The following is a 57,072-nucleotide window of genomic DNA, read 5'->3' as shown; positions in this document are numbered from 1 at the left end:
CGAGTCCGAGGTACTCGACTACGCGAGGCTCCGCGCGAAAATCGGTGAGCGCGAACGTGCCCAGTCGCGCGCATCGCGGCTGCAGCGCCGTCAGGCAGCCAACGACGCGCTGGCAGGCCTGCGCCGTGGCGACATCATCACCATCACCCACGGCCGCCGCGGTGGGCTGGCGGTGGTGCTCGAACCAGACCGCGACAGCGACGACCCCCGTCCGCTGGTGCTCACCGAACATCATTGGGCCGGCCGGATTTCGTCGTCGGATTACTCGGGCGCCTCGGGGCCGCTGGGCACGATGTCGCTCCCCAAACGCGTCGAGCACCGCCAACCGCGGGTGCGCCGCGACCTGGCGTCGGCGCTGCGGTCAGCGGCAGCCGGCTTGGCGCTGCCGACGGGCAAGCCGAAACGCTCCGGCAGTGCACTGGACCGCGACGTGGATCCGGAGTTGGCCGGGCTCCGCGAGCAGCTGCGCAGGCATCGGGCGAACCAGCTTGCGAACCGCGAAGCCATGATGCGCATCGCTGAGCGGTATCTGCGCATCGAACGTGACAACGCCCAGATCCAGCAGAAGGTGGCTGCGGCGACGAATTCCCTGGCGCGGACCTTCGACCGGATCGTCGCGTTGCTCAGCGAACGCGGCTTCATCGAGAACGGTTCTGGCGAACCCAAGGTCACCGACTCCGGCCGGCTGCTCGCCCGCATCTACAGCGAAAGTGACCTGCTGGTGGCCGAGTGCCTGCGGGGCGGCCTCTGGGAGGGGCTGCAGCCCGCGGAGCTGGCCGGAGTGCTCTCGGCGGTGCTCTTCGAGTCGCGCGGCGATACGCCCGCGGTACCGGCAGGGTTCGACATCCCGACGCCCGGTCTGCGGCGTGCGCTGGCCCAAACCCGACGCCTCTCCGGTGATCTGCGCGCCGACGAGCGCAGACACCGCATCGCGCCGAGCCGCGAAACCGACGAGGGTTTCGTCACCGCCGTCTACCGCTGGGCCACCACCGGCGACCTGGCGTCCGCGCTGGCCGCATCCGACATCACCGGTTCCGGTTCACCGCTGCCGGCAGGCGATTTCGTACGGTGGTGTCGGCAGGTCCTCGATCTGCTCGACCAGGTGCGAAATGCCGCACCCACACCGGCGCTGCGCAATACCGCGAAACGCGCCATCAACGACGTTCGGCGCGGCGTCGTGGCTGTTGATGCGGGGTAGGGTGTCGGCAGCAGGCAGCGAACAGGATCAAGGAGAGTCATGAGCGGACCGCAGGGATCTGATCCGGCACAGCAGTGGCCCGGTCAGCAGCCCGAGCCCGGTAATGATCAGCCGTCAGGCTCGGACGCGTGGCAGCAGCCTGCCGGCCCCGACGAGCCGACCACGCATGCTCCGACCTGGCAGCAGCCGTCGCAGTCGCAACAGCCCGAGCAGCCGCAGCAACAGCAGCCCGACTACTCGGCCTATCAGCAGTCCCACTCGGGTTACGCCCAGCCGCAGTACCCGTCGACCGATCAGTACAGCCAGCAGCCCTACGCGCAGCCGGGCCAGTTCGGGCAGCCGGGTCAGCCCGCCCAGATGGGGCAGCCCAGCTTCGGCCAGCCGGGTCAGTACGGCCAGCCGCAGTTCGGTCAGCCGGGTCAGTACGGTCAGCCGCAGTTCGGTCAGCCCGGCCAGCCGGGGCAATACGGCCAGTACACCCCACCCGGTGCCGAAGAAGGATCCAAGCGTTCGCTCGGCGTGATCCTCGGTGTCGTCGGGGCCCTTGTGGTGCTCCTGCTCGCTGTCGTCGGCGTCCTGGGGTTCTGGAAGCCGGGTTGGTTCGTCACCACCGAACTTGACGTCAACAAGGCTCAGGAGGGCGTGACCAAGATCCTCACCGACGAGGAGAACGGTTACGGCAACAAGAGCGTCTCCGACGTCAACTGCAACGACGGCAAGAACCCCAAGGTCAAGAAGGGTGACACCTTCACCTGCGAGGTCAGCGTCGACGGCACCAAGCGCAAGGTCACGGTGACCTTCCAGAACAACGACGGCACCTACGAGGTCGGCCGGCCCAAGTAGGCCGGCCGCGCATCAGCCGGGCAGGCGGTCCAGCGCCGTCTGCAACCGGCTGATCGACGACGTCACGCCGTACGCCGCGGCCAGGTCGGCGACCTTGGCCGGATCTTTGGCGACCAACGGCAGCGCATCCGACGGCGTGGAGAACGTCACCGGCGCATCGGTGGCAACGCGCACCACCGGCTCGGCCGCCGCGATGTAGTCGGCGGCAGCGAGCAGTTTGGCCCGGTGCGACTTGGACATCGACACCGTGGTGTCCTGCGCGGCTGCCTGGATCGCCGCCAGTGAGCCGTGCTGGGCCAGCAGCGTCGCCGCGGTCTTCTCACCGATCCCGGCCACCCCGGGCAGCCCGTCGGACGGATCGCCACGCATCAAGGCCAATTCGGCATATGCCGCGCCGGCCCGATCGGCAGGCACGCCGTACTGCTCGGCCACCTCGACGGGCCCGAACTTCGTGGCCTTGGCCAATCCGCGCCCGATGTAGAGCACCCGCACCGGCGGCGCCGGCTCGTCGCGCACCAACTGCAGCAGGTCGCGGTCCCCGCTGACCACCACCACGGGGTCGGCCTGCTCGCGCGTGGCCAGGGTGCCCAGCACGTCGTCGGCCTCATAGCCCGGCGCCCCGGCAGTCGCGATGCCGAACGCGTCCAGCAACTCCATGATCATGGTGACCTGGGGGGTCAGCTCGTCGGGCACTTCCTCGATGTCCGGTATCCCGTCCGGCTCCGGTTCTGCCACCCGGTGCGCCTTGTACGACGGCACCAGCTCCACACGCCATTGCGGCCGCCAGTCGTCGTCACGGCACACCACCAGCCGGCTCGGCCGTTCGTTGGTCACCAGCGTCGCGATGGAGTCCAGGAAGCCGCGCACCGCATTCACCGGTCGCCCGTCCGGTGCGGTGATCGACGACGGGACCCCGAAGAACGAGCGGAACCACATGCTGGCGCCGTCGAGGAGCAGGACGGGGGCGGTCATGAAATCCTCCGGAACATTCCAGCGACAGTAGCCTGAGGTATGTCGTTCGCCGTCAACCGTATTGACCATGTCGTCCTCAACTGTCGTGACGTCGAGGCCACGGTCGACTTCTACGAGCGGGTGCTGGGCATGCGCAAGGAGGTCTTCGGCGCGGGCCGCATCGCCCTGGTGTTCGGGAACCAGAAGATCAACGTGCGTCCGACCGGTTCACCGAACTGGGTCACCGGTGTCGTCGACGCGCCCGGCTCGCTGGATCTGTGCTTCATCGCCGACGTCGACGCTTCCGCAGTCGGCGAGCACCTCACGGCGTGCGGTGTTCGGATCATCGAAGGCCCGGTCACCAAGACCGGTGCGCTGGGTCCGATGACCTCACACTATTGCCGTGATCCCGACGGCAACCTGGTCGAGGTCGCCAGCTATCAGGCGTCCCACTAGCCTCGAGCACCATGACCCTCAGCCGATTCAGCACCGACGTCTACGCCCACCGGCTTTCCGCGGCGGCCGCCGCCGCGGGTGAGGCGGGCCTGGCCGGGCTGGTCATCACCCCCGGCTACGACCTGCGATACCTGGTCGGCTCGCGGGCGCAGACCTTCGAACGGCTGACCGCGCTGGTGTTGCCCGCGCAGGGGGAGCCGACCGTGGTGGTGCCGCGCCTGGAACTGGCCGCGCTCAAGGAGTCGGCTGTCCCCGAACTCGGTGTGACGGTGCGGGATTGGGTCGACGGCGAGGATCCGTACCGGATGGTGGTGGACGCGCTCGGCGGGCAAGCCGTCGCCGTCACCGATGCCATGCCTGCGTTGCATCTGCTGCCGTTGACCGAGTTGCTCGGAGTGGTGCCGGTGCTGGCCACCGATGTGCTGCGCCGGTTGCGAATGATCAAGGACGGCGCCGAGATCGACGCGCTGCGCAAGGCCGGGGCGGCCATCGACCGTGTGCACGCCCGGGTGCCCGAATTCCTGGTGCCCGGCCGCACCGAGGCCGACGTGGCCGCGGACATCGCGGAAGCCATTGTGGCCGAAGGGCATTCGGAGGTGGCGTTCATCATCGTCGGCTCGGGGCCCAACGGCGCCGACCCGCATCACGAATGCTCCGACCGCGAACTGCAGGCGGGCGACATCGTCGTCGTCGACATCGGCGGGCCGTACCAGCCGGGCTACAACTCCGACTGCACCCGCACCTACAGCATCGGCGAGCCGGACCCGGAGGTGGCGCGTCGGTACGCGGTGCTGCAGCGCGCACAGCAGGCTGCCGTCGACGTGGTGCGGCCCGGCGTCACGGCCGAACAGGTCGATGCGGCCGCCCGCGACGTGCTGGCCGCCGAGGGCCTGGCCGAGGGGTTCGTGCACCGCACCGGCCACGGCATCGGGCTGTCGGTGCACGAAGAGCCGTACATCGTGGCAGGCAACAACCTCCCGCTGGAGGTAGGCATGGCGTTCAGCGTCGAACCTGGCGTGTACTTCCCGGGGCAGTGGGGGGCGCGCATCGAGGACATCGTTATCGTCACCGCCGACGGCGCGGAATCGGTGAACAACCAGCCGCACGAGCTGGTCGTGGTGCCTGCGCGCTGAGCGCCGGCGGCCTACTCGCCGCTGCGGTCCAGCAGATCCGACGAGCCGAGCACCCGCTCGACGCGGACCTCGATCACGACCCGGCGGGGATTGACCCGCGGGGTGCGGTAGCGCTGCGCGTATCGCAGCTCGGCGTCGCGCACCGCATCGGTTTCTGTGCTGACGGTGGACTTGCCCTCCAGGGACAACCAACGGGCACCGTCGACCTGGCTGAGCACCGCGACGCCGCGCTCATGGGCGTTGATCGCCTTCTGCGACCCACCGGTGGTGATGACCCGAGCGATATGGGTCTTGGGATCGAAGGTGAAACCAACGGCGACGACGTGCGGCGAATTGTCCGAGCGCAGCGTCGTGAGCATGGCCAGATGGCGCTCGGTGAGAAACGCCAGAGCGTCATTGGTGAGCTTGGTGGTTGCCTTGCCCCGTGACGTAGCCATCGGCCTCCACGCTAGCGCAGGTGATAATCGCTGCCGTGAACGACACGACAGACACGGCACATCCCGTCCCGCGGGTTGTGGTGATCTTTGGGGGTCGTAGCGAGATCGGGGTCGAACTGGCCACCCGTCTGGCTGCGGGCGCGACCGTGGTGCTCGCCGCCCGCGGGGCCGACCGGCTCGCCGACGAGGTTGCCGCGGTGCGGGCCGCAGGTGCCGCGGCCGTGCACACGTGCGAGTTCGACGCCGACGACGTCGCCGAGCATGCGCGCCTGATCGACACGATCGAAACTGCGCACGGGCCGATCGACACCGCGGTCCTGGCCTTCGGCGTGCTCGGCGACCAGGCGCGCGCCGAGACCGATACCGCGCACGCGGTCGCCGTGGTGCACACCGACTACGTCGCCCAGGTGAGCCTGCTCACCGAGCTCGCACGGCGCATGCGGGCCGCGGGCCGGGGCCGGCTGGTGGTGTTCTCCTCGATCGCCGGGGCTCGGGTCCGCCGCGCCAACTACGTCTACGGGTCGGCCAAGGCCGGCCTGGACGGGTTCGCCTGCGGGCTGAGCGACGCTCTGCACGGCACCGGCGTGCACCTGTTGATCGTGCGGCCGGGCTTCGTGATCGGACAGATGACCCAGGGGATGGACCCGGCGCCGTTCTCCAGCACCCCGGCCCAGGTTGCCGAGGCAGCCGCGGCCGCGCTGGCCGCAGGCAAGAGTGCGGTGTGGGTGCCGTGGGTGATCCGGCCGATGATCTTCGTGACGCGTTTTGTCCCTGGCCCGATCTGGCGCAGGATGCCGAGGTGAGAATCATCGTGGTCGGAATCGGGGCCGACGGCATGGCCGGCCTGGCGCCGACTGTACGTGCCGAATTGGCAAGGGCCACAGTGGTGCACGGGTCCAGGCGGCAGCTCGACCTGCTCGACGGCACCGTCTCGGCGGTCCGGCGGGTGTGGCCGTCGCCGATGACGCCCGCGCTGCGCACTTTGCTCGACGGAGCCGACGGTGACGTGCACGTGATCGCCAGCGGGGATCCGCTGCTGCACGGGGTCGGCAGCGTGCTGATCCGGATGTACGGCGCCGACGCGGTCACCGTGCTGCCGCACGTGTCGTCGGTGACGCTGGCGTGTTCGAGGGTCGGTTGGTCGGTGCAGGACACCGAGATCATCAGCCTGGTGACCGCCGAACCACATACGGCGGTGCGCCGCGGTGGGCAGGCCGTGGTGCTGTCCCGGGACGGCACGAGTCCGGCCGCTCTGGCCAAGCTGCTGACCGACACCGGACGTGGGGACTCGGAACTGACGGTGCTGGAGCAGCTCGGCGGGCCGCGGGAACTGCGTCGCTCGGCGACGGCGCGAGAGTGGGCGTCGCGGCCGCCCGCCGATGTCGATGCGCTCAACGTCATGGCCGTGCGGTACCTGCCCGACGAGCGTCGCGCGCACGCCCTGCCTGATGACGATTTCGACCACGACGGGCAACTGACCAAGCAGTCGATCAGGGCCGTGACCTTGGCGGCGCTCGGGCCCCGGCCGGGGGAGCTGCTGTGGGATGTCGGCTCCGGATCGGGCAGCATCGCCATCGAGTGGTGCCGCAGCGCGCCCGGCTGCCGGTCGACGGCATACGAGCGTGATCCGCAGCGCCGCAACCGCATCGGTGCCAATGTCGTGGCATTCGGGGTGCGGGTGCAGGTGCGTGGGGCGGCGCCAGAGGGATTCGACGGATCCGAGCCGTCGGCGGTCTTCGTGGGCGGCGGCGTCACCCAGCCGGGCCTGGTGCAGGCTTGCTTCGACCGATTGCCCGCCGGCGGGCGGCTGGTGGTCAACGCTGTCACGGTGGAGTCAGAAGCCGTTGTGGCGCAGTGGTATTCGAAGGAAGGCGGCGAATTGCGGCGCTATCAGCATTATCACGGCGGCGCGATCGGCGGGTTCACCGGATGGCGCCCGGCGCTGCCGGTCACCCAGTGGTCGGTGGTGAAGCCGTGACGGTCTATTTCATCGGGGCCGGTCCCGGCGCGGCAGACCTGATTACGGTGCGCGGCCAGCGGCTGCTGAGCAGCTGCCCCGTCTGCCTCTACGCCGGGTCGATCATGCCCGACGACCTGCTGGCCATCTGCCCGCCGGACGCCCGCATCGTCGACACCGGACCGCTGAACCTCGACCAGATCATCGATGAGCTGGTGGCCGCCGACCGCGCCGGTCACGACGTGGCCCGGCTGCACTCCGGCGACCCGTCGATCTACAGCGCGCTGGCCGAGCAATGCCGCAGGCTCGACGCGCTCGGCGTGCGCTACGAAATCGTGCCAGGCGTACCGGCATTCGCGGCTGTCGCCGCGGTGCTGGGCCGTGAACTCACGGTTCCGGGGGTGGCGCAGACGGTCACGCTGAGCCGCGTCGCGACGCTGTCGACGGCGATGCCCGACGGCGAGGATCTGCGCACGCTCGCCGCGCCGGGGGCGACGCTCGTGCTGCACCTGGCCGCAGCGCAGATCGACCACATCGTGCCGCAGCTCATCGATGGCGGGTACCGATCGGAAACGCCGTGTGCGGTCGTGGCATTCGCGAGCTGGCCGCAGCAGACCGTGCTGCGCGGCACGCTGGCCGACATCGCGGAGAAGATGCACGCCGCCGAGGTCACCCGTACCGCGGTGATCGTGGTCGGCGATGTGCTTGCCGCCGAAGGCTTCTCCGACAGCTACCTCTACTCGTCGGACCGCCGCAGGGGGAGCAGGCACTAGTGAGGCTTCTGCTGCTCGGCGGCACGGGAGAGGCCCGGGCGCTGGCCGCGGCGCTGCACCCCGAGGTCGAGCTCATCAGCTCACTGGCCGGACGGGTGCCCGAGCCTGCGCTGCCGGTCGGCCCGGTCCGCATCGGGGGTTTCGGCGGCGTCGACGGCATGCGGAACTGGTTGCGCGACGAGCGGATCGACGCCGTGGTCGACGCGACCCATCCGTTCGCGGCGACCATCACCGCGCATGCCGCGCAGGTGTGCGCCGAACTCGGTGTGCCGCACCTGGTGCTGGCTCGTCCGGCCTGGCAGCCCGGGGACGCGACCGTGGTGGCCTCCGACGCCGAGGCCGCGAAAACCGTGGCAGACAACGGGTATGCCCGGGTATTTCTGACCACCGGCCGATCCGGAACCGCGGCCTTCCGCGGCGTGGACGCCTGGTTCCTGATCCGGGCCGTCACGGCACCCGAGCCCACGAGCCTGCCGGAACATCATCGATTGTTGTTGTCGCGCGGCCCGTATCACTACGAGGGCGAGCTGGCCCTGCTCACCGAGCACCACATCGACGCCCTGGTCACCAAGAACAGCGGCGGCGCCATGACCGAGCCCAAGCTGCGGGCCGCGGCGGACGCGGGGGTGACGGTGATCATGGTCGACCGACCACCCCTACCGGCCGGGGTACACGCCGTGGCCACCGTCGGCGAGGCTTCGGACTGGGTCAGGGCACACCTCAGAGCGCGCTGATCAGCTCGAGGGTGCCCAGCTCGCGGATGGCCTGGCAACCGCGTTCGGCCATCGCCACCATCATGTCGTCACCCCGTTCGGTGGAGGTGGCGAACGCGCAGCCCAGCGCCGTGATCAATGGCGCCTGCAACATGCCCAACCGATAGTCGTACCAACAACTTTCCCGGTCATATCCGGTGACACCGTGGGCCTGCAAGGTCTGGTGGTACACATCGACGAGCTCGGTTTCCACGGCGGTCCGGACATCCGGGCGCAGGCTCGTGGCGGTGAAGTAGGACAGATCCCGCGTGGGCAGGCCCGAACCCAGCGTCTGCCAGTCCACCACGGTGACGCGGGTACGGTCCGGGTCGAACAGCATGTTGTCCAACCGATAGTCGCCGTGCAGCACTGCGAACCGGTCCGGCTCGGCCAGCAACCACGGCGTCACCACCGACATCGCGGCCCGCATGGTGTCGCGATTCTGGGCGCTCATCCGCTCGCCGAGCCGGTCGAGCGTGATATCGGCGGCCACCGTGGCGATCTCACCGAAACCCTTCGCCGAATCCGGTTCGGGCCTGGGCATCGCGATGCCGGGGAAGTTGGCCCACTGTGGGTCGCACCAGGTCGGACCGTGCAAGGCGGCCAGCGCCCGGACCGCCAACGTGGCCTCCGCCGGTGTACACCCCGCGATCTGGTCACCCTGAACCGCGGGCGCCATATCGGCCAGCAGCAACACGAAATCGGCGCCGTCGCCGGCGATTTCGCAGTGGTGACAGTGCGGTACCGGGATCTGCACGTGGCCCGCGACATTGGTGTAGAACGCATGCTCGGAGCGGTAGCCGATGGCGACACGGTCGCGCACGGTGTCGTCCTGCGATGGCAGCTTGACGGCGAAAGTGTCCGGAAGACCAGGGTTTTCGTCGGCATAGGTCACCGACACCCGATACGTGGCGCCGGTCTGGCCGGTGCCGATGGGTGCCGTCTCGGCTGTGCGTACCTCGGTGTGCAGGACCGCCGAGAGCCATCCGGGCGTGACGTCGGTTGGCTTGCCCGGGATGGACACCGCGGCGGTCACTGCGTCGCCCCGTAGATGGTGCCCATCCAGATCGCCTCCGCGCCGTCGAGCAACTGCTGGCGCGTCAACGGTCCGCCGACGATGGCGCGCTCGAGCAGCCGATCGTTGAATTCCAACAGCAGCCCGGCGAGCACCACCGGATCGGCACCGGCGGGCGCCCGGCCGCTCGCGCGTTCGGCAGCGATCACTGCCGACACGGTCGGGACGAACGACTCTCTGGCCGCGTCCCACAGATCGCGCACGGAGCCACTGGTCCCGCGGGCCTCCAGCATGGCGCGGAACAGGTACCGGTGGTCCTCGGCGGTGCGCAGTACGGCGTCGATGGTGTCGCGGATCCGGGTGCGGGGCGGTTTGTCGGTGTTGGCCAGGATGTTGTTGGCAGCCATCAGCGCGTCGTGCATGGGCTCGAGCAGTGCGGCGACCGCGGCAGCCTTGTTCTCGAAGTAGAAGTAGAACGCCGACCGGCCCACGCCGGCCTGCCGGGCGACCTTGGCGATGTCGAGCGAGTCGAACCCGGTCTCCATCAGGTGCTGGTTGAGCGCGTCCAAGATGGCTGCGCGGCGCTGATCGCTGCGTTGCGGCTGGCGCCGGTCGATCCGGGACCGCACCTGTGCGCCGTGTTGTGCCACTGGCCTCCCTACCGACGGGTGTCACGCTGAACGGATGTGACGCCGGACACTAATGCCGATTCTGACAGTCGTCAATCATTGTCGACGGGAGTCAGAAGTCAGGGCTCAACCCGCTCCGATCAACCGGCGCAACTCCTCCGACGCCGCCACGCGGGCGGCGTCGGCGTCCGCACGCAGTGAGCGGATCTGCGTGTCGAGCGCGTTGACCCGATTCTGCAGTTGCTCGAGCTGGTCGACCTGCCGCCGTCGCAGTTCACCCTCCTGGCCGTCGGAGCCCAGCACCTTGAGCTGTTCGGCGATGCGGGTCTGCGCGGCGTAGTCCTCGATGCGGCCGGCTTCGAGGCGGTCCCGTTCGGCGTCGAGGCGGTCGGCGTGCTCCCATTGCCGCAGCACACCCGACAGCTCATCGATGGTCGCGGCGTCCAGCGACCGCCCGGCCAGCCATTGCTCCAGCTGACGGGGTGAAAGCTGCCGGTAGTCGATCTCGGTGTAGACCGGCCAGGTTTCCAAAACCGTGGCCTCGACGGTCTGATGCCCGGGTACCGAAATCCGGACCCGGTGCCAGCCTCCATCGGTCTCGATGTCGACGACACCATCGAGCGGGGCGAACGTGCGCTCACGAACGCGGAGCAGTTCGAAGATGACGTCGACGGCCTCGTCGTGATCGTTCTCGGCGCGCAGCGTGTAACGCTTCTCGAAACGCTGCTCCTCGACCACGGCGTCGGCGCCCAGCCGGACCCGGACGGTCACCCGGTCGGCGGCGCTCTTGCTGCGGCACCGCACCGCCAGATCCTTGGCAAATGCCAATCGCACCTTGGTATCTCGCGCGGTGAACGGCACCATGGCCTCTCCGGCGTAGCTGTCCTGCTCGTAGATCACCGCGGGTCCCTCTTCCAACACCACGCCGGTGCTGTTGGTGAAGGCCAACACGACGTCGGGCGCGGGCGGTGCGCCATCCCGCCACACCAGTTCACGGCGGACCCCGTCGACGGGCGTCACCGCGAGCGGCACCATGGCCGCACCGCCGCGCTTCAGTGACACCGGCGTCGTCAGTCGGTATTCGAAATGCTCACCGCTGTCCGAGGTTTCGACGTCGGCTGCGGCATCCGCGTACGCGTCGAAAGAGCCTGCGGCCATCGGCATCCCGGCGAGCGCAGGGGCGGGCATCACGCCTCCGGCGCGGGTGGCCTTCGCCACCGCCACACGTTCGGGCTCTTCGACCACCGCGCGCCGCACCTTCCTGCCGTGGTACAGGTCGATGTCGAACGAAATCGGTTGTCCGGTGGTCAATGTCAGGGAGACGTCGGTGAGATCCTCGTCGACCGGGTTGTGCACGATACCCATGGCGGCCAGCACCAGCGTGTCACCGTCGCGGACCAACCGATACGACACCCGCCACATCGGTGCCGGGACGATGTAGGACACCCGCGCCTGCTCGGCGGCGCCCCGGATCTGTACGGCCACTTGACAATCCTGGCCCGCGGTCGCGGCGCGCGACCGGTCGATCAGGTACGCCAGGTCCGCGCGCGAGGGATCCTCGATCAGGTCGACCTGGTCGGTCTCGTTGAGGTCGACAAGGCTCACCGCACCGGCCTCGGTGCGCAGCACCAGCAGTCGCCGATTCTCGCCGGACTCGTCGACGCCGACGACCTCGCCGCGGTGACGTCGATCGCCGCAGCGCACCTCGACCACCCGGCCGCGCAACGCCTCGATGAGTCCGAGAAGTGCGCCACCCGGCTCCAACAGCAGGTTGCGGCCGGCGAGTTCGGTGCGGGGATCCGAAGGCGTGTCGAACGCGATGGTGCCCACCGATGCCTGCCCGCCGGCGATGTCCACCGTCAGCGACTTCAACACGTCCTTCATGTCGTCGCGGCGGAACGTCAGTTCGAGGTCACCGTCGACGGGCCCGCTGCGGCTGACATACGCGACGCCGTGCTTGTACATGACGAGTCGGTCCACCGCGGGGCGTGTGCTCATAGGCCGACCCTAGCGGCGGCCGCAGCTCAGCTCGGGTAGCGCCGCGGGGTGAAGACCCGGTCCCGGTCCTGATCGGTGTACCACTGCGTCTGCGACGAACCGATGATCAACAGGCACCGCATGTCGACCTCACCGGGGTCGAGATCGGCGAGCCGCACCACCCGGACACTCTCACCGCTGCCGGGCTGCGCGCCGGACACCGCCCGACCGATGATCACCGGCGTGCTCGGGTCGCGGTGCTCCAACAACAGGTCGCGCATCGCACCGACCTGCCAGGTTCGGGTCTTGGACGCCGGGTTGTAGATGGCCAGCACCAGATCGGCCTTGGCCGCCGCGGTCAGCCGAGAAGCGATCACGTCCCACGGCTTGAGCCGGTCGGACAACGAGATCACCGCGTAGTCGTGGCCGAGCGGCGCGCCGGCCCGGCTGGCGACGGCCTGGGCGGCCGTCATCGCGGGGATGACGCGGACCTCGACACCCGGCCATTGCTTGGCCTCCTCGAGCACCGCGGTGGCCATCGCGAACACCCCGGGATCTCCGGACGAGACCACCGCGACGGTGCGGCCCTGTTGGGCCAGGCTGCAGGCCAGCTCGGCGCGGGCGGGCTCGTCGGTGTTGTCGCTGGGGTGGTGGCGCTGCCCGGGCCGCAGGCCTGCCCGTTCCAGGTACGGGAAGTACCCGATCAGGTCGGTCGCCGCGGCGAGCTCGCGCCGGCTCTGCGGGGTCATCCAGTCGGAGTCGCCCGGCCCCAGACCGATCACCACGACGCTGCCCGTCGGCGGGGGCGCGACGCGGCCTCCGCCGGGGATCATGGCCAGTGAGAAGTACGGCACCTTGCCGGGCTCGATGTCGGCGGCCGGCGCCACCCGCTGGCGCTCGGTGCTGGCCCGCTCCACGTAGTACGCCTCATCGAGCCGACCTGTTGATGAAAGAGCCTCGCGCACAGCGGTATACGACCGGCCGAGTTTGAGGATCACGGCTGCGTCGGTGTCGGACAGCCGCCGCTTGAGCTCCTCGGCGGGCAGGGTGCCGGGCAGGATGGTGAGCACCTCGTCGCCCTGCACCAGCGGTGTGCCGGTGGCGGCCGATGCCGCGCTGACCGAGGTCACACCGGGCACGATGACGGCGTCGAACCGCTCGGTGAGCCGGGTGTGCATGTGCATGTAGGAGCTGTAGAACAGCGGATCGCCCTCGGCCAGCAGAGCCACGTTGCGGCCGGCCTCCAGGTGCGTCGCGATGCGCTCGGCGGACTCGGCGTAGAAGTCCTCCATCGCGCCCGCGTAGCCGCCGGGATGGTCGGTGGTCTCGGTGGTCACCGGGTACACCAGGTGTTCTTCGACCTGGCCGGGACGCAGATACCGTTCGGCGATGCCCCTGGCGATGCTGTGACCGTGCCGGGCGCTGTGATAGGCGATGACGTCGGCCTCGCCGATCAGCCGAGCGGCCTTGACCGTCACCAACTCCGGATCACCCGGGCCAAGACCGACTCCGTAGAGGGTTCCCCTTGCCGTCATTCGCGTTCGCTCGCAATCGCATTGACGGCGGCGGCGGCCATCGCGCTGCCGCCGCGCCTGCCGGTCACCACCAGATAGGACATTCCGCGTGGGCGCTCGATCAGTTCCTGCTTGGACTGGGCGGACCCGACGAAGCCGACCGGACCACCGAGCACCGCGGCGGGTACCGGAGCACCCTCGTCGAGCAGTTCGAGCAGCCGGAACAGGGCCGTCGGCGCATTGCCGATCGCCACCACCGAGCCGCCGAGGCGGTCGGCCCACAGATCGACGGCGGCCGCGGAGCGCGTGCTGCCCAGCCGGGTCGCCAGCTCGGGGGCGCGCGGATCGGCGACCAGAGACACCACCTCGTTGTCGGCGGGGAGTCGTGAGCGGGTGATACCGGCCGCCACCATGGACGAATCGCACAGCACCGGCGCCCCCGCAATCAGCGCGGCATGCGCCCTGGTGACCACATCGGCGCTGAACGCGACGTGTTCGGCGACATCGACCTGGCCGCAGGTGTGGATGAGCCGGACCACGACACGCGAGACGTCGGCGGGAAAACGCTCCAGATCGGCCTCGTCGCGGATCGTCGCGAACGACTGCCGGTAGATCTCCGCAGCGTCGCGGATGTAGTCGAGCACGCGAACACCTTACGGGGGTGGAAGACGCGGGTGGTATCCGTCCTCGCCCGCCACCAGCACCTCGCCGACGGGCGGGCTACCGCAGGCGCGGTCGCAGCCGACGAAATGTCGGTGGGTGCTCGCGGGTGTGTTGACCGCTTCGGCGGCGTCGGCCCGCACGTCGGCCAACGATTTGGCGCAGCCGGGGCTGCCGGTGCAGGAACTGATGTCCAGCCACGGGGAATTCTCGTCGAAGATCAAACCCATCGGGGCCAGCACCCGCAGCGACACGTCCGCCACCCCCTCGTCGAGGTCGCACACCAGCACCGACCGCCACGGCGTGATGACCACCGGCGCCTCGATCGCGGCCAGGAACTGGGCCGTGCGGGCCTGCAGAACCCCGAGCGGCACACCCGCGCCGAGGGTGATCCGGCCGTCACGCTGCTCGATCCAACCGACCGGGGGCCGTATCGTCGGTGGCCACTGCGCGCCTGCGGCCGCGCTGACGTCACGTCCGGCCAGCAGTGCCGCGGTGTCGTCGAGTTCGGTTATGCGCCAAGAATTTCCGCGAATCTCGGCGAAGCGCTTCGCCGTGTCGACGAGCGTCGGCACCACGTCGGCGACCGTCATCCGCACCCCGGTGTCGGTGCCGGACAGCAGCAGGGCCGCGGTGTCGGCGTCGAGCATGTGGGCGCCGACGTCGGCCGCCAGCCCCGACACGTCGCCGCGGCCGTCGTCGATGCCGAACCAGAACCGGCCGGGCAGCTCGGCCAGGATCGGCTGCGCTTGGATGGCCTGGTCCAGTTCGCCGACGAGGCCGCGCACGTCGGCCAGCCCGCCGGAGCGTCCCGAGAGCGGGGACGCGACGATGTTGCGGACGCGCTCATGCGACGCCGAGGGCAGCAGCCCGGCGTCGGTCAGCGCTGCGGCCACCGCATCGGTATCGGTGATGGCGCGCAGCTGAACATTGCCGCGCGACGTGAGTTCCATTGCCGGAGAACCGAACTGATCGGCCACCTCGGCCAGGGTGGCGAGCTGCCCAGCGGTGATCATCCCGCCGGCCAAGCGGATCCGGGCCAGGGCGCCGTCGGCGGCCCGGTGCACCGTCAGTGCACCGGGGCAGGCATCGTCGTCGCGGGTTCGGGTCATGTCCGGCTCCATTCTAGGAACTTCCTGGCCGCGCCCTGAATTCGTGCGACGATTGTTCAGGCGATGCCGGATATCGACAGGACGACGCGGCGCACGGCCACAGTGCTCGTGCTCCTGGTGATCGCTGCCGTGGCCGTGCGGGGTCACCTGCCCGGCGCGACACGCGCTCAGGCGCCGCCGTCGTCGGATTCACCGGCCAGTCTCGTCGCTCTCGTCGTCCTGCTGGCCGTGGGCCTGGCCGGATTCGCCTTCGCGGTCCTCACCGCGCCGCGCAAGCCCGCCGAACCCGGTGCGGGTGACGGCGTCGGCCGGCTGGAACTGCGCGGCCTTCGGGTCCGGCTGCGCTGGCGCTGGGTGTTGCTCGCGATCGCCGCGACCCTGGCATGGTTGCTCGTCCTCGTCCTGATCACGCGGCTGACCGCGACGCCGGTGCTACCGGCGCCCGCCACGCAGACACCGGCGCCGCCCAGCTCGGTCCCCAACCGGCAACCGGATCCCACCGGGTCGGGGCCGAGTGCCTTCGGTTATCTGGCGGCGACGACTGTCGCGCTGTTGATCATCGTGGGATTCGGCATCGCCAGACATGCGCGGCGCGCAGGCCTGCCGCCGGCGCCCCCGGAGGACGGAATCCGCTCGGCCACACGGCACCTGCCGCGTGGGCCCGAAAGGCTAGCCCGCGCAGCCGAACTCGGTCTGGAAGAAATCGGCGATCTGAGCCGCGACCCGCGTGCGGCCATCATCGCCTGTTACGTCGCGATGGAGCGCGCACTGGCGCACGCCCCCGGTGCGGTGCCGCTCGCCTCCGACACGCCGTCGGAGGTGCTGGCACGGGCTGTGCAGCACCACGCACTGTCCGCCGACAGCGCAACCGAACTCGTCGAGCTCTTCACCGAGGCCAGGTTCAGCCCGCATGTGATGAACGAGGATCACCGCGAAGCCGCGATCCAGGCGCTGCACCGCGTATTGGCCGAACTGCGGAGCCTGGCATGAAGAAAACCGTGGCTGCCGGGCTGCTGTTGGTGGTGCTGGTCGAGGTGGTCGCGGTGCTGATGCCCGACCGCCGCGTGGTGGCCTGGGGTGCCGGCGCCGCGGTGGCGGCACTGCTGGTCACCCTCCGCTGGTCGCTGCGCGACGACGCCGACCCCGAGGAGTCAGATCATGCCGTCGACGATGCCGCAGAACTGCTGGGCCAGTGGAGGTCTCAGACCGACACGCTGATCCAGCGGGCCGACTCGACGCGGTTGCAGTGGGACCGGCACCTGCGGCCCCGGCTGGCCAGGGAATTCGCGGCCGCCACCGGCCACCGGCAGACCGCAGATCCCACGGTGTTCGTCGCCACCGGCCGCATGCTGTTCGGCCCCGAGCTGTGGCAATGGGTCGATCCCGACAACGTCATCGGCACCGGCGCGGCTGCCGAACAACCCGGGCCGGGGCGGGCCGTGCTCGACGAGATCCTGCGACGATTGGAGCGGTTATGACCGGAGTGTCCGCGCTGTCGTCGGCAGCGGCCACCGCGCAAGGGGTGCTCGACGAGATCGAGCGGGTGGTGGTCGGCAAGCGGGCCGCGCTCACCCTCATCCTCACCACGTTGCTGGCCCGCGGTCACGTCCTCATCGAAGACCTGCCGGGGCTCGGCAAGACCTTGATCGCCAGGTCTTTCGCGGCGGCGCTCGGGCTGAAGTTCACGCGGGTGCAGTTCACGCCCGATCTGTTGCCCGCTGATCTGCTGGGCTCGACGGTGTACGACATGCAGTCGGGCAGTTTCGAATTCCGGCGGGGCCCGATCTTCACCAATCTGCTGTTGGCCGACGAGATCAACCGCACCCCACCCAAGACCCAGGCCGCCCTGCTGGAGGCGATGGCGGAGGGGCAGGTCAGCATCGACGGCCAAACCCATCGGCTGCCGGCCCCGTTCATCGTGCTGGCGACCGACAACCCGATCGAGTACGAGGGCACCTATCCGCTGCCGGAGGCGCAGCTCGACCGCTTCGCGGTGCGCCTGGAACTGAAATACCTCTCCGAGCAGGACGAGCTGCACATGCTGCGCCGCCGCCTGGAGCGCGGCTCGGCCGAGCACGTCGTCAACCAGATCATCGACGGGCCACAGTTTTTGGCGATGCGCGAGGCGGTGGAGCAGGTCACCGTGCACGACGACGTGCTGCACTACGTCGTCGCACTGGCCGCCGCCACCCGGCATCACCCGCAGGTCGCGGTGGGGGCCAGTCCGCGCGCCGAGCTGGATCTGGTGCAGCTGGCCCGCGCCAGGTCGCTGTTGCTGGGCCGCGACTACGTCATTCCCGAGGACGTCAAAACCCTTGCGGTTGCTGCCATGTCACATCGAATCAGCCTGCGCCCGGAGATGTGGGTACGTAGCATCCACGGGTCGGACGTGATGACCGAGCTGCTGCGGCGGCTGCCGGTGCCGCGTACCGGTCACGGGGCGAGCTGACCATGTCCGACACCGCTGTCGTCGATGCGCAGCTGCGGTGGCGGGCCGCGCCACTGGCCAAGTCGCTGCTCACCGTGGCTGCAGCCGCGTTGGCCGTGGCCGTGATCGGATCCCGTTGGCAGCTGCTGGTTTTCGCGGCGCCGATGATCGGGGTGCTGTGCTCGGTGCATTGGCAGCGGTCGGTGGGCGGGATCCGGGTGTCCGGTCAGCCCGCGGTGGTGCGGTGCTTCGAGTCGGAGCAGGCGAAGGTGACAGTAACGGTGACGGGGGCGCCCGCCGCGCTGACGGTCACGCCGACCGCCGGGATGCAGTTGACTGCTGTCGAAGGGGCCACGGCCGAGCGGCGGACGGTGTGCGGCAGCGCGCCGCGGTGGGGCCGTTATCCGGTGCGTGCCACCGTCGAGGCGACCGCACCAGGGGGCCTGCTGGTCGGCGTCGACACGGTCGAGGCCTGTGAGATATACGTCTTCCCGCGGGCTGCGCCGCAGCCGACGCCGCTGCCGCGCACCGAGTTGCCGGACCGATTGGGCGTGCACCTGACCAGGCATACCGGGCCGGGAGTCGAGTACGCCGACGTGCGGCCCTACGTGCCAGGGGACCAGCTGCGGACCGTGAACTGGCCGGTGAGCGCGCGCAGGGGCCGGTTGCACGTCACGGAACGGTTGACCGACCGCGGCGCAGACGTCGTCGTGCTGCTCGACACCCACGCCCAGGCCCCCGGACCGGCGACCACGGCCACCGAGCGCACCGCCCGCGGCGCGGCGCAGGTGGTGCAGACCGCCCTGCGCAACGGCGACCGGGCCGGCATCGTGGCATTGGGCGGCTACCGGCCACGCTGGCTCGGCGTCGACATCGGCAGGCGGCAGTTCTACCGCGTCCTGGATGCGGTGCTGGGTTCGGGCGACGGATTCGAGACCCTCACCGGCACCCTGGCTCCGCGCGCCGCCGTGCCGCCGGGGGCCATCGTCGTGGCCTTCTCCACGCTGCTGAGCACCGAATTCGCGCTGGCATTGATCGAACTGTGCAAGCGCGGTCACGCCGTGGTCGCGGTCGACGTCCTCGACGGTGCGCCGTTCGCGGACGATCTGGATCCCCTCACCAGTCGGATGTGGGCGCTGCAGCGGTCGGCGATGTACCGGGACATGAGCACCATCGGCATCGACGTCGTGCACTGGTCGGGCGACGGCGCGCTTGGCGATGCCATGCGGCTGGTTCCCGACCGGCACCGAACGCTCCTGAGGCGGTCCTGAGGTGCCCGCGCAACCGGCCCCGCGCACTGTCTCGACGGCCTTCGGGCTGCTGATGGCCGCGGCGGTCGCGGTACCGGCCGACGGGCCCGCCCTGGTGGCCGCGGCGCTGGCCGCGACAGGCGTGCTGGCCGGGCTGATGGTCAGGCCGGTGAGCAGCGCCGCAGTCCTGGCGGCCGCGGCCGCGCTGGCGCTGAGCGATCCGGCGCCGGCATACGCGGCGCTGGCCGGCCTGTCGGCGACCGCCTACCTGGTGATCCGGCACGCCGTGGAGACACCGGCAGTGGTGACGACCACCGTGCCGAGCATGGCGTGCGCCGTCGGTTTCTGCGTCGTCGTGCTCACTGCGGCGATGGTGCCGCTGAGCGTGCGCTGGCTGCCGCTGCTGGTTCCGGTCGCGGTCGCGGTGCTGTACGTGCTGGTGGTGCGCCCCTTCGTGCGTGAGTCGACGTGGGGTTCCGGACGCCGGATGTGACGGGCGCCACTGGCCGGGAATGCTGTTCGCTCCCTTACATGTTGGGGATTTTCGCGAAGATCGGACGTACCTTCGATCGAGAATCCGATACCGCCGGTATCGGGATAACCGCCAGCTATACGAGAGGAACGACCATGTTTGCATTTGGCGCATTCGCAGCGCTCGTCCTGGTGCTGGTCGCCGCGGCCGGCCGGCCGTACCCCCAGTCGTGGCACAACCGCTTCGGCGAAACCCGCCCCTGATTCCAGCCGCCCGGTGAGGTACGAATGACGGGTGCCGTCCGCCGCTGACCTCACCCCGAATCCCACCGTCCTGCTGCTGTCGACGTCCGACACGGACCTGATCGCGGCCCGCGCCAGCGGGGCGGGGTACCGCTGGGCCAATCCGTCACGGCTGGTCCCCGGCGAGCTCGACGACCTGCTCGCCGGGGCCGACGTAGCCGTCGTCCGTATTCTCGGCGGCTACCGGGCCTGGGAGGACGGGATCGATGCGGTCGTGGCCAGCGGCCTGCCGACCGTCGTGGTCAGCGGCGAGCAATCCCCGGACGCCGAACTGATGGGGCATTCGTCGGTGCCCCAGGGCGTCGCCCTGCAGACCCACGTCTACCTGGCCCAGGGCGGCACCGACAACCTGGGCAACCTGCATTCGTTCCTGTGCGACACGCTGCTGATGACCGGGTTCGGCTTCGCCCCGCCGGTCACCACACCCAGCTGGGGCAGGTTGGACCGGCCGGCCTCCGCCGGTGACGGGCCGACCATCGCGGTGTTGTACTACCGCGCACAACAACTCGCGGGCAACACCGGTTACGTCGACGCACTGTGCACGGCCATCGAAAACGCAGGCGGCAGAGCACTTCCGCTGTTCTGCGCCTCGCTGCGCACCGCCGAACCCGAGTTGCTCGAGCTGCTCGGCACGGCCGACGCGCTGATCACGACGGTGCTGGCCGCGGGCGGGGCAACGCCCGCGACGGTTGGGGCCGGCGGAGCCGACGATTCCTGGAACGTGGCTCACCTTGCCGCACTGGACATTCCGATCCTGCAGGGGCTGTGCCTGACCAGCTCGCGCGAGCAGTGGTCCGGTAACGACGACGGGCTGTCCCCGCTGGATGTGGCCAGTCAGGTCGCGGTGCCCGAATTCGACGGTCGCATCATCACGGTGCCGTTCTCGTTCAAGGAGATCGACGACGAGGGCCTGATCTCGTACGTGGCCGACCCGGAGCGCTGCGCCCGAGTCGCAGGCCTGGCCGTGCGACACGCCCGGCTGCGGGCCATCCCGGCCGCGGAAAAGCGTGTGGCGCTGGTGTTCTCGGCCTACCCGACAAAGCATGCGCGGATCGGCAATGCGGTCGGCCTCGACACCCCGGCCAGTGCGGTGGCGCTGCTGCAAGCCATGCGGGCCGCCGGCTACGACCTCGGCGACGTCGACGGGATCCCCGGTGTGGAATCCCAAGATGGTGACGCCCTGATCCACGCCCTGATCGAACGCGGCGGGCAGGATCCCGACTGGCTCACCGACGGGCAGTTGGCAGGCAACCCGATCCGCGTGCCTGCCAAGGACTATCGGGAGTGGTTCGCCACCCTGCCCGCGGAACTCGCCGACGCGGTGGTGGAGCATTGGGGCCCGCCGCCTGGCGAACTGTTCGTCGACCACAGCCGCGACCCTGACGGTGAGATCGTCGTCGCTGCACTGCAATCCGGCAACGTCGTGCTGATGGTGCAGCCACCGCGGGGCTTCGGCGAGAACCCGGTGGCGATCTACCACGACCCCGACCTGCCGCCGAGTCACCACTACCTGGCGGCGTATCGATGGCTGGACTCGGCGTTCCCGGGCTCCTTCAAAGCCGACGTCGTGGTGCACCTGGGCAAGCACGGCAACCTGGAGTGGTTGCCCGGCAAGACCCTCGGTATGAGCGCCGCGTGTGGCACCGACGCCGCACTCGGCGATCTGCCGCTGATCTACCCGTTCCTGGTCAACGATCCGGGGGAGGGCACGCAGGCCAAACGCCGGGCCCACGCCACCCTCGTCGACCACCTGATCCCGCCGATGGCCCGCGCCGAAAGCTACGGCGACATCGCGCGATTGGAACAGTTGCTCGACGAGCACGCCACGATCTCCGCGCTCGACCCGGGCAAGTTGCCTGCCATCCGCCAGCAGATCTGGACGCTGATGCGTGCCGCGAAGATGGACCACGACCTGGGCCTGGCGGACCGCCCCGACGAGGACAGCTTCGATGACATGCTGCTGCACGTCGACGGCTGGCTGTGTGAGATCAAGGATGTGCAGATCCGCGACGGGCTGCACATCCTCGGTGAAAAGCCCACGGGCGAAGGCGAACTCGACCTGGTGCTGGCGATTCTGCGGGCCCGCCAACTCTTCGGCGGCGAGCAGACCGTGCCCGGCCTGCGGCAGGCCCTGGGCCTGGTCGAGGACGGCAGCGACGAGCGGGCCGCCGTCGACACTGCCGAGGCCAAGGCTCGGGAGCTCGTGGCCGCCCTGCAGGCAAGCGGTTGGGACGCTTCTGCGGTGGACCGCATATGTGCCGAAGCTGTCGACCAGCTCACCGACAATGCCGACGTGGCGGCCATCCTGCGGTTCGCCGCAACCGAAGTGGTGCCGCGACTGGCGGCCACGGCCGGCGAGGTCGACCAGGTGCTGCGGGCGCTGTCCGGCGGATTCATCGAATCGGGGCCGTCCGGCTCGCCGCTGCGTGGGCTGGTCAATGTGCTGCCCACCGGGCGCAACTTCTACTCGGTGGACCCCAAGGCGGTGCCGTCGCGGCTGGCCTGGGAAACCGGTGTGGCGATGGCGGATTCGCTGCTGGCCCGCTACCACGAGGACCACGGGCGATGGCCTGCCTCGGTGGGTTTGTCGGTGTGGGGCACCTCGGCCATGCGCACCGCAGGCGACGACATCGCCGAAGTGCTTGCGCTGCTGGGTGTTCGGCCCGTGTGGGACGATGCGTCGCGCCGTGTGGTGAGCCTGGAGCCGATCGAGCTGACCGAACTGGGCAGGCCCCGCATCGACGTCACCGTCCGCATCTCCGGCTTCTTCCGCGACGCCTTCCCCCACGTCGTCACCATGCTCGACGACGCCGTCGCGCTGGTCGCCGGTCTCGACGAACCGGCGCAGGACAACTACGTGCGCGCCCACGCGCAAGCCGACCTGGCCCAGCATGGTGACCAAAGGCGCGCCACCACACGGATTTTCGGCTCCAAACCGGGAACGTACGGCGCAGGCCTGCTGCAGCTGATCGACAGCCGAAACTGGCGCGACGACGCGGACCTGGCGCAGGTGTACACGGCCTGGGGCGGGTTCGCCTACGGTCGTGATCTGGACGGCAGGCCCGCCGCCGACGACATGAACCGCGCGTACCGGCGGATCGCCGTGGCGGCCAAGAACACCGACACCCGCGAACACGACATCGCCGATTCCGACGACTACTTCCAGTACCACGGCGGCATGGTGGCCACCGTGCGCGCGCTGACCGGCACGGCCCCCGCCGCCTACATCGGCGACAACACCCGGCCCGATGCGGTGCGCACCCGCACCCTGGGCGAGGAGACCACGCGGGTGTTCCGGGCCCGCGTGGTCAACCCACGCTGGATCACCGCGATGCGCAGGCACGGCTACAAGGGTGCGTTCGAGATGGCCGCCACGGTCGACTACCTGTTCGGCTACGACGCCACCGCGCACGTGATGGCCGACTGGATGTACGAGCGGCTCTCCGCCGAGTACGTGCTCGACGACGAGAACCGCAAGTTCATGGCCGAATCCAACCCGTGGGCGCTGCACGGCATCGCCGAGAGGCTGCTCGAAGCCGCCGGGCGCGGGATGTGGGAACAGCCCGAGCAGGCCACGCTGGACGGGCTGCGGCAGGTGCTGCTCGAAACCGAGGGCGAGCTGGAAGGCTGACCCACGGTTACATTGGGCGCATGTCCGTGACGTTCGCCGATGTTGCCAAGGCGCAGTACATCTTGCTGACCACGTTCACCAAGGACGGCAGGCCCAAGCCGACCCCCATCTGGGCCGCACCCGTCGGGGACCGGCTGCTGGTGATCACCCAGGAGAAGTCCTGGAAGGTAAAGCGCATCCGCAACACCCCGCGGGTCACGCTCGCGGCGTGTGATGCACGGGGCAACCCCAAGAGCGAGGCGGTCGAGGCGACGGCCCGCATCCTGGACAAGACTCACAACGGCGCCACGTACGACGCGATCGGGAAGCGCTACGGGCTGATCGGCAAGGCGTTCAACGTCTTCTCGAAGCTGCGCGGGGGCATGAAGAACAACGTTTCGATCGAACTGAAAGCGGTGAATCAGACCGACGATGCCCAGCTTTGATGACGTATACCGCGAGAAATACCTGCTCCTGACCACCTTCACCAAGGACGGCAAGCCCAAACCGACGCCGGTGTGGGGCGTGCCCGACGGCGACAAGCTGCTGATCATCACCGACGACGGCTCCTGGAAGACCCGGCGCATCAAGAACACGCCGCGCGTGACCATCCAGAGGTGCGGCGTGCTCGGCAAGGTCAAGGGCGAACCCGTCGAGGCGGTGGCCCGGATGCTTCCGAAGGCCGATACCCGCCGCGTGTTCGACAAGATCATCAAGCGGTACTGGAACCACGCGTGGTACTTCATCCCGCAGGCGCTGCTGCGCGGCGGCATCGACAAGGTGCACGCCGCCATCGAGGTCCAGGCCGCGCCTGCCTGATTCCCGGCGGGACGGAACCCGTCGGCGCCGCGAAACGTTGAACAGACATGGCAAAGCGGCTGTTCGGCATCTACGCACTGGTCGAGATGGCGGTGATCATCGCCCTCGTGGCCACCATCGGCTTCGGCTGGACGGTGCTGTTGCTGCTGGCCACCTTCGTCGTGGGGTTGATGCTGGCGGGTTCCCAGCTGAACCGACAGCTCCGCCGGCTGCGCTCAGGGTTGACCGACGCGTCCGCACCGGTCGACAGCCTGCTCGTCGCGTTGGGCACCGTGCTGGTGGTGATCCCCGGCCTGGCGAGCTCGGTGCTGGGAGCACTGCTGCTGTTACCGCCGACGAGGGCTGCGGCGCGTCCGATGCTGACGGCGATGGCGGCCAAGCGGATACCGATCGTCACAGTCGGCGCGCCCGGATTCACCTGGCCCACCGGTGCCGCCGCGTCCTACGGCGGTCGTGGCGACTACATTGACGGCGAAGTCATCGATGGTGACGTCGTCGACTTCAGCGCCAACGAACCGCATCGTCTGCCTCCCACGGCCTAGCCGCACATACCTCACCAGCCTTTGACCACACTCCTGATCAACGGGCGGATCCACAGTCCCGCCCATCCCGACGCCACCGCCTTCGCCGTGCGCGACGGCGTCATCGCATGGCTCGGCAGCGACGACGTTGGCCGCCTGCAGTTCCCCGACGCCCGCGTCGTCGACCTCGACGGCGGCTTCGTCGCTCCCGCGTTCGTCGACAGTCACGTCCACCTCACCGCCACCGGGCTCAATCTCGACGGTCTGGACCTGCGTGGGGCCTCCTCGCTGGCCGAATGTCTGCGGCTGCTCGGCGAACATGCGCGGCGGCATCCGGACGGCCCGGTCTGGGGCCATGGTTGGGACGAGTCGGGCTGGCCCGAGCGCACCCCGCCGACGACTGCGGACCTGGACGCCGTGCTGGGCGACCGGCCCGCCTACCTGGCCCGTGTCGACGTGCATTCGGCAGTCGCCAGCAGCGCGCTTCGCGCCATGGTGCCCGGGCTGGCCGACGCGGCGGGGTTCGCTCCGCAGGGCCCGCTGCGCGCCGATGCCCACCATCTGGTCCGCGCCGCGGCCCGCGAGCGCCTCACACCGGCCCAGCGTCACGCCGCGCGGCTCGCAGCCCTCGACCACGCGGCCGGCCACGGTATCGCCGCGGTTCACGAATGCGCAGGCCCCGACATCGGTGGCCTCGACGATTGGCACGAACTGCGCCGACTCGACCACGGCGTCGAGATCGTCGGTTACTGGGGCGAAGCCGTCAGCGACGCCGAGGCGGCCAGGACGCTGATCAACGAGACCGGCGCCCGCGGGCTCGCCGGTGATCTGTTCGTCGACGGTGCGCTCGGATCGCGTACCGCGCGGCTGCACGAGCCGTATACCGACGCGCCCGACACCTGCGGCAACTGCTACCTCGACGCCGACACCATCACCGCCCACCTGCGGGCGTGCACCGAGGCGGGCATCGCCGCCGGGTTCCACGTCATCGGCGACGCCGCCGTCACCGCCGTCGTGGATGCGTTGGCAACCGTCGTCGACGCGTTTGGCGCTCCGGCGGTCGCCCGCTGCGGGCACCGGCTGGAACATCTGGAGATGGTCAGCCCGGCCCAGGCCGCCCGGCTCGGATCGTGGGGCGTCATCGCCAGCATGCAGCCCAACTTCGATGCCCTGTGGGGCGGCGACGACGGTATGTACGCTCAGCGCCTCGGGCCTGACCGAGTCCATCGGCTCAACCCGTTTGCGCTGTTAGCATCCGAAGGCGTGCCCCTCGCGTTCGGCTCCGACACCCCGGTCACCAGCATGAACCCCTGGCAGACCGTGCGCGCGGCCGTCGAACACCGCACCCCGGGCAGCGCAGTGTCCGCGCGTGCCGCGTTCGCCGCGGCCACCCGCGGCGGCTGGCGGGCCGGTGGGGTGCGCGACGGTGTCACCGGCACCCTGGTTCCCGGCGCGGCGGCCAGCTACGCGATCTGGGATGCCGACGATCTGGAAGTCAGTGCACCGGCGAACGCCGTGCAGCGCTGGTCCACCGACCCGCGCTCGCGGGTGCCCGCGCTGCCGCGGCTGGCGGCCGGGGCCGCGCTGCCGCGGTGCCGGCAGACCGTTCATCGGGGTGTCGTCATCCATGGCTAGCGACCGCCAGCGGTTCGAACGGTTGCGCGCCCGGCCCCACGATGTCACCGAGGTCCTCCCGGCGGTCGCCGACGAGGACGACGAGCGCGACGACGACGACCTCGAGGACGAATTCGCCGACGGCGAGGACGGGCCCGGGCTCGACGAAGACGTCGAGATCGACGATCCCGGCGCGGAGACCGAGCCACCCAAGCCGCCGTCGGACCGACTCGCCGCGCTCACGGCCTGGGGACGCCGCTTCGGCCGCGCGACCCTCGACCGCTGGGCCCAACTGGGCGCCGCCATCGGAGGCGGGCTGTTGGTATGGGCGAGCTTCCCGCCCGTGGGCTGGTGGGCCACGGCGTTCGCGGGGCTGGCACTGCTGGGCTGGGTGCTGACACTGCCGTCCACCACCCGGGCCGGCGGTTTCGGCTACGGATTCCTGTTCGGGTTGGCGTTCTACATCCCGCTGCTGCCGTGGATCAGCGGCTTGGTCGGTCCCGCGCCGTGGCTGGCGCTGGCGGCGCTGCAGGCGTTGTTCTGCGGGGTGTTCGGGCTGTTGGCGGTATTGGTCCGCCAGTTACCGGGCTGGCCATTGTGGTTCGCCACGTTGTGGGTCGCCGCGGAATGGCTCAAGTCCACCGTGCCGTTCGGCGGATTCCCGTGGGGCGTGGTCGGGTTCGGTCAGTCCAGCGGCCCGCTTCTGCCGATCGCGCGGGTGGGCGGGGCGCCGCTGGTGTCGTTCGCCGTCGCGCTGGCCGCGTTCAGCCTGACCCTGGTGGCGTGCGAGATCGTCCAGTGGTGGCACCACGGCCACAAGCCCGGCGTACCGCCACCGGCGGTCGTGCTTCCCGGTGCCTGTGTCTCGGTGGTGCTGTTGGGCAGCGCGTTGTTGTGGCCGCAGGTGCGGCACTCCGCTGTCGGCGTCGCCGACGAACCATCGGTGACCGTCGCCGCGGTGCAGGGCAACGTTCCACGGCTTGGCCTGGAGTTCAACGCGCAACGACGTGCCGTGCTCGACAACCATGTCCGCGAGACCGGGCTGCTGGCCGACGACGTCCGGGCAGGCCGGGCCGCACAGCCCATGTTCGTCATCTGGCCGGAGAACTCCTCCGACATCGACCCGCTGGCCAACGCCGACGCCGCCGCACAGATCAGCGCCGCGGCCGACGCGATCAAGGCGCCGATCCTCGTCGGCGGCGTCGTCAAAGCCGACGGCTACACACCCGACAACCCTGTCGCCAACAACACCGTGATCGTCTGGGACCCGGCCACCGGTCCTGGTGAACGCCACGACAAGCAGATCGTCCAACCGTTCGGCGAATACCTGCCGTGGCGTGGCTTCTTCCGCCACCTGTCGTCGTATGCCGACCGCGCCGGCTACTTCGTCCCGGGTACCGGCGACGGCGTCGTGCACGCCGCGGGCGTGCCCATCGGGGTCACCACCTGCTGGGAGGTGATCTTCGACCGGGCGGCCCGCGAATCGGTGCTCAACGGGGCTCAGGTGTTGGCGGTGCCGACCAACAACGCCACATTCGACGCGACGATGAGCTCCCAGCAGCTGGCGTTCGCCAAGCTGCGGGCCGTCGAACACGACCGCTACGTGGTGGTCGCGGGCACCACCGGCATCAGCGCCGTCATCGCGCCCGACGGCCGCGAGCTGGCCCGCACCGAATGGTTCCAGCCGGCGTACCTGGACAGTCAGATCCGCCTCAAATCCGACCTGACGGCGGCCACCCGATGGGGCCCCGCCGTTCAAGCGGTGCTGGTCGTGGCCGGTTTCGGGGCCGCTGTTGCGGCGGCGGTCATCGCGATACGGCAAAATGGCGGGTTCGTGCCAAGAATGTTCCGGCGCCGGAAGGCGAACGCCGGCGACGATGAAGGAGTCACATGACAGTCCCCGGTGACGGAGCGAGCTCGGGGGAGACCCCTCGCCAGGACGATGCCACCCCCAGCCGGCGCACCTTGGTCATCATCCCGACCTACAACGAGCGGGAGAACCTGCCGCTGATCGTCGGGCGGGTCCACCGCGCCCGGCCAGACGTCCATGTGCTGATCGTCGACGATGGCAGCCCCGATGGCACGGGCGAGTTGGCCGACGAGCTGGCCCTGGCGGACCCGGACCGCGTGCACGTCATGCACCGCACCAGCAAGGCGGGCCTGGGCGCGGCTTATCTCGCCGGATTCGCGTGGGGCCTGGGCCGCGGCTACTCGGTGCTGGTGGAGATGGACGCCGACGGCAGCCACGCGCCCGAGGAGCTCTACCGGCTGCTCGACGCCGTCGACGCGGGCGCCGACCTGGCCATCGGCTCGCGCTACGTCACCGGCGGCACGGTACGCAACTGGCCGCGCCGCCGGCTGGTTTTGTCCAAGACGGCCAACACCTACTCACGGTTCCTGCTGGGCGTGGGCATCCACGACATCACCGCCGGATACCGCGCCTACCGGCGCGAGGTGCTGGAGAAGATCGATCTGTCCGCGGTCGACTCCAAGGGCTACTGCTTCCAGATCGACTTGACCTGGCGGGCCATCAACAACGGCTTCAGCGTCGTCGAGGTGCCCATCACCTTCACCGAACGTGAGCTGGGCGTCTCGAAGATGAGCGGATCCAATATTCGCGAGGCGATGTTCAAGGTCGCCGAGTGGGGTCTCAAGGGCCGCCTGGACCGCGCCCGCGGCGCATCCAGCTGACACAAAAAGTGAGCGAGGGTGCGCCGAAGCGCACCCTCGCTCACTTGTAAGCGGTGTCAGCTGCCGCGACGCTTGGTCTTGATCAGGTCGAGACGTTCCTTGAGCAGCTCTTCGAGCTCCTCCACCGAACGGCGCTCCAACAGCATGTCCCAGTGGGTACGGGGCGGCTTGACCTTCTTGGGCTCAGGCACGTCACCCTCGATGAGGGTGCCCTCCATACCGTTACGGCACAGCCAGGTGCCGGGGATCTCTGCATCGTCGGCGAACGGCACATCGAACTCTTCGCCGTTGTCGGTGCGGTAGCGCGCGACCTGACGCGGCGCCAGATCATGGTTGCGGTCGGTCTCGTAGCTCACGGCTCCGAGGCGACTGCCTCTCAGGACACGATCAGCCATCGTCAACACTCCTCGTTCACGCAAAATTATCCGGATGTATCAACGCTTGATGGCGTTGCCAGGTTCCCGACTCAACCGTCGATGATACCCCGATCACGAGCGGCGGCCGTCTACAGTCGGGTGCCATGGCCACCGGAATCGCCCGACGTCATCGTCCGCAGCCGTGCCGGTGGTGCGGACGTGAGGTAGCCGATGCGGGGATGGGACGCCGGCGTCAGTACTGCAGACAGTCCTGCCGCCAACGGGCCTACGAGCAGCGTGCGCTGGTGAAGGGCACCTCCCTGGCCCCGGATTCGGTGGTGCTCACCGCCGACGAGGCCGCTCAACTCTCCGACCGCGTCTACCAGGTGCGATGCGCGGCCGAGGACCTCGCGACCGCAGTCGACGAGGGCGCCGCCGCCGACGAGCTGCGGCAACTGTGCGACGCGCTGATGGTGGCCGCCAAGGCCGCCGACGGCTGGCGTTAGGTCGGGCAGCTGAACTGTCGGCCGATGCCGACGGCCGGGGGTGTCGGCTTCAGGCAGCCGAGCGGTTCGACGCCCGCCTGACTCACCCGCATCCCGGACTGGTGTGCGTAGTTGACGCATACCAGTGCGGTGCTGTCAGCGCGGCACCGGTAGTCGCCGAACGCGATCGATCCGCCGGTGGGCAGCTTGGCCCCGTCGCCGTAGGTGAACCGGCCCGGGTCACCGTGCAGCGAGCCCACCTCCAGCGTCGGGCCGGTGAAGTCCACCCACCCGGCGATCCACTCACCCTCCACGTCCGACGGCTTGGTGGGCAGGCCGTCGGTCTTCACCAGGCAGGCCAGCTGCCCGTTGACCAGCTTGTCGGTCGCACACTTGCCCGCCGTCGTGACGAATGCGACGTCATCGCCGAGGTTGGTGGTCTCGCCGCCGCGCGTTGCGGTGTGGAAACCGGCCGGATCGGCCTGCGGGCCCGCCTCGACCCATCGAATGACCTGGGACATCGGAGTGCCGGCGGGTGGTGCCGCGGTGGGCACGGGAGGGGTAGTCGTCGTCGCCGTCGGTTTGGCACTGGACGGCTGCGCTGAGCTGGTCGGCACCGACAATCGGTCCTGCGACGTCGATGTACTCTCCCCGCCGCCCCCGGTTGAGCACGCTGCCAGCAGCGCAGACGCCGCGATGATCACAGCAATCCGCATCCCGCCAGGCTAGCGGTAGCCGGTGTGTCTGCCGCCCAGGCGCGGCGCGGGGCGGTGATGTTCGCTACCGTCGGGCTCATGCACGAACGGACCGTCCGGGCAACGATCAGGACCGGCATCGTGGAAGGTTTCACCCGCGACGGGGTGCACCGGTGGCGTTCGATCCCGTACGCCCGGCCACCGCTGGGTCCCCTGCGGTTTCGTGCCCCGCAGCCCGCCGAACCGTGGCCCGGCGTGCGGTATTGCCACGAGTTCGGCCTCTGCGCCCCGCAGCAGCGCCGCTATACGTTGCTCGGAGTTGGCAAATATCAGGCGATGAGCGAGGACTGCCTGACGCTCAACGTCGTCGCGCCCGAAAAGCCGCACCCCGACCCACTGCCGGTGATGTTCTTCGTACACGGCGGCGGCTACATCATGGGCAGCTCGGCCACGCCGCTCTACGACGGTGCGGCCCTGGCCCGCCGCGGATGCGTGTACGTGTCGGTGAACTACCGGCTCGGCGTGCTCGGCTGCATGGACCTGTCCTCACTGTCGACGCAGGACCACACGTTCGAGGACAACGTGTTCCTGCGCGATCTGGTGCTCGCGCTGCAGTGGGTCCGCGACAACATCGCGGTGTTCGGCGGCGATCCGGACAATGTGACGATCTTCGGGGAGAGCGCGGGCGCGCAGGCGGTCGCCACCTTGTTGGCGGTGCCCGCGGCCAAGGGCCTGTTCGCGCGGGTGATCTCGGAGAGCCCGGCCAGCGGGATGGTCAGCACGGCCGGCGCGGCGGCCCGGCTCGCCGAGCAGTTCGCGGAAATGGTCGGCGGCCCCGCGGCGATCCACTCGGCCCGTCCGGCGGAGCTGGGAAAGGCGTTGGACCGGCTGATCTCCCGAGGCATGACGGACATGCCTGGCGCGTTTCCGGTCGGGCCGACCAGCGGCACCGAATTCCTGCCCGCCGATCCGGTGGAGGCGATGGCCGACGGCACCGCGCACCGGCTGCCGCTGATCGTCGGCAACAACGCCGAAGAGGGCCGGTTGTTCACCCGGTTCCTGCCGCTGCTGCCAACCAACCAGCCGATGATCGAGAAGTTGTTTGCCAGCGCGGAGCCCGAACACCGGGACCGCATCCTGGCCGCCTACCCGCACTACCCGAGCGACGCGGCGTGTATACAGCTCGGCGGTGACTTCGCCTTCGGGTCGGCCACCTGGCAGATCGCCGAGGCGCACAGCCGGCACGCGCCGACGTACGTGTACCGCTACGACTATGCCCCGCGCACGCTGCGTTGGTCGGGGTTCGGTGCCACGCACGCAATGGAACTGCTGGCCGTATTCGATACGTACCGAACGACATACGGCTCGCTGCTGACGGCGGTGGCCGATCAGCGGTCGGCCCGCCGAGTGTGCCGCGACGTGCAGTCACGATGGCGGGCCTTCTCCCGGTCGGGGATCCCCGGTGAGGGCTGGCCGACCTACACCGACTACAAGCGTGCGGTATTGGTATTCGACCGGGTATCTCGTGTCGAGTTGGACCCTGCCGCCGAACGACGCCAGGCGTGGGAAGGCTTTTCGCTGGCGGGACGCTGAGTCTGCGCGATCCGCTGCGCGCACGGTGCCGAATGTGGTTCCGTGGTCGCGTGAGTTACCCCCTGGATCCGCTGTCCGCCGACGAGTTCACCGCCGCGGCAGCGATATTGCGGCGTGAACATGGTGTGGGCGACGACTGGCGCATCGCATCGGTGGAGCTCATCGAGCCGTCGAAGGCAGAGCTGGCGGCGTTCGACAACGGCGGGTCGACGCCGCCGCGACGTGCCGTGGTGATCTGCCTCGACCGGGCCGAGAACGCCACCTACAAGTCGGTGGTCTCGCTGTCCGACGACAAGGTCGAGTCGTTCGACCATGTCCCAGGGGTGCAGGCGAACTTCACCGTCGACGAATTCACCGAGTGCGACGCGGCGTTGCGCAACCACCCCGATGTGATCGCCGCGTTGGCCAAACGGGGTATCACCAACATGGACAACGTGTTCATGGACACCTGGACGTACGGGGATGCCGTTGCGCCGCCGGAGTTCCGCGACCGCCGCATCGGCTGGTCGGACACCTGGTACAAGGACGCCGAAGGGGCCAATCCGTACGCGCATCCGGTCAGCGGGCTGCACTGCGTGATCGATCTCAACACCATGGAGCTGCTGCGCATCGAGGATGACGGCAGCAACGAAAAGCCCGCTGTGATGGGCGAATACGTGCCGCGGCACATTCCCGAGCGCATCCGTGCGGCCTCCACGCGTGAGCCACTCAAGCCGCTGAACATCACTCAGCCGGAAGGGCCGTCGTTCACGCTCGACGGCAACCTGCTCAAGTGGCAGAACTGGTCGTTGCGGGTGGGGTTCAACCACCGTGAGGGCATGACCCTGCACACCGTGCGCTACCGCGACGGCGACACGGAACGGTCGGTGGCGCACCGGATGTCGTTCGCGGAGATGGTGGTGCCGTACCGCGATCCGTCGGTGGACCACTACCGGCGCACCGCGTTCGACATCGGCGAGTGGGGTCTGGGATTCATGACCACGTCGCTGGAATTGGGGTGCGACTGCCTCGGCGAGATCCGCTACCTGGATGCGGTGCTGCACAACAGCAAGGGTGAGCCGTACACCATCAAGAACGCCGTGTGCATCCACGAGGAAGACAACGCCGTGCTGTGGAAGCACGTCGACTATGACGCCGGCGCCGAGGTGCGCCGTATGCGCAGGCTCACGGTGTCGTCACATGTCACGGTCGCCAACTACGAATACCTGGTGTACTGGCGGTTCTACCAGGACGGCAACATCGAGTGCGAGGTCCGCGCCACGGGCATCATGGTGACCACGCCGGTGGCTCCCGGGCAGCCGCATCCCAACGGCACCCTGGTCGACGAGCGCACCTATGCGCCGTACCACCAGCATTTCCTCATCGCCCGCCTGGATCTCGACATCGACGGCAGCGACAACACGGTGTACATGACCGAGTCGTACGCCGAGCCGATGGGCCCGGACAACCCGCTCGGGCTGTCGCTGGTGACACGCAACCAGCCGCTGCGCACCGAGGAGGAGGGTAAGCAGGACACCAACTTCGCCACGCAGCGGGCCTGGAAGGTGGTGAACACCAACGTCACCAACGGCCTGGGCACCCATCCGTCCTACAAACTCGTTCCCACCGGCGCGTTCCCGGCCATGTTCGATCCGGCGTCACCGGTCTTCCAGCGCGCCACCGTCATCGGGCACACCCTGTGGGTGACCCCGAACAGCCCCGACGAGCGTTGGCCGGCAGGCGAATTCGTCAACCAGTCGGCTGCCGACAGCGGGATCGCGGAGTGGACGAAGGCCAACCGGTCGATCGAGAACACCGACGTGGTGCTGTGGTACGTCTTCGGCATCCACCACATCACCCGCCCGGAGGACTGGCCGATCATGCCCGTGGACATCGTGTCGTTCTGGCTCAAGCCCTACGGCTTCTTCGACCGCAACCCGTCGCTCGATGTTCCGCCGACCCCGCCGGCGGCCTGCGAGCACACCCCTGCCAGGGCCGCCCACCACTGACCCCGTCTGCGCGAGCGTGCGTGTCTGCTGCCCGACGCGCACGCTCGCGGGCAGCGGAAGCTACCGCGCGACGATGACGGACGAGCCGTGGCCGAACAGGCCTTGGTTGGCGGTGACGCCGACCTTCGCGCCTTCGACCTGACGGCCCGTGGCCTGGCCCTTGAGCTGCCAGGTGAGCTCGCACACCTGCGCGATGGCTTGCGCGGGAATCGCCTCGCCGAAGCACGCCAGCCCGCCCGACGGGTTGACCGGCACCCGGCCGCCGATGCTCGTGGCCCCGGACCGCAGCAGCTGCTCGCCTTCACCTTTGGCGCACAGCCCCAGGTGCTCGTACCAGTCCAGCTCGAGTGCCGTGGACAGGTCGTACACCTCGGCCAGGCTGACATCCTCGGGTCCGATGCCGGCCTCGGCGTAGGCCGCGTCGAGGATCTGATCCTTGAACACCCGCTCGGGTGCGGCCACGACAGCGGTGGAATCTGTTGCGATATCCGGCAATTCGGGCAGATGCTGTGGGTAGCGCGGGGTCACGGTCGAGATGGCCCGCACCGACGGGACACCTGCTACGGAACCAAGGTGCTTCTCCGCGAACGACTTCGAGGCCACGATCAGCGCGGCCGCACCGTCAGAGGTTGCGCAGATGTCGAGCTGGCGCAGGGGATCGGAGACGACTGGGCTGGCCAGCACGTCCTCGACCGCAGTTTCCTTGCGGTAGCGGGCATTCGGATTCTGCAGGCCGTGGCGCGAGTTCTTCACCTTCACCTGCGCGAAGTCCTCGGCGGTTGCGCCGTAGAGGTCCATCCGACGTCGCGCCAGCAGGGCGAAGTACACCGGGTTCATCGCGCCGATGAGGTGGAAACGCTGCCAGTCCGGGTCGTTCTTGCGCTCGCCGCCGACCGGGGCGAACGCCCCCTTGGGCGTGGTGTCGGCGCCGATCACCAGTGCGACGTCGCAGAATCCGGCCAGGATGTGGGCGCGCGCGCTTTGCAGAGCCTGCGAACCGCTGGCACATGCCGCATACGACGACGACACCGGCACGCCGTTCCAACCCAGCTTCTGGGCGAACGTCGACCCCGCGATGAAGCCGGGATAGCCGTTGCGGATGGTGTCGGCGCCGGCCACGAGTTGGATCTGGCGCCAGTCCAGGCCGGCTTCGGCCAGCGCGGCGCGGGCCGCGACGACGCCGTACTCGGTGAAGTCGCGTCCCCACTTGCCCCATGGGTGCATGCCCGCGCCGAGGATGTACAAAGGCTCTGGACTCATCAGGCTGTGCCCTCCTTGCTCCTCGCGTCCGCAACCCTCCAGGCGTGGGTGGTGCGTTCGACACCCTCGTCATCGGTGTAGAGCGTCATGGTGGTCAACTCCATCTCCATCCCGACCTTGAGATCGGCGGCAAGCGTGCCCTCGACGACCTTGCCCAGCACGATCAGACCTTCGTCGGCCAGCTCGACCGCGGCGATCGCGAACGGCTCGAACGGATCGGACTTGGGATACGGCGACGGCGGGAGGTAGCGGTTCTCGGTGTAGCTCCACACCTTTCCGCGGCGGGACAACGGCACCAGGTCGAGCGTGTCGCTGTCGCACGCAGGATTGGGGCAGTTGTTCTCCCGCGGCGGGAACACGTAGGTGGCGCACTGCGTGCACTTGCCGCCGATGAGATGGGTGACGCCGGCGTCGTCGGTGGTGAACCAACCTTCGATCGCGGGTTGCGTGGTTGCTGCTGGCACGGGGCTCAGCGTAACCGAATCGGACGGCAAAACTGAAACGTGTTCCAGTTTGACGCGGTGAGTGCGCGGCAACGTCACGCGTTCCGGTAGCGCTTCAGCCACTCGTTGAGCATCTCGACCGCCTGGTCGTATGGCCGGTCCCAAAATTCCATCACAATGCCGTCGGGCGTGGGTCCGTTGAAGGCGCGATAGAGGCGGTTGATCCGCTTGTGCCAAATACTGCGGTGGTAGGTCGGCGCCAGTTGGAACCCGGGCACCAAGCCGACGACGATCACCGGAACGCCGCCATGTTCGACGCCCTGCGCGACTTTCTCGCCGAAAGTCAGTTGAGCGGCCAATTCCGCGCTGTTGAGATCGGCGGGGGTGGGCACCAGGAGAAACCGCTCGAAGTCGCGCCATCGGTAGCGCTGCGGTCGTCCGAGCCGGTCGTTGATCTCCAGGCCTGAAGCTGACAGCCGTAACCACCAGGTGCCGCGGGTGATGCGCCACCAAGGGATGAGACTGCGGGTCGCTATCCAGACAAAGAACGCGCTGCACAGCACAAACACCGCAGTAAGCAGCGCGGCCTCGTTCGCGGCCAGCGGGTGGCCGTTGTCGTCTGCCCACACGACGGGAAGGAGATATGCGGGCGCCAGCGCAAGAGCGGTCATGAACAGGCCGCCGAACAACCTTGCGGTTCCGTCCTCGGCCGGGTACGGAATCAGCAACTCGTCCGAACCGTCTCCGCCGCCGGTGCTCGTCGGATCTGTAGCCATTGGCCTTTCCTTCCCTCGCCGCGCATTCACTGTGTGCGCAGCGTCACCGGGCGGGGAAGGGGCGGACCAGCCTGCGGGACGTTCCTTGCATTATTCACAGATTCGTCCGCGGATCTGGGGCTTGGACAGCGTGCCCTCGACGACTTTGCCCGCCACGATCAGTCCTTCGTCGGCGAGCTCGATCGCGGCGACCGCGAACGGCTCGAACGGGTCGGACTCGCGATACGGCGCAATTCGGTTGAAGTGTACGAGACAGTTTCGTACGCTTCCGGCATGGTTCGAGGTATGGAGCGTGAGCAGGCCGTGTTGGCCGCGACGGCCGAGTTGCTCGCTGAGCGGGGATACCAGGCGCTGACCATCGATGCCGTGGCGGCGCGCGCGGGTGCCAGCAAGGCGACGATCTATCGCCGCTGGCCGAACAAGGCCCAGCTGGTCCGTGCCACGCTCGATGCCGCCGACGCCGCGCGCAACGCGGCAGTGCCCGATACCGGGCAGCTGCGTAACGACCTCTACGCGGTGATGGATGCCATCGCCGCCAATGTGGCCGATCCCTTGACGCGGGTGACGGCCGAATTGGCGACGCTCATGCGCCATGACGAACAGCTGGCCCAGGCCATGCGTGAACACCTCGACAAAGAGGAGCTCTCGCCGTTCCACGACGCCCTGCAACGAGCCATCACCCGCGGCGACATCGCCCCAGACACCGACGTCGAGCTGATCCACGATGTCGCTGAAGCCATGATCCTGCGGCAGATGCACCTGGACCGGCCCGTCGACGCGGCGTTCAGTGCCCGGCTCGTCGAAGGCGTGCTGCTGGTCCTGCTCGGAGGTGTCGATCGATGACCGTCGTGATCGCCGGCGCCGGGCCCACCGGGCTGACCCTGGCCATCGAGCTGGCCCGGCGCGGCGTGCCGTGCCGGGTGCTGGACAAGGCGGCGACGCTGTTCCCGCGTTCGCGCGGCAAAGGGTTGCAGCCACGCACATTGGAGGTTTTCGACGACCTCGGGGTGAGCGGTGCGGTGCTGGCGGCCGGGGAGCCCTTTCCGTCCATGCGGCTCTACCGCGGTGCGGACGTGGTCTGGGACAAGGCGATCTACGAACTCCTCGGGCTGCCCGAGCTGGAACCCACGCCGGCAGTGCCGTACCCGTTCACGTGGCTGATCCCGCAGTGGCGCACCGACCAAATCTTGGCGGCGCGGTTCGCCGAACTCGGCGGCACCATCGAATTCGACACGGAGGTAACGGGTTTCGAGCAAGATCCGGACCGTGTCACCGTACATACCAACCGAGGTCCGATCCATGCGGACTTTCTCGTCGGCGCCGACGGCGGCCGTAGTACGGTGCGCAAGGCGTCGGGCGTCGAGTTTCTCGGCGGCGCGCTGACCGAAGAGCGCATCGTCGTCGGTGACGTGCGAGCCACTGGGCTCGAGGGCCGGCGCTGTCACCTGCTGACGCGTGACGGCGATCAGTCCAAGCGGTTCTCGTTGTGGAACCTGCCCGGCAGCGAGCACTACCAGCTGGTGGTCACCATGGCTGCAGGCGAGGAGCCGCCCGCGCTGACGCTGCAGGGCATGCAGAAAATGCTCTACGAGCGCTCGGGACGACGCGACGTGGTGCTCTCGGACCTGCGGTGGATCTCGCTGTACCGCGTCAATCTGCTTATGGCGCAACGCTTCCGGATGGGCCGGGTGTTTCTGGCCGGTGACGCCGCCCACGTCCACTCACCGGCCGGGGGACAGGGCGTCAACACGGGTGTGCAGGACGCCTACAACCTGGGGTGGAAGCTGGCTGCGGTGCTGGCAGGCGCGCCCGATCAACTGCTGGACAGCTATGAGGCTGAGCGTATGCCCGTCGCAGCCGACGTGCTGCGCCTCAGTGGGGTGTTGCATCGCCAGGGCTTCGGCTCGACCGGGCCGGCGCCCGCGGCCATTCACCAGTTGGACATCAGCTACCGGGCCGGGCCGCTCGCCGATTCCGACGACGTGTTCGGTCACCTGCAGGTCGGTGACCGAGCGCCCGACGGCCTGCTGCCGGACGGTCGCCGGCTGTTCGACATCTTCCGCGGGCCGCACTGGACAGTGCTCGAATTCGATGCAGGGACAGTCGCTTTCGAGGTTCCCAGCGTCCGCGTCAGCCCTAACCTCGACTATGACGTGCCTGCCGGCTCCTACGTCCTGATTCGGCCCGACGGACACATTGGCGCGATCAGCACGAATCCGGCGGTCATCGCTCACCGGCTACGCCACTCAGGATCCGTACCAGATCACTGTGGTTGTCCCGCATGAGGTTGTGTGCACCGTCGAGCGAATACGTCGTCCACGCCGGGTCGGTGCACACCCGCGCGTAGGTCGGAGCGAACGGCGACTCCGTCGGCCAGTTCTCCGCACGCACGTACACGCGGCGGACGCCCGACGGCTCGTCGCCGAGCCGGATCGGCTGCATGAGCGAGGCGAGCGGATGCGCGGTGGCCCGCTCGTCGAAGAACGGCAGCGGAGGCACGCCGTACCCGGTGGCGTCGACAGCGGTATACCACTGTCGCTGCTCGTCGTTGGTCAACGTCCAGCACGATTCGCCGTCGCGCGGCACGAACGCATCCAGGTAGATCAGCGCGCTGACGCGCTCCGGGATCCGGTCGGCTACTGCGGTGATCACCATGCCGCCGTAGCTGTGTCCCACCAGCACCGCGTCGGTGATGCGGTGGGCGTCGAATTCGGCGAGGACGTCGGTTATGTGGGTGTCCAGGTTGACGCCCGCATGCAGCAGGTGCGCGCGTTCGGCGAGGCCGGTCAGGGTGAGTGCCACCACCCGATGACCGTGGGCGCGCAGCGCGGTGGCCAGGTCGTCGAAGCACCAGCCGCCATGGCATGCGCCTGGCACGAGGACAAAGGTGCTCATCGGGAACTCCTGTCGGCGAACGTGTTTCGGCGGTAGTCGGCGGTGACGCGGGCGAGGTCATCGGGGCTGCCCGCATGCATCTCGCGGTTGGCCCGCACCACCGCAGCGGTTTCGGGGACGCGCCGGGCCTCGTAGCCGGCCACGCCTCGCCCCGCGGCCAACTCATCGGCGAGGGCCCGGGCGTCGAGGATGGCCTGTGAGCCACCGTTGGCTCCGACGGGATACATCGGATGGGCGGCGTCGCCGAGCAGGGTGACTCGGTGAGTGCCCCAGTGGGACAACGGCTCTCGGTCGACCATCGGATACTCGAAGACCGCGTCCGAACGGGCCACCAGGGCCGCTGGGTCCAGCCAGTCCAGCTGCCAGCCCGACATGTGGGCGGCGACGACGGCGGGGTCGGTCGGGGCGTTCCAGTTCGCGTCGCCGGGCAGTGGACCGGGTTCGGCTTCGGGGATCTGCAGCACCCAGTTCACCAGGCCGCCGCCGATCGGGTACGTGACGAGTTCGACCCCGGCGGGACCTTTGACGATTGCCATCGTGCGGCCGTCGAGGAACGCCGGCATGTGACTCGCGCCGCGGAACATCCGCACGCCCGACCAGGACAGGGGATCGGGGCCGGGATGCAGTGTGCGTCGCACCATCGAGTGCACACCGTCCGCGCCGACGAACACCTCGGCGGTGAGCTCCCCGGCCCGGGTCTGCACGCGCACACCCGTTGAGGATTCGGTGAACCCCACGACGCCCGCACCGGTGCGCACCGCATCGGGTCCGAGCCGGTCTGTCACCGCGCCGAGCAGGAGCATCTGCAGCCGGCCGCGGTGCACCGAGCACTGCGGATAGCCGTATCCGCCTTCGATTCCGCGGGGTTCGCGGAACAGCAGGGCGCCGTCGGAGGTGTAGAAGTCGATGACCGCCGGGGTTGCCGAGATGTTCTGCAAGGGGTCGCCGAGGCCGAGTTCGTGCAACTCCCGTACGGCGTGCGGCAGCAGGTTGATGCCGACGCCCAACGGGGCGAGTTCACGTGCCGATTCGACCACGGTGACGCCCATTCCGCGGGCGTGCAGGGTCAGAGCTGCGGTGAGGCCGCCGATACCGGCCCCGGCGATCACGATGTCCATGTCTCAAGCCTGCGCGGAGCAGCTCTTATAAGTCCAATACCATCTGACTACACAAACTATAATCATAGGTTATGGAACTGCGGCAGCTCGAGTACTTCGTCGCCGTCACCGAGGAAGCCAACTTCACCCGCGCCGCGCAGCGGGTGCACGTCGCCCAGCCCGCGGTCAGCGCCCAGATCGCCCGGCTGGAGCGGGAATTGGGCCAGCCCCTGCTGGACCGGTCCCGCCGGGAGGTCCGGCTCACCGCGGCGGGCGAAGCGGTGTTGCCCTACGCGCGGGCCGCGCTCGAGGCGGTGCGTCAGGCCAGGACCGCGGTCGACGAGCTCGCCCAGTTGGTCCGCGGTTCGGTGACCATCGGCACCGTGACAGCCCACAACGTCGACATGCCGCAACTGCTCGCCGACTACCACGAGGCACATCCCGCGGTGGAGATCGCGCTGACCACCGACACCTCGGACGCGCTGATCGACGGTGTCCGTAGCGGCAGGTTCGACGTCGCGATCACCTCGGTCGGTTCCGACGAGGTGCCCGAGGGGCTGGCGGTCGCGACCACGACCGACCAGCCGATCGAGGCCGTGGTGGGCCGCACCGATCCCTGGGCGGCTCGCCGCACGGTCGGGCTCGCCGCGCTTGCGCAGCGCCCGCTCATCGCGCTGCCGGCCGGCGGCGGGATCCGGCGGCAGTTCGACCGGGCCTGTGTCGCGGCGGGGGTCACACCGCACGTCGTGTTCGAGGCTGCCACGCCCGATGCGCTCGCCGATCTCGCCGCTCGCGGGCTGGGTGTGGCGATCGTGCCGGGCTCGGTGGCGCGCGAACGCACCGATGTCCACGCGCTATCGATCCGGCCCGAACTGCGCGGCCGGTTGGTGCTGGCCTGGCGTGCGACCGGGCCGATCAGCCCGGCCGCGCGGGCCCTGATCGAGATGGCCGCCGAACTCGTCGGAGGTGGTGCCTAGAGTTAGGGCCGTGAGCCCTACCGCGACTGATGCCCCGCCTGTGTCGACCGACAAGCCCACGTTGATGCTGCTGGACGGCAACTCGCTGGCGTTCCGTGCGTTCTACGCCCTGCCCGCCGAGAACTTCAAGACCCAGGGCGGGCTCACCACCAACGCGGTGTACGGCTTCACCGCCATGCTCATCAACCTGCTGCGCGACGAGCAGCCCAGCCATATCGCCGCGGCGTTCGATGTCTCCCGCAAGACGTTCCGCAAGGACAAGTACCCGGAGTACAAGGAGGGGCGCTCGGCGACGCCCGACGAGTTCCGGGGCCAGATCGACATCACCAAAGAAGTGCTCAACGCGCTGGGCATCACCGTGCTGTCCGAGGAGGGCTTCGAGGCCGACGACATCATCGCGACCCTGGCCACGCAGGCCGAGGACGCCGGCTACCGGGTGCTCGTGGTCACCGGTGACCGGGACTCGTTGCAGTTGGTCAGCGACGACGTCACGGTGCTCTATCCGGTCAAGGGGGTCAGCGAGCTGACCAGGTTCACCCCGGACGCTGTCGTCGCCAAATACGGGTTGACCCCCACCCAGTACCCGGACTTCGCCGCACTCCGGGGCGACCCGAGCGACAACCTGCCCGGTATCCCCGGCGTGGGGGAGAAGACCGCCACCAAGTGGATCCTCGAGCACGGGTCGTTGCAGGCGCTGGTCGACAACGTCGACAAGGTCAAGGGCAAGGTCGGTGACGCGTTGCGCGCCAACCTTTCCCACGTCATCCTCAACCGCGAGCTGACCGAACTGGTCAAGAACGTGCCGTTGGCGCAGACCCCGGACACGCTGCGGATGCTGCCGTGGGATCGCGACCACATCCATCGGCTGTTCGACGACCTGGAGTTCCGGGTGCTGCGCGACCGGCTGTTCGACACCCTCAGCTCCGCCGATCCCGAGGTCGAGGCAGGTTTCGAGGTGCGTGGCGGTGTCCTCGCGCCCGGTGAGCTGGCGGCCTGGCTCGCCGAGCACAGCAACGGCCGACGCTTCGGCCTTGCCGTGGTCGGTACCCACCGGGCGTTCGACTCAGACGCCACCGCGCTGGCCATCGCCTCGGCCGACGGGGAAGGCTGCTACCTGGACACCGCGACGCTGACTCCCGACGACGAGGCGGCACTCGCGTCGTGGCTGGCCGATCCGGGCCCGCCGAAGGCGCTGCACGAAGCCAAGCTCGCCATGCACGATCTGGCCGGGCGCGGCTGGACCCTCGCGGGGGTCACGTCCGACACCGCGCTCGCCGCGTATCTGGTGCGGCCCGGGCAGCGCAGCTTCGCGCTCGACGACCTGTCCCTGCGTTATCTCAAACGCGAACTGCGCGCCGAAGACACCGGGCAGCAACAGCTTTCGCTGCTCGACGACACCGAGGGCGTCGACGAGCAGGCCGTGCAGACCCTGCTGCTGCGGGCCTCGGCGGTCGCCGACCTCGCCGACGCGCTCGACGAGGAACTGGCCCGCATCGACTCATCGTCACTGCTGGGCCAGATGGAACTGCCTGTGCAGCGGGTGCTCGCCGAGGTGGAGCAGACCGGCATCGCGGTCGACAGCGACCATCTCAAGGAACTGCAGAGCGACTTCGCCGATCAGATCCGCGACGCCGCCGAAGCCGCCTACGCGGTGATCGGCAAGCAGATCAACCTCGGCTCGCCCAAGCAGCTGCAGGTCGTGCTGTTCGACGAGCTGGAGATGCCCAAGACCAAGCGCACCAAGACCGGTTACACCACCGACGCCGACGCGCTGCAATCGTTGTTCGACAAGACCGGGCACCCGTTCCTGCAGCACATGCTCACCCACCGCGATGCCACCCGGCTCAAGGTGACCGTCGACGGCCTGCTGAATTCGGTGGCATCCGACGGCCGGATTCACACCACGTTCAACCAGACCATCGCCGCCACCGGCCGGCTCTCGTCCACCGAGCCCAACCTGCAGAACATCCCGATCCGCACCGAGGCCGGCCGGCGCATCCGGGACGCGTTCGTCGTCGGCGAGGGTTACGCCGAGCTGATGACGGCTGACTACAGCCAGATCGAGATGCGCATCATGGCCCACCTCTCCCGCGACGAGGGCCTCATCGAAGCGTTCAACACCGGTGAGGATCTGCATTCGTTCGTCGCGTCCCGAGCGTTCGATGTGCCCATCGACGAGGTCACCCCGGAGCTGCGCCGTCGGGTCAAGGCGATGTCCTACGGCCTGGCCTACGGGTTGAGCGCCTACGGCCTGGCCAGCCAGCTCAAGATCTCCACCGAAGAGGCCAAGCTGCAGATGGAGCAGTACTTCGCGCGGTTCGGCGGCATCCGGGACTACCTGCGCGACGTCGTCGATCAGGCCCGCAAGGACGGCTACACCTCGACGGTATTCGGCCGCAGGCGCTATCTGCCCGAGTTGGACAGCAGCAACCGCAACGTCCGGGAAGCCGCCGAGCGGGCCGCGCTCAACGCACCTATCCAGGGCAGTGCGGCCGACATCATCAAGGTCGCGATGATCAACGTCGACAAGGCCATCAAGGAGGCAGGGCTCAAATCCCGCATGCTGCTGCAGGTGCACGACGAATTGTTGTTCGAGGTCGTCGAGGGCGAGCGGGATTCCCTCGAGGCGCTGGTGCGTGAGCACATGGGCAACGCCTACCCGTTGGATGTGCCATTGGAGGTGTCGGTGGGCTACGGCCGCAGCTGGGACGCCGCCGCGCATTAGCGGTTGACTAGCGGGCGTCGGCCCCCAGGCCGAGGCCCAGCGCCACCAGCGCGGCACCCATCACACGTTCGATGCGGCGACGAATGTGGGCGCGGCCCAGGATGTTTCGTGCCCGGTGGGCGGCCATCACGACGCCGACGCACCACGAGGTGTCCACGACCAGCTGGATGACCGCCAGTACCAGCAGGGTGGGCAGCACGGGACCTGTTTTGGGCAGGAACTGCGGCAGCACGACGATGCCGAACGCCGCCGCCTTCGGGTTGGCGGCGATCGACACCAGTGCCGCGCGAAAGGCCGCGGCCGGAGTCCGTCCGCGCGGCGGCAGCGGCACCTCGATGTCGGCCGGATGCTTGGCGCTGCGCCATGCGCTGATCCCGAGCCAGACCAGGACTGCGGCGCCGACGACGTGCAGCACGAGCGACAGCACCTTGTTGGCCGTCAGCAGCATCGACAGGCCCGCGCCGCCGGCCAACGTCCATCCGAAGATGCCGATCTCATTGCCGAGCACGGCCGCCAGCCCCGCCGCCCGGCCGTCGCGCACCGAGCGATGCAGGAACAACACCGTCGCCGGTCCGGGCAGGGCGGCCAGGATCACCGATGCGATCAGGAACGCCGGCAGGACGTCGAGAATGTGGGCGAGCATGGGAAAAGTATCGCTGCGCAGCGCAAGCGATTAGTGCGGGGCAGCGCGGCCTGATCAGGCGGCCCGGTAGTTGGCCAACCAGCCCAGGATCGGCGCAGCGGACCGGGCCGAGGCGACGGCATAGACCTCTTCGTTGAGCAGCGCGTAGACCCGCTGGTCGCCGAATCCGCGGTCGATCCGGTCGCGGACGAACGCGAGCTCCACGACGGACGCGGCGAATCGGGCCACGGCCTTGCCCGCCGGGCGGCCGCCGGCGCGCGTCGCCTCGTTGATCGCGCCCCTCCTGGTGCGCAGTGATCCCAGCCAGGTCGCCTCGTTGTCGGTGATCAGGCCTGCGGCGACCATGCCGGGCAGTTTGGTGGCGACCAGGCGCTGTTCCCGGCGGCGGCTGGCGATGGCGACCGCGATCATCAATGCGAAGATCGGCACCATCCAGACCACGTAGACGACGAAGTAGGCGCCCACGCCCAGCAGTGACGAACCGTTCCACAACCCGTGCATGACCACCGCGCCGAGGTATCCGGTCAGCACGCAACAGAATCTGGTGACCGGCGAGCGCTGCTGCAGGGCGAAATACACCCCGATCGCCGTCATCGTCGTGAACAGTGGATGCGCGAACGGACCCATGATCAGCCGCATCCCGGCAGTCACCAGCGAACCGGCCAGCGAGTCCGCGTTGGCGATGTACATGATGTCTTCCAGCCAGGCGAATCCCACCCCGACGAGCCCGGCGTAGACCAGGCAGTCGGTCAGTGAATTGAGCTCGTTGCGGCGTCGGCCGGTCATCATGAGCAGCAGGAACGCGCCCTTGGCGGCCTCCTCGATGAACGGGGCCCGGATCGCGGTCGAGTCGACGCTCTCGGGCAGGAAAGTCCCGGGTGCCAGCACCGAATCCCCGATCAGGCCGACCACCAGCGAGATCAGCACCGCGATCGATGCGCCCCACCCGAAGGCCATCAGCAGCAGTCGCGGTGGTTCTGGCTCCCAGCGGTCCAGCCACAGGTAGGCGAACACCACGAGGGTCATGGTCGCGGTGGACAACACGAAACCGACGATGGCGCCCACGGGGTTGATCACCGTGAACAACAACACCAGCAGGCCGGTGAGCACGCCGAACGCGATCAGCACCCCCAGCGGCGCCCCCACCTTGCGGATCGGGCGCGGCATGGGGCCGGTGACCGGCAGCCAGGGGCGTGCCTGAGGTGTCGGTGCAGGGGAGGGGGGTGGGAACTGCATCGGGGAGTACGCCACGATCGAAGGGTAGCGGCGAGGTTCCATGGGGACCGGGTTTGTCCTGCGTGTGCCCAGTCGAGTACTCTCGTTAAGTACCTGTGTGCGCAGTTTGTCCGCACCCACCGGTCACCAATATCAACTGTTCAACTGTCCCTACGAGTAAACCTGTCCGGAGCAACCCACCACATGCCAAGTCCCTCCGTCACCTCGCCCCAAGTAGCCGTCAACGACATCGGCTCGGCTGAGGACTTTCTCGCCGCCATCGACAAAACCATCAAATACTTCAACGATGGCGACATCGTCGAGGGAACCATCGTCAAGGTTGACCGTGACGAGGTCCTGCTCGACATCGGCTACAAGACCGAAGGTGTCATCCCTTCCCGCGAACTCTCCATCAAGCACGATGTCGACCCCAACGAGGTCGTTTCCGTGGGCGATGAGGTCGAGGCCCTCGTTCTCACCAAGGAGGACAAGGAAGGCCGCCTGATCCTGTCCAAGAAGCGGGCTCAGTACGAGCGCGCCTGGGGCACCATCGAGGAGCTCAAGGAGAAGGACGAGGCCGTCAAGGGCACCGTCATCGAGGTCGTCAAGGGCGGCCTGATCCTCGACATCGGCCTGCGTGGCTTCCTGCCTGCCTCCCTCGTCGAGATGCGTCGCGTCCGCGATCTGCAGCCGTACATCGGCAAGGAGATCGAGGCCAAGATCATCGAGCTGGACAAGAACCGCAACAACGTGGTGCTGAGCCGCCGCGCCTGGCTGGAGCAGACCCAGTCCGAGGTGCGCAGCGAGTTCCTCAACCAGCTCACCAAGGGCGCCATCCGCAAGGGTGTCGTGTCCTCGATCGTCAACTTCGGCGCGTTCGTCGATCTCGGCGGTGTGGACGGCCTGGTGCACGTCTCGGAGCTGTCCTGGAAGCACATCGATCACCCGTCCGAGGTGGTTCAGGTGGGCGACGAGGTCACCGTCGAGGTGCTCGACGTCGACATGGATCGCGAGCGGGTTTCGCTGTCGCTCAAGGCGACTCAGGAAGACCCGTGGCGCCACTTCGCCCGTACCCACGCGATCGGTCAGATCGTGCCGGGCAAGGTCACCAAGCTGGTGCCGTTCGGTGCGTTCGTCCGCGTCGAGGAGGGCATCGAGGGTCTGGTGCACATCTCGGAGCTGTCCGAGCGTCACGTCGAGGTCCCGGACCAGGTGGTCCAGGTCGGCGACGACGCGATGGTCAAGGTCATCGACATCGACTTGGAGCGTCGCCGCATCTCGCTGAGCCTCAAGCAGGCCAACGAGGACTACACCGAGGAGTTCGACCCGTCGAAGTACGGCATGGCCGACAGCTACGACGAGCAGGGCAACTACATCTTCCCCGAGGGCTTCGACGCCGAGAGCAACGAATGGCTCGAAGGCTTCGAGAAGCAGCGTGACGAGTGGGAGGCCCGGTACGCCGAGGCCGAGCGCCGCCACAAGATGCACACCACTCAGATGGAGAAGTTCGCCGCTGCAGAGGCCGAGGCCGCCAGTGCCCCGGTGTCCAACGGTTCGTCGCGTTCGGAGGAATCGACCGGCGGAACGCTGGCCAGCGATGCTCAGCTCGCTGCGCTGCGCGAGAAGCTCGCGGGCAACGCCTAAGTAACGCAACAACAAATGCCCCGGCCCACGGCCGGGGCATTTGTTGTCGGTGCCGGCGAACGTGAAGAAGATCGCGGCTTTTCCGCGAAAAGTCGCCACCTACTTCACATTCGGCGACGGGATATGGTGTCCCAGTGCTTCGTATCGGGTTGACCGGCGGGATCGGCGCCGGAAAGTCAACGGTGTCCGCCACATTCGCAGACCTCGGCGGCATCGTCGTCGACGGCGACGTCATCGCGCGGGAGGTGGTCGAGCCCGGCACCGAGGGGCTGGCCAAGCTGGTCGAGGCGTTCGGGGACGGCATCCTGTTGCCGGACGGCGCGCTGAACCGGCCGGCCCTGGCGGCGGTCGCCTTCAGTGACCACGAGAAGCGCGCGACGTTGAACGGCATCGTGCACCCGCTGGTGGCGCACCGGCGGTCGGAGCTGATCGCAGCGGCGGCCGACGATGCCGTGATCGTCGAGGACATCCCACTGCTGGTGGAGTCCCAGATGGCGCCGATGTTCCCGCTGGTGGTGATCGTCAACGCCGACGTCGAGACGCGGGTCCAGCGGCTCATCGAATACCGCGGCTTCAGCGAGCAGGACGCGCGGGCCCGCGTCGCGGCGCAGGCGACCGAAGAGCAGCGCCGTGCGGTGGCCGACGTGTGGCTGGACAACTCCGGGTCCGCCGGTGCGCTCGTCGAGCAGGCCCGCGGCCTCTGGCACGAGCGCATCCTGCCGTTCGCGCACAATCTGCAGGAGCGCAGGCCCGCGCACGTTGTGCCCAAGGTGGTGCCGTACGACCCGACATGGCCCGATCAGGCGCGTCGCATCATCGCCCGGCTCAGCACGGCCTGCGGGCACCGCGCGGTCCGCATCGATCACATCGGCTCGACGGCGGTGCCCGGGATGGACGCCAAGGATGTCATCGACATCCAGATCACGGTGAGGTCCCTCGAGATCGCCGACGAACTCGAGGAGCCGCTGCTGGCCGCAGGCTATCCGCGGATCGCTTCGATCACGTACGACAATCGGCATTCCCGGCCGCATTCGGAAGATCCGACCGTGTGGCACAAGCGTTTTCACGCCTCGGCGGACCCGGGCCGGCCCACCAACGTGCATGTGCGGGTGGACGGTTGGCACAACCAGCGGTTCGCGTTGCTGTTCCGGGATTGGCTGGCGGCCAATCCGGCGGTGCAGCCGGAGTATCTCGAGGTCAAGCGGGCCGCGATGGGCGCGCCGGACTATACCGAGGCGAAAGAACCGTGGTTCATGGATGCCTACCAGCGGGCCTGGCTCTGGGCCGACACCACCGGCTGGCAGCCCTAACCGGCGGGCGGCGGCGCGACGGCGGCGGGCGGCGGTACCGCGGCGTCGACGGGCCCGGTGCCGGGGGACAGCGGGGCGCCACACGCCAGGCTGCCGTAGGTCGGGTCGTCGTGCGGCCGTGTCAGCCGCGGTGCGACCCAGGTGTCGGCCTGGGCGACGATCTGGTCGTCCACCAGGATCTCGCAGTGCAGGTTCGCCGAGTACGGCCAGTCGATCGACACCGTCATGCCGGCGAGCTGCGGATTGGACACCACGCCGGTGGCCTCGAAGACCCGGCCCGGCAGCATCGTCGGGTTGGCGCTGTTGATGTTGTTGTCGTCGAGCTTGTAGGAGACCATCGCGTTGCGCGACACTCCGTCGATCCTGGCCCGGTAAGTGGCGTTGTGAAGTTGCTGGTCCGGCTGCGGCGCCGCGCTTGGCTGGGGTGGGGCGTCGGGATCCGCTCCCGCGACGGCGGGTATCAACTGCGCGCCGAAGAGCAGTCCTGCCAGTACGGCAGCCGTCACCCCGGCGTACTTAGTTGGGCTCATGATTGCCGACCTTACAAGGTCGGCCACGTGAGGGCCATGCCGTTGCCGGCAAGCCACCGGTCGAGGTCGTAGCCGTTGCGGGCGAGGCCGTCGATGGCGCCCGCGGCGCGCTCGATGGCCCGCTCGGCGGTCTCCGGGCTGAGCAGGCCGTGGCGCACCGCCGTCATCAGTTCGTCCACGTCGTCGAGCTCGACGCCGATCCCCGTGCGCACGACGAGGTCGAGGTAGTGGTCTTCCGAATACCACCTGGTGTCGCCCGCGGTGAACCGGCCGACGTCCAGGTAGAAATCCTGGTCGCGCTCATGGCCCGGGTTGAAGTGGAAGATCGTGGCCCGCAGCCCCAGCGACGGCAGCAGCCAGGACTGCAGGTAGTGGAACTGCGCGCGGCCCGGCGTTGGACGCGCGAGGTACAGGCCCCAGGGTTCGACGGTGTACACGTCGACTGCCCGCACGATCCCTTTCGGGTCGGTGTTCGTGCGGGCGACCAGGTCGAATGTCTCGTGCTTGGGCGGGTGAATGGGGTCAGCCTACGCGGGCAGTGAACACCCCAGGAAGTTGTCGGAGGTCAGTTCTACCCTGGTGAACATGGCCTTCGCGACCGAACATCCCGTGCTTGCGTACTCGGAGTATCGCGCTGTCGACGAAGTGGTCCGCGTCGGCGGCCGGTTCGAGGTGGTCAGCGAGTACGAGCCGGCCGGTGACCAGCCGGCCGCCATCGATGAGCTGCAACGCCGCATCGAGGCAGGAGAACGCGACGTGGTGCTGCTCGGCGCCACCGGTACGGGTAAGTCGGCCACCACGGCGTGGCTCATCGAGCGGTTGCAGCGGCCCACCCTGGTGATGGCGCCGAACAAGACACTTGCCGCGCAGCTCGCCAACGAGCTTCGGGAGATGCTGCCGCACAACGCGGTCGAGTACTTCGTGTCGTATTACGACTACTACCAACCCGAGGCGTACATCGCGCAGACCGACACGTACATCGAGAAGGACAGCTCGATCAACGACGATGTCGAGCGGCTGCGGCACTCGGCGACCTCCAGCCTGCTGTCGCGGCGCGACGTCGTGGTGGTCGCCTCGGTGTCGTGCATCTACGGCCTCGGTACGCCGCAGTCCTACCTGGACCGCTCGGTGGAGCTGAACGTGGGCGACGAGGTGCCCCGCGACGGTCTGCTGCGACTGCTGGTGGACGTCCAGTACAACCGCAACGACATGGCGTTCACCCGCGGAACGTTCCGGGTGCGTGGCGACACCGTCGAGATCATCCCGTCCTACGAAGAGCTGGCGGTCCGCATCGAGTTCTTCGGCGACGAGATCGAGGCGCTGTACTACCTGCATCCGCTGACCGGTGACATCGTCCGCCAGGTCGATTCGCTGCGGATCTTCCCGGCCACCCATTACGTGGCCGGGCCCGAGCGCATGGCACGTGCCATCGCGACCATCGAGGAGGAGCTGGAAGAGCGGCTCTCCGAGTTGGAGCGGCAGGGCAAACTGCTTGAGGCCCAGCGGCTGCGGATGCGCACCAACTACGACGTCGAGATGATGAAGCAGGTCGGCTTCTGCTCGGGTATCGAGAACTACTCACGCCACATCGACGGACGCCCGGCTGGTTCGGCACCGGCCTGCCTGCTCGACTACTTCCCCGAGGATTTCCTACTGGTCATCGACGAGTCTCACGTGACCGTTCCGCAGATCGGCGGCATGTACGAGGGCGACATGTCCCGCAAGCGCAACCTGGTGGACTTCGGCTTCCGGCTCCCGTCCGCGGTCGACAACCGGCCGTTGACCTGGGAGGAGTTCGCCAGCCGCATCGGTCAGACGGTGTACCTGTCGGCCACCCCCGGCCCGTACGAGATCGGCCAGGCCGGCGGCGAGTTCGTCGAACAGGTCATCCGCCCGACCGGGTTGGTGGACCCCAAGGTGATCGTCAAGCCCACCAAGGGGCAGATCGACGATCTGATCGGCGAGATCCGCATCCGCACCGAACGCGACGAGCGTGTCCTGGTGACCACCCTGACCAAGAAGATGGCCGAGGACCTCACCGACTATCTGTTGGAACTCGGCATCCGGGTGCGCTACCTGCATTCCGAGGTCGACACCCTGCGCCGGGTCGAGCTGCTGCGGCAATTGCGGTTGGGCGAGTACGACGTGCTGGTCGGCATCAACCTGCTCCGCGAGGGTCTCGACCTGCCGGAGGTGTCGCTGGTGGCGATTCTCGACGCCGACAAGGAGGGGTTCCTGCGCTCGACCCGCAGCCTGATCCAGACCATCGGTCGCGCGGCCCGCAACGTGTCCGGCGAGGTGCACATGTACGCCGACAAGATCACGGATTCGATGCGTGAGGCCATCGACGAGACCGAGCGACGCCGAGCCAAGCAGATCGCCTACAACGAGGCCAACGGCATCGATCCAAAGCCGTTGCGCAAGAAGATCGCCGACATCCTCGACCAGGTCTACCGCGAGGCCGACGATACCGAGGCGGTCGAGGTCGGTGGGTCCGGGCGCAACGCGTCCCGCGGTCGCCGGGCGCAAGGCGCGCCAGGCCGCGCGGTCAGCGCGGGCATCATCGAGGGCCGCGACACGTCGAACATGCCGCGGGCCGAATTGGCGGATCTCATCAAGGATCTGACCGAGCAGATGATGACTGCGGCGCGCGACCTGCAGTTCGAGCTGGCCGCCCGCATCCGCGACGAGGTCGCGGACCTGAAAAAGGAGTTGCGGGGTATGGACGCGGCGGGTCTTAAATAGCCCCCGTGTCCATCTTGTCCACGCCCCTGGTGGCCGATGCTCTCGCGCGTCTGTTCTCGTCCACCGTCAACCCGGAGCCCAAACCCGGTGTCCGCTTCCCCGAAATCCCGGGCGACACAACGTCGGTGGCGATTCCGACCCGGTACGGCGATACCGCGGCAACCATCTACTGGCCGAAGGCCGGCAGTGCCACCCCCGCGGTGTACGTCAATGTGCACGGTGGCGGCTTCGTCGTGGGGCACCGTGACCAGGACGATCCGTGGTGCCGTTACCTCGCCGCGCACGCGAATGTCGTTGTCGTCAACACCGATTACGTGCTGGCCCCGCAGCACCGGTTTCCGGCGCCCGTCGAGCAGATCTACGACGTCCTGGTGTGGGCGTCCGACGCCGAGCGCGAGTGGGACGGCACCCGACTGTGCGTCGGTGGGCAGAGCGCGGGAGGCAGCCTGTCCGCTGCAGCGGCACGGCTGGCCCTGGAGCGCGGCGGCCCCGGCATCGCCCTGCAGGTGCTGCACTATCCGCCGCTGGATCTGGTGACCGCGACTCGGGACAAGAGCTCGCCGCTGGGCGGCAAGGCCGTGATGCGGCCGTGGATGGGTGAGGTGTTCGACACCGCGTACATCCCCGATCCTGCGCGACGTGTCGATCGGCTGGCTTCACCGGCCTACCGGGACAACGCCGACGGTATCGACGGCATCGCGCCCGCACTCGTGATCACCGCCGAGTACGACCGGCTGCGGGCCGAGGCCTGGCGTTACGCGCAGAAGCTGGATGCCGTCGGGGCTTTGGCCGAGTATCACGAAGTACGCGGTGTCGACCATGGTTACAACATCATGAGCAACGCCGGCGACAGCACTCGGCAGGTGTACGACCTGATCGCCGGGCACGTCAGCTGGGCCACCGCGGGACGGAAATGAGCCGACCTTGACCTCAACGGCTGTTGAGCTCCTAACGTCACTGCCGTGACCGAGACCGTGACGGCCGAAGCCGAGGGCACCTGGCGGCAGCTCCTGGGGGCCAGACACCTTGGCGCGTCGACCGTGTTGGCCGGTGGCGTGCTGCTGTACGCCACCAACGAGTTCATCACCATCAGCCTGTTGCCCAGCGCGGTCACCGACATCGGTGGTCACCGCTTGTACGCGTGGGTCACCACGGTGTATCTGGTGGCGTCGGTGGTCGCGGCGACGACGGTGCACTCGGTGCTGATGCGGATGGGCCCGCGGCGCGCGTATCTGCTCGGCCTTGCGGTGTTCTGCGCAGGGAGCCTGGGTTGTGCCCTGGCGCCCAGCATGCCGCTGCTGCTCGCGAGCCGCACGGTGCAGGGTTTCGCAGGCGGGTTGCTGGCCGGACTGGGCTACGCCGTCATCAACACCGCGCTGCCGAAGAGCTTGTGGACCAAGGCTTCCGCGCTGGTTTCGGCGATGTGGGGGGTGGGCACGGTGATCGGCCCGGCTGCCGGCGGGTTGTTCGCGCAGTGGGGCCTGTGGCGGTGGGCGTTCGGGGTGCTCGCAGCGCTGACCGCGGCGATGGCGGTGCTGGTGCCGTTCGCACTGCCCGGTCGGGACCGGGCCGAATCGCGCCCGCCGGTGCCGGGTATCCCGGTGTGGTCGCTGGTGCTGTTGGGCTCGGCGGCGATGGCGGTCAGCGTGGCCGGTGTTCCGCACGACCCGCGGGCCACCGTGGCGATGCTGGTGGTCGGTCTCGCACTGGTCGGCTGCTTCCTGGTGGTCGACCGGCGGGCCGCGTCGACTGTGTTGCCGCCCAGCGCTTTCGGGGCAGGCCCGCTGAAATGGATCTACCTGACCCTGGGCGTACTGATGGCCGCAACCATGGTCGACACCTATGTGCCGTTGTTCGCCCAACGGCTGGCCCACCTCACGCCGGTCGTGGCGGGCTTTTTCGGCGCGGTGCTCTCGGTCGGCTGGACCGTCGGCGAGCTTGTCAGCGCGTCCGTCCGCAACGAGCGGGGCTTGGTGCGGACGGTGGCGCTGGCGCCGCTGGTGGTGGCGGTGGGCCTGGCGTCGGCGGCAGTGCTGGTGCGCGCCGGGATGGCGCCCGGTTTGGTGGCGGGGTGGGCTGTCGCCCTGCTGCTCGCCGGCATCGGCATCGGCAGTGCCTGGCCACATTTGTCGGCTTGGGCGATGAGCAGTGTGGACGACCCGGCGGAAGGGCCGGCCGCGGCGGCGGCCATCAACACCGTGCAGCTGATCTGCGGGGCGTTCGGTGCGGGGCTCACCGGCGTGGTGGTCAACCTGGCGGACGGCAGCGACGTGTTCGCCGCGAGGTGCCTCTTCGTCACTCTCGCGGTGCTGGCCGCACTGGGTGCGGTGGCGTCGGCCCGCGCCGCGCGCCGCTGACGACGCCTACTCCGCGTCGGTGTCGAGTTGGTGGACTGCGGTGACCCCGTCGATGCCGGCCAGCACGGTCGATGCCGCGAGGATCCCGCTGCCTGACAGCGTCAGCATCACCCCGCACTGACCGGCCCCGCCGGGCGAACCCTGCGGGGCGTCGGCGACCAGATCCGTCAGCTGCCATTGCCTGCGCTCGCAGGCCTGCAGCAGTTGGTGCATGACACCGCGACCGTCGGCATAGGTGACATGCATGCGGACCGATCCGCCCAGGCGTGCGGTGAGTCGTCTGACCACGGGCATGAAACCCAGCACGATCAGGAAGTGCATCGCCGTCACCGTGCAGGCGAGCAGGAAAAGCCCGGCGCCCGCGGCCATTCCGATCGCCGCGGACTCCCAGACCGCCGCGGCGGTGGTCAGGCCGTGTACCGACCCGCGTCGGACGATGATGATGCCGGCACCGAGAAACCCTATGCCGGAGACGATCTGGGCGGCGACCCGGGACGGGTCGACGACCACCAAACCCGTGGCCAACACGTCGCCGAAGCCGTACTTGCTGACCAACAGGATCAGCGCGGCCGCGGTACCGACAATGGTCTGGGTACGCAGCCCGGCGGCTTTGCCCTGGACTTCGCGTTCCAGCCCGATCAACGCCGTCAGCCCGAACGCGACGAACAGCTCGGCGATCTGACGGGAACCTTGCCCCGCACCGCCGAAGAACGCCGGGTCGGCCAGCCAGAGATCCATATCGAAGAAGTTAGCGTGCGCACGATGACTTTTGGCCGCGTCTGAGGTCTGTTTTGGCATAGGCCGCCAACTGACGAGGAGCGAACTCATGTCTGCACAACCCGTTGCCTATCCCGATGTCGCCACTCGGGAGGAGTGGCTCCAGGCGCGTACCAAGCTGCTGGCCCGCGAACGCGAAGTGACCCACCTGCGCGATGCCGTCAACGCCGAACGCCGTCGGCTGCCGATGGTGCCGGTCACCAAGAACTACGTGTTCGAGGGTCCCGACGGGGAGGTCAGCCTGCTGGACATGTTCGAGGGGCGCAGCCAGCTCTACATTCACCACTTCATGTGGATCGACGCGGTCGACGCCGGCTGCCCGAGTTGCACCGCCGCGGCGGATCTGACGTTCACCGATGAGGACCGAAAGCTGTTGCACGGCAAGGATGTCACCTTCGCATGCGTATCGCGGGCGCCATATGCGAGCATCGCCGCCTACCGCGATCAGCACGGCTGGACGTTCCCGTGGTACTCGTCTCGCGACAACGATTTCACCTACGACTACCACGTGACGCTCGATCCTTCGCGAGCGCCGGTCGAATACAACTACAAGTCGCTCGACGAGTTGCACGCCGACGGATGGACGGATGCCGACCTGCGCGGCGACTGGCCCGGTGCCAGCGTCTTCCTGCGTCGCGGCGACGACGTGTTCCACACGTACTCGGCGTATGCCCGCGGTCTGGATCATTCCGCCGTGGGCTATCCGTTCCTGGATCTGACGCCGTACGGCCGCCAGGAACCTTGGGAGGACTCGCCCGCCGGTTGGCCCCAAGGCGGTCCGGCGGTGGGCAGGCCGGTCGGGGCGGACGAGGGTTAGCGATCATCAAGATCGAAACGGTAGGCGGGCGAGGCTGCGGCTGGCACTGTGATGGGCACTGCGGGTGTGGCTGAGTGGCTAGGCACCGGCCTGCAAAGCCGTTAACGCGGGTTCGAATCCCGTCACTCGCTCGCATGGGTCAGGGGAAGTCGGGCGGTATCTCGACGCTCGTCGAGGTGCCGCCCGGCCGCCCCGATCGTGGCCGTGACGCCCAACCGGGGTAGGTCTCGGTACGGGTTCTCCCACCCTTTCGAGTCGCGGCTAGGGTCGCGTGGTGTGACGAGATCGTTGGAGCGGCCGTGGGATGAGCGGTCGGCGGACATACCGGCCGATGTCCAGGTGCGCGGCGCCCGCGAGCACAACCTCAAGAACATAGACGTCGATGTTCCGAGGGACGCACTGGTGGTCTTCACCGGTGTGTCGGGATCTGGCAAGTCATCACTGGCATTCGGCACGTTGTTCGCCGAGTCGCAGCGCCGCTATCTGGAATCGGTGGCTCCGTACGCACGTCGACTGATCGACCAGGTGGGTGTTCCCGACGTCGACTCCATCGAGGGGATGCCCCCCGCGGTGGCCCTGCAGCAGCAGCGTGGCGCGGGCAGCGCCCGGTCATCGGTGGGCAGCGTGACG

The 57,072-nt window shown here is 68.7% G+C and carries 53 protein-coding genes, 1 tRNA gene and 2 pseudogenes (2 of these 56 running past the window's edge); 35 read left to right on the top strand and 21 right to left on the bottom strand.

Annotation, left to right across the window (positions count from 1 at the left end):
* Both BST13_RS13885 and BST13_RS13880 read left to right on the top strand, forming a co-directional pair.
* Positions 1–1,198 carry the 3' end of a DEAD/DEAH box helicase gene (locus tag BST13_RS13885; RefSeq protein WP_083164603.1) on the top strand. The gene continues 1,553 nt to the left of window position 1, outside the view, so 1,198 of the gene's 2,751 nt are visible here — the last part of the coding sequence; its start codon lies off the left edge, out of view; its stop codon occupies positions 1,196–1,198.
* A 39-nt stretch (positions 1,199–1,237) separates the two neighbouring features.
* Entirely contained in the window at positions 1,238–2,041 is an 804-nt protein-coding gene (locus tag BST13_RS13880; protein ID WP_083164602.1) for a DUF4333 domain-containing protein, read from the top strand.
* Between the two features lie 12 nt (positions 2,042–2,053).
* On the opposite strand, the gene BST13_RS13875 is transcribed toward BST13_RS13880, so the two are convergent.
* On the bottom strand, positions 2,054–3,013 hold the full coding sequence (locus BST13_RS13875; protein WP_083164601.1) for a 5'-3' exonuclease: 960 nt from the start codon (positions 3,011–3,013) through the stop codon (positions 2,054–2,056).
* Positions 3,014–3,052: 39 nt separating this feature from the next.
* On the opposite strand from BST13_RS13875, the gene BST13_RS13870 reads away from it, so the two are divergent.
* Both BST13_RS13870 and BST13_RS13865 read left to right on the top strand, forming a co-directional pair.
* The gene (locus BST13_RS13870; RefSeq protein WP_083164600.1) at positions 3,053–3,448 is read left to right on the top strand and encodes a VOC family protein; all 396 of its coding nucleotides are present in this window, start codon (positions 3,053–3,055) and stop codon (positions 3,446–3,448) included.
* An 11-nt stretch (positions 3,449–3,459) separates the two neighbouring features.
* Positions 3,460–4,581 (top strand): M24 family metallopeptidase, encoded by a 1,122-nt coding sequence (locus BST13_RS13865; protein ID WP_083164599.1) that lies wholly within the window; start codon positions 3,460–3,462, stop codon positions 4,579–4,581.
* Between the two features lie 11 nt (positions 4,582–4,592).
* On the opposite strand, the gene BST13_RS13860 is transcribed toward BST13_RS13865, so the two are convergent.
* Positions 4,593–5,018, bottom strand: coding sequence for a F420-dependent biliverdin reductase (locus BST13_RS13860; protein WP_083164598.1), 426 nt, complete (start codon positions 5,016–5,018; stop codon positions 4,593–4,595).
* A gap of 35 nt (positions 5,019–5,053) precedes the next feature.
* Here BST13_RS13860 and dprE2 point away from each other — a divergent pair, with 35 nt between their 5' ends.
* Genes dprE2 through BST13_RS13840 form a run of 4 tightly spaced genes read left to right on the top strand, consistent with a single transcriptional unit; the run spans position 5,054 to position 8,482 of the window.
* Positions 5,054–5,821 carry a decaprenylphospho-beta-D-erythro-pentofuranosid-2-ulose 2-reductase gene (gene dprE2 / locus BST13_RS13855; protein WP_083164597.1) on the top strand — a complete coding sequence of 256 codons (768 nt, stop codon included), beginning with the start codon at positions 5,054–5,056 and terminating at the stop codon, positions 5,819–5,821.
* A complete protein-coding gene (gene cbiE / locus BST13_RS13850) occupies positions 5,818–6,996 on the top strand; it encodes a precorrin-6y C5,15-methyltransferase (decarboxylating) subunit CbiE (protein ID WP_083164596.1) in 1,179 nt (392 codons plus the stop codon). Before dprE2 ends, cbiE begins: the two co-directional genes overlap by 4 nt.
* Entirely contained in the window at positions 6,993–7,748 is a 756-nt protein-coding gene (gene cobM / locus BST13_RS13845) for a precorrin-4 C(11)-methyltransferase (protein WP_083164659.1), read from the top strand. The genes cbiE and cobM overlap by 4 nt, the downstream gene beginning before the upstream one ends.
* Positions 7,748–8,482 (top strand): cobalt-precorrin-6A reductase, encoded by a 735-nt coding sequence (locus BST13_RS13840; protein WP_083164595.1) that lies wholly within the window; start codon positions 7,748–7,750, stop codon positions 8,480–8,482. The genes cobM and BST13_RS13840 overlap by 1 nt, the downstream gene beginning before the upstream one ends.
* Here BST13_RS13840 and BST13_RS13835 read toward each other — a convergent pair.
* The 6 genes from BST13_RS13835 to cobG form a co-directional block, all read right to left on the bottom strand.
* Positions 8,469–9,536, bottom strand: coding sequence for a phosphotransferase family protein (locus tag BST13_RS13835; protein ID WP_083164594.1), 1,068 nt, complete (start codon positions 9,534–9,536; stop codon positions 8,469–8,471). The two genes, BST13_RS13840 and BST13_RS13835, sit on opposite strands and share 14 nt — an antisense overlap.
* On the bottom strand, positions 9,533–10,165 hold the full coding sequence (locus BST13_RS13830) for a TetR/AcrR family transcriptional regulator (RefSeq protein ID WP_095533540.1): 633 nt from the start codon (positions 10,163–10,165) through the stop codon (positions 9,533–9,535). The genes BST13_RS13835 and BST13_RS13830 overlap by 4 nt, the downstream gene beginning before the upstream one ends.
* A gap of 105 nt (positions 10,166–10,270) precedes the next feature.
* Positions 10,271–12,142 carry a hypothetical protein gene (locus BST13_RS13825; RefSeq protein WP_083164593.1) on the bottom strand — a complete coding sequence of 624 codons (1,872 nt, stop codon included), beginning with the start codon at positions 12,140–12,142 and terminating at the stop codon, positions 10,271–10,273.
* A gap of 26 nt (positions 12,143–12,168) precedes the next feature.
* A complete protein-coding gene (locus BST13_RS13820; protein ID WP_083164592.1) occupies positions 12,169–13,656 on the bottom strand; it encodes a precorrin-2 C(20)-methyltransferase in 1,488 nt (495 codons plus the stop codon).
* On the bottom strand, positions 13,653–14,279 hold the full coding sequence (locus tag BST13_RS13815; protein ID WP_083164591.1) for a precorrin-8X methylmutase: 627 nt from the start codon (positions 14,277–14,279) through the stop codon (positions 13,653–13,655). The genes BST13_RS13820 and BST13_RS13815 overlap by 4 nt, the downstream gene beginning before the upstream one ends.
* Positions 14,280–14,288: 9 nt before the next feature.
* The gene (gene cobG / locus BST13_RS13810) at positions 14,289–15,407 is read right to left on the bottom strand and encodes a precorrin-3B synthase (protein ID WP_083164658.1); all 1,119 of its coding nucleotides are present in this window, start codon (positions 15,405–15,407) and stop codon (positions 14,289–14,291) included.
* A gap of 63 nt (positions 15,408–15,470) precedes the next feature.
* On the opposite strand from cobG, the gene BST13_RS13805 reads away from it, so the two are divergent.
* From BST13_RS13805 to BST13_RS13745, 12 genes and pseudogenes are all read left to right on the top strand, one after another.
* A complete protein-coding gene (locus BST13_RS13805) occupies positions 15,471–16,397 on the top strand; it encodes a DUF4129 domain-containing protein (protein ID WP_083164590.1) in 927 nt (308 codons plus the stop codon).
* Positions 16,394–16,885, top strand: a complete 492-nt coding sequence (locus tag BST13_RS13800) for a hypothetical protein (RefSeq protein WP_083164589.1) — start codon at positions 16,394–16,396, stop codon at positions 16,883–16,885. The genes BST13_RS13805 and BST13_RS13800 overlap by 4 nt, the downstream gene beginning before the upstream one ends.
* The gene (locus BST13_RS13795; protein ID WP_083164588.1) at positions 16,882–17,856 is read left to right on the top strand and encodes an AAA family ATPase; all 975 of its coding nucleotides are present in this window, start codon (positions 16,882–16,884) and stop codon (positions 17,854–17,856) included. Before BST13_RS13800 ends, BST13_RS13795 begins: the two co-directional genes overlap by 4 nt.
* A gap of 2 nt (positions 17,857–17,858) precedes the next feature.
* The gene (locus BST13_RS13790; RefSeq protein WP_083164587.1) at positions 17,859–19,106 is read left to right on the top strand and encodes a DUF58 domain-containing protein; all 1,248 of its coding nucleotides are present in this window, start codon (positions 17,859–17,861) and stop codon (positions 19,104–19,106) included.
* Position 19,107: 1 nt separating this feature from the next.
* A complete protein-coding gene (locus tag BST13_RS13785) occupies positions 19,108–19,578 on the top strand; it encodes a hypothetical protein (protein WP_245839593.1) in 471 nt (156 codons plus the stop codon).
* Positions 19,579–19,851: 273 nt separating this feature from the next.
* Positions 19,852–23,490 (top strand): cobaltochelatase subunit CobN, encoded by a 3,639-nt coding sequence (gene cobN / locus BST13_RS13775; protein WP_083164585.1) that lies wholly within the window; start codon positions 19,852–19,854, stop codon positions 23,488–23,490.
* 20 nt (positions 23,491–23,510) lie between these two features.
* Positions 23,511–23,915 carry a PPOX class F420-dependent oxidoreductase gene (locus BST13_RS13770; RefSeq protein ID WP_062830474.1) on the top strand — a complete coding sequence of 135 codons (405 nt, stop codon included), beginning with the start codon at positions 23,511–23,513 and terminating at the stop codon, positions 23,913–23,915.
* Positions 23,902–24,288 carry a PPOX class F420-dependent oxidoreductase gene (locus BST13_RS13765; protein WP_083164584.1) on the top strand — a complete coding sequence of 129 codons (387 nt, stop codon included), beginning with the start codon at positions 23,902–23,904 and terminating at the stop codon, positions 24,286–24,288. The genes BST13_RS13770 and BST13_RS13765 overlap by 14 nt, the downstream gene beginning before the upstream one ends.
* Before the next feature lie 47 nt (positions 24,289–24,335).
* Positions 24,336–24,830, top strand: coding sequence for an FxsA family protein (locus BST13_RS13760; protein WP_083164583.1), 495 nt, complete (start codon positions 24,336–24,338; stop codon positions 24,828–24,830).
* A gap of 21 nt (positions 24,831–24,851) precedes the next feature.
* Positions 24,852–26,444 carry an amidohydrolase gene (locus BST13_RS13755; RefSeq protein ID WP_083164582.1) on the top strand — a complete coding sequence of 531 codons (1,593 nt, stop codon included), beginning with the start codon at positions 24,852–24,854 and terminating at the stop codon, positions 26,442–26,444.
* Positions 26,437–28,317, top strand: a complete 1,881-nt coding sequence (gene lnt, locus BST13_RS13750) for an apolipoprotein N-acyltransferase (RefSeq protein WP_095533539.1) — start codon at positions 26,437–26,439, stop codon at positions 28,315–28,317. The genes BST13_RS13755 and lnt overlap by 8 nt, the downstream gene beginning before the upstream one ends.
* Positions 28,318–28,373: 56 nt before the next feature.
* Positions 28,374–29,096 (top strand): annotated as a pseudogene (locus tag BST13_RS13745) (polyprenol monophosphomannose synthase); the annotation flags it as partial.
* 74 nt (positions 29,097–29,170) lie between these two features.
* On the opposite strand, the gene rbpA reads toward BST13_RS13745, so the two are convergent.
* On the bottom strand, positions 29,171–29,509 hold the full coding sequence (gene rbpA, locus BST13_RS13740) for an RNA polymerase-binding protein RbpA (protein ID WP_026356597.1): 339 nt from the start codon (positions 29,507–29,509) through the stop codon (positions 29,171–29,173).
* A 137-nt stretch (positions 29,510–29,646) separates the two neighbouring features.
* Here rbpA and BST13_RS13735 point away from each other — a divergent pair, with 137 nt between their 5' ends.
* Positions 29,647–29,976 (top strand): hypothetical protein, encoded by a 330-nt coding sequence (locus BST13_RS13735; protein ID WP_211296090.1) that lies wholly within the window; start codon positions 29,647–29,649, stop codon positions 29,974–29,976.
* On the opposite strand, the gene BST13_RS13730 is transcribed toward BST13_RS13735, so the two are convergent.
* Complete coding sequence (locus BST13_RS13730; protein ID WP_083164579.1) at positions 29,973–30,671, bottom strand: hypothetical protein; 699 nt, start codon at positions 30,669–30,671, stop codon at positions 29,973–29,975. The genes BST13_RS13735 and BST13_RS13730 overlap by 4 nt on opposite strands.
* Positions 30,672–30,749: 78 nt before the next feature.
* Between BST13_RS13730 and BST13_RS13725 the strand changes: the two genes are divergently transcribed.
* The gene (locus BST13_RS13725; RefSeq protein ID WP_083164655.1) at positions 30,750–32,243 is read left to right on the top strand and encodes a carboxylesterase/lipase family protein; all 1,494 of its coding nucleotides are present in this window, start codon (positions 30,750–30,752) and stop codon (positions 32,241–32,243) included.
* 32 nt (positions 32,244–32,275) lie between these two features.
* On the top strand, positions 32,276–34,231 hold the full coding sequence (locus tag BST13_RS13720; protein ID WP_083164578.1) for a primary-amine oxidase: 1,956 nt from the start codon (positions 32,276–32,278) through the stop codon (positions 34,229–34,231).
* Positions 34,232–34,291: 60 nt separating this feature from the next.
* On the opposite strand, the gene BST13_RS13715 is transcribed toward BST13_RS13720, so the two are convergent.
* The 4 genes and pseudogenes from BST13_RS13715 to BST13_RS13700 form a co-directional block, all read right to left on the bottom strand.
* Positions 34,292–35,491, bottom strand: a complete 1,200-nt coding sequence (locus BST13_RS13715; RefSeq protein WP_083164577.1) for a lipid-transfer protein — start codon at positions 35,489–35,491, stop codon at positions 34,292–34,294.
* Entirely contained in the window at positions 35,491–35,955 is a 465-nt protein-coding gene (locus BST13_RS13710; protein WP_083164576.1) for a Zn-ribbon domain-containing OB-fold protein, read from the bottom strand. Before BST13_RS13710 ends, BST13_RS13715 begins: the two co-directional genes overlap by 1 nt.
* 74 nt (positions 35,956–36,029) lie before the next feature.
* Positions 36,030–36,710 (bottom strand): hypothetical protein, encoded by a 681-nt coding sequence (locus tag BST13_RS13705; RefSeq protein ID WP_083164575.1) that lies wholly within the window; start codon positions 36,708–36,710, stop codon positions 36,030–36,032.
* Between the two features lie 123 nt (positions 36,711–36,833).
* Positions 36,834–36,938: pseudogene (locus BST13_RS13700) on the bottom strand (benzoylsuccinyl-CoA thiolase); the annotation flags it as partial.
* Between the two features lie 45 nt (positions 36,939–36,983).
* Between BST13_RS13700 and BST13_RS13695 the strand changes: the two are divergent.
* Together BST13_RS13695 and BST13_RS13690 are read left to right on the top strand one after the other, a co-directional pair.
* Positions 36,984–37,553 (top strand): TetR/AcrR family transcriptional regulator, encoded by a 570-nt coding sequence (locus BST13_RS13695; RefSeq protein WP_083164654.1) that lies wholly within the window; start codon positions 36,984–36,986, stop codon positions 37,551–37,553.
* On the top strand, positions 37,550–38,995 hold the full coding sequence (locus BST13_RS13690; RefSeq protein WP_083164574.1) for an FAD-dependent monooxygenase: 1,446 nt from the start codon (positions 37,550–37,552) through the stop codon (positions 38,993–38,995). Before BST13_RS13695 ends, BST13_RS13690 begins: the two co-directional genes overlap by 4 nt.
* Here BST13_RS13690 and BST13_RS13685 read toward each other — a convergent pair.
* Both BST13_RS13685 and BST13_RS13680 read right to left on the bottom strand, forming a co-directional pair.
* Entirely contained in the window at positions 38,934–39,605 is a 672-nt protein-coding gene (locus BST13_RS13685) for an alpha/beta fold hydrolase (protein WP_083164573.1), read from the bottom strand. The genes BST13_RS13690 and BST13_RS13685 overlap by 62 nt on opposite strands.
* The gene (locus BST13_RS13680; RefSeq protein WP_083164572.1) at positions 39,602–40,723 is read right to left on the bottom strand and encodes an FAD-dependent monooxygenase; all 1,122 of its coding nucleotides are present in this window, start codon (positions 40,721–40,723) and stop codon (positions 39,602–39,604) included. Before BST13_RS13680 ends, BST13_RS13685 begins: the two co-directional genes overlap by 4 nt.
* A 71-nt stretch (positions 40,724–40,794) precedes the next feature.
* Here BST13_RS13680 and BST13_RS13675 point away from each other — a divergent pair, with 71 nt between their 5' ends.
* Positions 40,795–41,679, top strand: coding sequence for a LysR substrate-binding domain-containing protein (locus tag BST13_RS13675; RefSeq protein ID WP_083164571.1), 885 nt, complete (start codon positions 40,795–40,797; stop codon positions 41,677–41,679).
* Positions 41,680–41,743: 64 nt separating this feature from the next.
* A complete protein-coding gene (gene polA, locus BST13_RS13670; protein ID WP_170064292.1) occupies positions 41,744–44,404 on the top strand; it encodes a DNA polymerase I in 2,661 nt (886 codons plus the stop codon).
* Positions 44,405–44,411: 7 nt separating this feature from the next.
* Here the strand turns inward: polA and BST13_RS13665 are convergent, their stop codons facing one another.
* The gene (locus BST13_RS13665; RefSeq protein ID WP_083164569.1) at positions 44,412–45,047 is read right to left on the bottom strand and encodes a LysE family translocator; all 636 of its coding nucleotides are present in this window, start codon (positions 45,045–45,047) and stop codon (positions 44,412–44,414) included.
* A gap of 54 nt (positions 45,048–45,101) precedes the next feature.
* Complete coding sequence (locus BST13_RS13660; RefSeq protein ID WP_425437017.1) at positions 45,102–46,355, bottom strand: PrsW family intramembrane metalloprotease; 1,254 nt, start codon at positions 46,353–46,355, stop codon at positions 45,102–45,104.
* A 111-nt stretch (positions 46,356–46,466) separates the two neighbouring features.
* On the opposite strand from BST13_RS13660, the gene rpsA reads away from it, so the two are divergent.
* Together rpsA and coaE are read left to right on the top strand one after the other, a co-directional pair.
* A complete protein-coding gene (gene rpsA / locus BST13_RS13655; RefSeq protein WP_029373057.1) occupies positions 46,467–47,906 on the top strand; it encodes a 30S ribosomal protein S1 in 1,440 nt (479 codons plus the stop codon).
* Positions 47,907–48,040: 134 nt separating this feature from the next.
* Positions 48,041–49,216 (top strand): dephospho-CoA kinase, encoded by a 1,176-nt coding sequence (gene coaE / locus BST13_RS13650; protein WP_083164568.1) that lies wholly within the window; start codon positions 48,041–48,043, stop codon positions 49,214–49,216.
* Here the strand turns inward: coaE and BST13_RS13645 are convergent.
* Together BST13_RS13645 and BST13_RS13640 are read right to left on the bottom strand one after the other, a co-directional pair.
* Positions 49,213–49,746 carry a hypothetical protein gene (locus BST13_RS13645; RefSeq protein ID WP_083164567.1) on the bottom strand — a complete coding sequence of 178 codons (534 nt, stop codon included), beginning with the start codon at positions 49,744–49,746 and terminating at the stop codon, positions 49,213–49,215. The genes coaE and BST13_RS13645 overlap by 4 nt on opposite strands.
* A gap of 11 nt (positions 49,747–49,757) precedes the next feature.
* Positions 49,758–50,264, bottom strand: a complete 507-nt coding sequence (locus tag BST13_RS13640) for a ribonuclease FAU-1 family protein (protein WP_211296089.1) — start codon at positions 50,262–50,264, stop codon at positions 49,758–49,760.
* A 67-nt stretch (positions 50,265–50,331) separates the two neighbouring features.
* Here BST13_RS13640 and uvrB point away from each other — a divergent pair, with 67 nt between their 5' ends.
* Genes uvrB through BST13_RS13625 form a run of 3 tightly spaced genes read left to right on the top strand, consistent with a single transcriptional unit; the run spans position 50,332 to position 54,848 of the window.
* Positions 50,332–52,491, top strand: coding sequence for an excinuclease ABC subunit UvrB (uvrB, locus tag BST13_RS13635; protein ID WP_083164565.1), 2,160 nt, complete (start codon positions 50,332–50,334; stop codon positions 52,489–52,491).
* A gap of 5 nt (positions 52,492–52,496) precedes the next feature.
* A complete protein-coding gene (locus tag BST13_RS13630) occupies positions 52,497–53,408 on the top strand; it encodes an alpha/beta hydrolase (RefSeq protein ID WP_083164564.1) in 912 nt (303 codons plus the stop codon).
* A 45-nt stretch (positions 53,409–53,453) separates the two neighbouring features.
* Positions 53,454–54,848, top strand: coding sequence for an MFS transporter (locus BST13_RS13625; protein WP_083164563.1), 1,395 nt, complete (start codon positions 53,454–53,456; stop codon positions 54,846–54,848).
* Between the two features lie 6 nt (positions 54,849–54,854).
* Here the strand turns inward: BST13_RS13625 and BST13_RS13620 are convergent, their stop codons facing one another.
* Positions 54,855–55,586 carry an MgtC/SapB family protein gene (locus tag BST13_RS13620; protein WP_083164562.1) on the bottom strand — a complete coding sequence of 244 codons (732 nt, stop codon included), beginning with the start codon at positions 55,584–55,586 and terminating at the stop codon, positions 54,855–54,857.
* 88 nt (positions 55,587–55,674) lie between these two features.
* On the opposite strand from BST13_RS13620, the gene BST13_RS13615 reads away from it, so the two are divergent.
* The 3 genes from BST13_RS13615 to BST13_RS13605 all read left to right on the top strand — a co-directional run.
* The gene (locus tag BST13_RS13615) at positions 55,675–56,442 is read left to right on the top strand and encodes a DUF899 domain-containing protein (protein ID WP_083164561.1); all 768 of its coding nucleotides are present in this window, start codon (positions 55,675–55,677) and stop codon (positions 56,440–56,442) included.
* Between the two features lie 60 nt (positions 56,443–56,502).
* Positions 56,503–56,573: transfer RNA gene (locus BST13_RS13610), tRNA-Cys, on the top strand.
* Between the two features lie 145 nt (positions 56,574–56,718).
* Positions 56,719–57,072 carry the beginning of an excinuclease ABC subunit UvrA gene (locus BST13_RS13605; RefSeq protein ID WP_245839591.1) on the top strand. The gene runs 2,220 nt beyond the window's last position, so only the first 354 of its 2,574 coding nucleotides appear in the window; its start codon is at positions 56,719–56,721; its stop codon lies beyond the right edge, outside the window.

The sequence above is a fragment of the Mycobacterium aquaticum genome, from assembly GCF_002086485.1.
In the GTDB taxonomy this organism is placed as follows: Bacteria; Actinomycetota; Actinomycetes; order Mycobacteriales; family Mycobacteriaceae; genus Mycobacterium; species Mycobacterium aquaticum.
Note: the sequence above shows the minus strand (reverse complement) of the source record. Positions and strands in the feature narration are given on the sequence as shown.

What these genes read in the sequence shown, in the direction of transcription:
- BST13_RS13880 (WP_083164602.1), top strand. Translation starts at nt 1,238, where the DNA reads ATGAGCGGACCGCAGGGATCTGATCCGGCACAGCAGTGGCCCGGTCAG.
- BST13_RS13875 (WP_083164601.1), bottom strand. Translation starts at nt 3,013, where the DNA reads ATGACCGCCCCCGTCCTGCTCCTCGACGGCGCCAGCATGTGGTTCCGC.
- BST13_RS13870 (WP_083164600.1), top strand. Translation starts at nt 3,053, where the DNA reads ATGTCGTTCGCCGTCAACCGTATTGACCATGTCGTCCTCAACTGTCGT.
- BST13_RS13865 (WP_083164599.1), top strand. Translation starts at nt 3,460, where the DNA reads ATGACCCTCAGCCGATTCAGCACCGACGTCTACGCCCACCGGCTTTCC.
- BST13_RS13860 (WP_083164598.1), bottom strand. Translation starts at nt 5,018, where the DNA reads ATGGCTACGTCACGGGGCAAGGCAACCACCAAGCTCACCAATGACGCT.
- BST13_RS13825 (WP_083164593.1), bottom strand. Translation starts at nt 12,142, where the DNA reads ATGAGCACACGCCCCGCGGTGGACCGACTCGTCATGTACAAGCACGGC.
- BST13_RS13820 (WP_083164592.1), bottom strand. Translation starts at nt 13,656, where the DNA reads ATGACGGCAAGGGGAACCCTCTACGGAGTCGGTCTTGGCCCGGGTGAT.
- cobG (WP_083164658.1), bottom strand. Translation starts at nt 15,407, where the DNA reads ATGACCCGAACCCGCGACGACGATGCCTGCCCCGGTGCACTGACGGTG.
- BST13_RS13805 (WP_083164590.1), top strand. Translation starts at nt 15,471, where the DNA reads ATGCCGGATATCGACAGGACGACGCGGCGCACGGCCACAGTGCTCGTG.
- BST13_RS13800 (WP_083164589.1), top strand. Translation starts at nt 16,394, where the DNA reads ATGAAGAAAACCGTGGCTGCCGGGCTGCTGTTGGTGGTGCTGGTCGAG.
- BST13_RS13795 (WP_083164588.1), top strand. Translation starts at nt 16,882, where the DNA reads ATGACCGGAGTGTCCGCGCTGTCGTCGGCAGCGGCCACCGCGCAAGGG.
- BST13_RS13790 (WP_083164587.1), top strand. Translation starts at nt 17,859, where the DNA reads ATGTCCGACACCGCTGTCGTCGATGCGCAGCTGCGGTGGCGGGCCGCG.
- BST13_RS13770 (WP_062830474.1), top strand. Translation starts at nt 23,511, where the DNA reads ATGTCCGTGACGTTCGCCGATGTTGCCAAGGCGCAGTACATCTTGCTG.
- BST13_RS13765 (WP_083164584.1), top strand. Translation starts at nt 23,902, where the DNA reads ATGCCCAGCTTTGATGACGTATACCGCGAGAAATACCTGCTCCTGACC.
- BST13_RS13760 (WP_083164583.1), top strand. Translation starts at nt 24,336, where the DNA reads ATGGCAAAGCGGCTGTTCGGCATCTACGCACTGGTCGAGATGGCGGTG.
- lnt (WP_095533539.1), top strand. Translation starts at nt 26,437, where the DNA reads ATGGCTAGCGACCGCCAGCGGTTCGAACGGTTGCGCGCCCGGCCCCAC.
- rbpA (WP_026356597.1), bottom strand. Translation starts at nt 29,509, where the DNA reads ATGGCTGATCGTGTCCTGAGAGGCAGTCGCCTCGGAGCCGTGAGCTAC.
- BST13_RS13730 (WP_083164579.1), bottom strand. Translation starts at nt 30,671, where the DNA reads ATGCGGATTGCTGTGATCATCGCGGCGTCTGCGCTGCTGGCAGCGTGC.
- BST13_RS13725 (WP_083164655.1), top strand. Translation starts at nt 30,750, where the DNA reads ATGCACGAACGGACCGTCCGGGCAACGATCAGGACCGGCATCGTGGAA.
- BST13_RS13720 (WP_083164578.1), top strand. Translation starts at nt 32,276, where the DNA reads ATGTGGTTCCGTGGTCGCGTGAGTTACCCCCTGGATCCGCTGTCCGCC.
- BST13_RS13715 (WP_083164577.1), bottom strand. Translation starts at nt 35,491, where the DNA reads ATGAGTCCAGAGCCTTTGTACATCCTCGGCGCGGGCATGCACCCATGG.
- BST13_RS13705 (WP_083164575.1), bottom strand. Translation starts at nt 36,710, where the DNA reads ATGGCTACAGATCCGACGAGCACCGGCGGCGGAGACGGTTCGGACGAG.
- BST13_RS13695 (WP_083164654.1), top strand. Translation starts at nt 36,984, where the DNA reads ATGGTTCGAGGTATGGAGCGTGAGCAGGCCGTGTTGGCCGCGACGGCC.
- BST13_RS13690 (WP_083164574.1), top strand. Translation starts at nt 37,550, where the DNA reads ATGACCGTCGTGATCGCCGGCGCCGGGCCCACCGGGCTGACCCTGGCC.
- BST13_RS13685 (WP_083164573.1), bottom strand. Translation starts at nt 39,605, where the DNA reads ATGAGCACCTTTGTCCTCGTGCCAGGCGCATGCCATGGCGGCTGGTGC.
- BST13_RS13680 (WP_083164572.1), bottom strand. Translation starts at nt 40,723, where the DNA reads ATGGACATCGTGATCGCCGGGGCCGGTATCGGCGGCCTCACCGCAGCT.
- BST13_RS13675 (WP_083164571.1), top strand. Translation starts at nt 40,795, where the DNA reads ATGGAACTGCGGCAGCTCGAGTACTTCGTCGCCGTCACCGAGGAAGCC.
- polA (WP_170064292.1), top strand. Translation starts at nt 41,744, where the DNA reads ATGCTGCTGGACGGCAACTCGCTGGCGTTCCGTGCGTTCTACGCCCTG.
- BST13_RS13665 (WP_083164569.1), bottom strand. Translation starts at nt 45,047, where the DNA reads ATGCTCGCCCACATTCTCGACGTCCTGCCGGCGTTCCTGATCGCATCG.
- rpsA (WP_029373057.1), top strand. Translation starts at nt 46,467, where the DNA reads ATGCCAAGTCCCTCCGTCACCTCGCCCCAAGTAGCCGTCAACGACATC.
- BST13_RS13645 (WP_083164567.1), bottom strand. Translation starts at nt 49,746, where the DNA reads ATGAGCCCAACTAAGTACGCCGGGGTGACGGCTGCCGTACTGGCAGGA.
- uvrB (WP_083164565.1), top strand. Translation starts at nt 50,332, where the DNA reads ATGGCCTTCGCGACCGAACATCCCGTGCTTGCGTACTCGGAGTATCGC.
- BST13_RS13620 (WP_083164562.1), bottom strand. Translation starts at nt 55,586, where the DNA reads ATGGATCTCTGGCTGGCCGACCCGGCGTTCTTCGGCGGTGCGGGGCAA.
- BST13_RS13615 (WP_083164561.1), top strand. Translation starts at nt 55,675, where the DNA reads ATGTCTGCACAACCCGTTGCCTATCCCGATGTCGCCACTCGGGAGGAG.